This window comes from Nocardioides oleivorans, from assembly GCF_004137255.1.
Classification (GTDB): Bacteria; Actinomycetota; Actinomycetes; order Propionibacteriales; family Nocardioidaceae; genus Nocardioides; species Nocardioides oleivorans.
The window spans coordinates 1,241,223-1,296,905 of the sequence record NZ_SDWT01000001.1 but is presented as its reverse complement, the minus strand read 5'-3'; the positions used below and the strand labels follow the sequence as shown (position 1 = coordinate 1,296,905).

The 55,683-nt window shown below is 72.6% G+C and carries 53 protein-coding genes (1 of these 53 cut by a window edge); 25 read left to right on the top strand and 28 right to left on the bottom strand.

Translation table 11 applies throughout. The annotated features are described in order from the left end of the window. Window positions 1-23 precede the first annotated feature (23 nt). A complete protein-coding gene (locus EUA93_RS06170; RefSeq protein WP_129399330.1) occupies window positions 24-278 on the top strand; it encodes a hypothetical protein in 255 nt (84 codons plus the stop codon). 9 nt (window positions 279-287) lie between these two features. Here the strand turns inward: EUA93_RS06170 and EUA93_RS06165 are convergent, their stop codons facing one another. Genes EUA93_RS06165 through EUA93_RS06155 form a run of 3 tightly spaced genes read right to left on the bottom strand, consistent with a single transcriptional unit; the run spans window position 288 to window position 2,948 of the window. After that, window positions 288-1,487 (bottom strand): cysteine desulfurase-like protein, encoded by a 1,200-nt coding sequence (locus EUA93_RS06165; RefSeq protein ID WP_129399329.1) that lies wholly within the window; start codon window positions 1,485-1,487, stop codon window positions 288-290. 10 nt (window positions 1,488-1,497) lie between these two features. Next, entirely contained in the window at window positions 1,498-2,445 is a 948-nt protein-coding gene (locus EUA93_RS06160) for a succinylglutamate desuccinylase/aspartoacylase family protein (protein WP_129399328.1), read from the bottom strand. Further along, a complete protein-coding gene (locus EUA93_RS06155; RefSeq protein ID WP_129399327.1) occupies window positions 2,445-2,948 on the bottom strand; it encodes an ATP-dependent zinc protease family protein in 504 nt (167 codons plus the stop codon). Before EUA93_RS06155 ends, EUA93_RS06160 begins: the two co-directional genes overlap by 1 nt. A 64-nt stretch (window positions 2,949-3,012) precedes the next feature. Here EUA93_RS06155 and EUA93_RS06150 point away from each other — a divergent pair, with 64 nt between their 5' ends. Beyond that, window positions 3,013-4,200 (top strand): RimK family alpha-L-glutamate ligase, encoded by a 1,188-nt coding sequence (locus EUA93_RS06150; RefSeq protein WP_129399326.1) that lies wholly within the window; start codon window positions 3,013-3,015, stop codon window positions 4,198-4,200. A 59-nt stretch (window positions 4,201-4,259) separates the two neighbouring features. Here the strand turns inward: EUA93_RS06150 and EUA93_RS06145 are convergent, their stop codons facing one another. Next, window positions 4,260-4,976, bottom strand: coding sequence for a CDP-alcohol phosphatidyltransferase family protein (locus EUA93_RS06145; RefSeq protein WP_129399325.1), 717 nt, complete (start codon window positions 4,974-4,976; stop codon window positions 4,260-4,262). 350 nt (window positions 4,977-5,326) lie between these two features. Here EUA93_RS06145 and EUA93_RS06140 point away from each other — a divergent pair, with 350 nt between their 5' ends. Beyond that, entirely contained in the window at window positions 5,327-5,824 is a 498-nt protein-coding gene (locus EUA93_RS06140) for a GtrA family protein (protein ID WP_165355079.1), read from the top strand. 185 nt (window positions 5,825-6,009) lie between these two features. Here EUA93_RS06140 and EUA93_RS22185 read toward each other — a convergent pair whose 3' ends face one another. Continuing rightward, window positions 6,010-6,852 carry a collagen-like triple helix repeat-containing protein gene (locus EUA93_RS22185; protein ID WP_275937861.1) on the bottom strand — a complete coding sequence of 281 codons (843 nt, stop codon included), beginning with the start codon at window positions 6,850-6,852 and terminating at the stop codon, window positions 6,010-6,012. 263 nt (window positions 6,853-7,115) lie between these two features. On the opposite strand from EUA93_RS22185, the gene EUA93_RS21505 reads away from it, so the two are divergent. Next, the gene (locus EUA93_RS21505; protein WP_165355078.1) at window positions 7,116-7,262 is read left to right on the top strand and encodes a hypothetical protein; all 147 of its coding nucleotides are present in this window, start codon (window positions 7,116-7,118) and stop codon (window positions 7,260-7,262) included. A 4-nt stretch (window positions 7,263-7,266) separates the two neighbouring features. On the opposite strand, the gene EUA93_RS06130 is transcribed toward EUA93_RS21505, so the two are convergent. The 4 genes from EUA93_RS06130 to EUA93_RS06115 are packed head-to-tail and all read right to left on the bottom strand — an operon-like array spanning window position 7,267 to window position 9,319. Then, a complete protein-coding gene (locus EUA93_RS06130) occupies window positions 7,267-7,662 on the bottom strand; it encodes a hypothetical protein (RefSeq protein ID WP_129399323.1) in 396 nt (131 codons plus the stop codon). After that, complete coding sequence (locus EUA93_RS06125; RefSeq protein WP_129399322.1) at window positions 7,659-8,018, bottom strand: hypothetical protein; 360 nt, start codon at window positions 8,016-8,018, stop codon at window positions 7,659-7,661. The genes EUA93_RS06130 and EUA93_RS06125 overlap by 4 nt, the downstream gene beginning before the upstream one ends. Window positions 8,019-8,032: 14 nt before the next feature. Then, window positions 8,033-8,728 (bottom strand): EcsC family protein, encoded by a 696-nt coding sequence (locus EUA93_RS06120; RefSeq protein ID WP_129399321.1) that lies wholly within the window; start codon window positions 8,726-8,728, stop codon window positions 8,033-8,035. Window positions 8,729-8,758: 30 nt separating this feature from the next. Continuing rightward, window positions 8,759-9,319 (bottom strand): TetR/AcrR family transcriptional regulator, encoded by a 561-nt coding sequence (locus EUA93_RS06115; protein WP_129399320.1) that lies wholly within the window; start codon window positions 9,317-9,319, stop codon window positions 8,759-8,761. A gap of 85 nt (window positions 9,320-9,404) precedes the next feature. Between EUA93_RS06115 and EUA93_RS06110 the strand changes: the two genes are divergently transcribed. Together EUA93_RS06110 and EUA93_RS06105 are read left to right on the top strand one after the other, a co-directional pair. Further along, the gene (locus EUA93_RS06110; RefSeq protein ID WP_129399319.1) at window positions 9,405-10,298 is read left to right on the top strand and encodes an SDR family oxidoreductase; all 894 of its coding nucleotides are present in this window, start codon (window positions 9,405-9,407) and stop codon (window positions 10,296-10,298) included. 111 nt (window positions 10,299-10,409) lie between these two features. Continuing rightward, window positions 10,410-11,918: an alpha/beta hydrolase family protein gene (locus EUA93_RS06105; RefSeq protein ID WP_207208613.1), complete on the top strand. Its 1,509-nt coding sequence runs from the start codon at window positions 10,410-10,412 to the stop codon at window positions 11,916-11,918. Here EUA93_RS06105 and EUA93_RS06100 read toward each other — a convergent pair. From EUA93_RS06100 to EUA93_RS06070, 7 genes are all read right to left on the bottom strand, one after another. Then, complete coding sequence (locus tag EUA93_RS06100; RefSeq protein ID WP_129399318.1) at window positions 11,824-14,124, bottom strand: heavy metal translocating P-type ATPase; 2,301 nt, start codon at window positions 14,122-14,124, stop codon at window positions 11,824-11,826. The genes EUA93_RS06105 and EUA93_RS06100 overlap by 95 nt on opposite strands. Beyond that, complete coding sequence (locus tag EUA93_RS06095) at window positions 14,114-15,031, bottom strand: hypothetical protein (RefSeq protein WP_129399317.1); 918 nt, start codon at window positions 15,029-15,031, stop codon at window positions 14,114-14,116. The genes EUA93_RS06100 and EUA93_RS06095 overlap by 11 nt, the downstream gene beginning before the upstream one ends. Then, window positions 15,028-15,243 carry a heavy-metal-associated domain-containing protein gene (locus EUA93_RS06090; protein WP_129399316.1) on the bottom strand — a complete coding sequence of 72 codons (216 nt, stop codon included), beginning with the start codon at window positions 15,241-15,243 and terminating at the stop codon, window positions 15,028-15,030. Before EUA93_RS06090 ends, EUA93_RS06095 begins: the two co-directional genes overlap by 4 nt. A gap of 10 nt (window positions 15,244-15,253) precedes the next feature. Continuing rightward, entirely contained in the window at window positions 15,254-15,556 is a 303-nt protein-coding gene (locus EUA93_RS06085) for a metal-sensitive transcriptional regulator (RefSeq protein WP_129399315.1), read from the bottom strand. A gap of 81 nt (window positions 15,557-15,637) precedes the next feature. After that, window positions 15,638-16,450 carry a glycerophosphodiester phosphodiesterase family protein gene (locus tag EUA93_RS06080; RefSeq protein WP_207208612.1) on the bottom strand — a complete coding sequence of 271 codons (813 nt, stop codon included), beginning with the start codon at window positions 16,448-16,450 and terminating at the stop codon, window positions 15,638-15,640. Window positions 16,451-16,615: 165 nt separating this feature from the next. Continuing rightward, window positions 16,616-17,134 carry a 4'-phosphopantetheinyl transferase family protein gene (locus tag EUA93_RS06075; protein ID WP_165355077.1) on the bottom strand — a complete coding sequence of 173 codons (519 nt, stop codon included), beginning with the start codon at window positions 17,132-17,134 and terminating at the stop codon, window positions 16,616-16,618. A 14-nt stretch (window positions 17,135-17,148) separates the two neighbouring features. Further along, on the bottom strand, window positions 17,149-17,535 hold the full coding sequence (locus EUA93_RS06070) for a tetratricopeptide repeat protein (RefSeq protein WP_165355076.1): 387 nt from the start codon (window positions 17,533-17,535) through the stop codon (window positions 17,149-17,151). A gap of 157 nt (window positions 17,536-17,692) precedes the next feature. On the opposite strand from EUA93_RS06070, the gene EUA93_RS06065 reads away from it, so the two are divergent. The 9 genes from EUA93_RS06065 (at window position 17,693) to EUA93_RS06025 (ending at window position 27,744) form a co-directional block, all read left to right on the top strand. Then, window positions 17,693-18,862 (top strand): LLM class flavin-dependent oxidoreductase, encoded by a 1,170-nt coding sequence (locus EUA93_RS06065; protein WP_129399314.1) that lies wholly within the window; start codon window positions 17,693-17,695, stop codon window positions 18,860-18,862. Then, window positions 18,859-19,521: a CE1759 family FMN reductase gene (locus tag EUA93_RS06060; protein WP_129399313.1), complete on the top strand. Its 663-nt coding sequence runs from the start codon at window positions 18,859-18,861 to the stop codon at window positions 19,519-19,521. The genes EUA93_RS06065 and EUA93_RS06060 overlap by 4 nt, the downstream gene beginning before the upstream one ends. A 24-nt stretch (window positions 19,522-19,545) precedes the next feature. After that, a complete protein-coding gene (locus tag EUA93_RS06055; protein WP_129399312.1) occupies window positions 19,546-19,914 on the top strand; it encodes an antitoxin in 369 nt (122 codons plus the stop codon). Between the two features lie 100 nt (window positions 19,915-20,014). Beyond that, a complete protein-coding gene (locus tag EUA93_RS06050; protein WP_129399311.1) occupies window positions 20,015-20,281 on the top strand; it encodes a hypothetical protein in 267 nt (88 codons plus the stop codon). 74 nt (window positions 20,282-20,355) lie between these two features. Further along, window positions 20,356-21,654 (top strand): SWIM zinc finger family protein, encoded by a 1,299-nt coding sequence (locus tag EUA93_RS06045; RefSeq protein ID WP_129399310.1) that lies wholly within the window; start codon window positions 20,356-20,358, stop codon window positions 21,652-21,654. Then, on the top strand, window positions 21,651-23,150 hold the full coding sequence (locus EUA93_RS06040) for a DUF5691 domain-containing protein (protein WP_129399309.1): 1,500 nt from the start codon (window positions 21,651-21,653) through the stop codon (window positions 23,148-23,150). Before EUA93_RS06045 ends, EUA93_RS06040 begins: the two co-directional genes overlap by 4 nt. Continuing rightward, on the top strand, window positions 23,147-24,247 hold the full coding sequence (locus EUA93_RS06035) for an ATP-binding protein (protein WP_129399308.1): 1,101 nt from the start codon (window positions 23,147-23,149) through the stop codon (window positions 24,245-24,247). The genes EUA93_RS06040 and EUA93_RS06035 overlap by 4 nt, the downstream gene beginning before the upstream one ends. Window positions 24,248-24,254: 7 nt before the next feature. Then, the gene (locus EUA93_RS06030) at window positions 24,255-26,528 is read left to right on the top strand and encodes a DUF5682 family protein (protein ID WP_129399307.1); all 2,274 of its coding nucleotides are present in this window, start codon (window positions 24,255-24,257) and stop codon (window positions 26,526-26,528) included. Continuing rightward, window positions 26,512-27,744 (top strand): VWA domain-containing protein, encoded by a 1,233-nt coding sequence (locus EUA93_RS06025; RefSeq protein ID WP_165355075.1) that lies wholly within the window; start codon window positions 26,512-26,514, stop codon window positions 27,742-27,744. Before EUA93_RS06030 ends, EUA93_RS06025 begins: the two co-directional genes overlap by 17 nt. Before the next feature lie 7 nt (window positions 27,745-27,751). On the opposite strand, the gene EUA93_RS06020 is transcribed toward EUA93_RS06025, so the two are convergent. Then, window positions 27,752-28,390: a hypothetical protein gene (locus EUA93_RS06020; RefSeq protein ID WP_129399306.1), complete on the bottom strand. Its 639-nt coding sequence runs from the start codon at window positions 28,388-28,390 to the stop codon at window positions 27,752-27,754. 65 nt (window positions 28,391-28,455) lie between these two features. On the opposite strand from EUA93_RS06020, the gene EUA93_RS06015 reads away from it, so the two are divergent. Beyond that, on the top strand, window positions 28,456-28,920 hold the full coding sequence (locus EUA93_RS06015; protein WP_129399305.1) for an SRPBCC family protein: 465 nt from the start codon (window positions 28,456-28,458) through the stop codon (window positions 28,918-28,920). A gap of 12 nt (window positions 28,921-28,932) precedes the next feature. On the opposite strand, the gene EUA93_RS06010 is transcribed toward EUA93_RS06015, so the two are convergent. Next, complete coding sequence (locus tag EUA93_RS06010) at window positions 28,933-30,456, bottom strand: SDR family NAD(P)-dependent oxidoreductase (protein ID WP_129399304.1); 1,524 nt, start codon at window positions 30,454-30,456, stop codon at window positions 28,933-28,935. Between the two features lie 271 nt (window positions 30,457-30,727). Then, complete coding sequence (locus EUA93_RS06005; RefSeq protein ID WP_129399303.1) at window positions 30,728-31,378, bottom strand: response regulator transcription factor; 651 nt, start codon at window positions 31,376-31,378, stop codon at window positions 30,728-30,730. A gap of 60 nt (window positions 31,379-31,438) precedes the next feature. Here EUA93_RS06005 and EUA93_RS06000 point away from each other — a divergent pair, with 60 nt between their 5' ends. Genes EUA93_RS06000 through EUA93_RS05985 form a run of 4 tightly spaced genes read left to right on the top strand, consistent with a single transcriptional unit; the run spans window position 31,439 to window position 38,497 of the window. Then, window positions 31,439-32,338: an ABC transporter ATP-binding protein gene (locus tag EUA93_RS06000; RefSeq protein WP_242497254.1), complete on the top strand. Its 900-nt coding sequence runs from the start codon at window positions 31,439-31,441 to the stop codon at window positions 32,336-32,338. Continuing rightward, entirely contained in the window at window positions 32,335-33,039 is a 705-nt protein-coding gene (locus tag EUA93_RS05995; protein ID WP_207208611.1) for an ABC transporter ATP-binding protein, read from the top strand. Before EUA93_RS06000 ends, EUA93_RS05995 begins: the two co-directional genes overlap by 4 nt. Beyond that, window positions 33,036-35,417, top strand: a complete 2,382-nt coding sequence (locus EUA93_RS05990) for an FtsX-like permease family protein (protein WP_129399301.1) — start codon at window positions 33,036-33,038, stop codon at window positions 35,415-35,417. Before EUA93_RS05995 ends, EUA93_RS05990 begins: the two co-directional genes overlap by 4 nt. Continuing rightward, window positions 35,417-38,497: an FtsX-like permease family protein gene (locus EUA93_RS05985; RefSeq protein WP_129399300.1), complete on the top strand. Its 3,081-nt coding sequence runs from the start codon at window positions 35,417-35,419 to the stop codon at window positions 38,495-38,497. The genes EUA93_RS05990 and EUA93_RS05985 overlap by 1 nt, the downstream gene beginning before the upstream one ends. Before the next feature lie 15 nt (window positions 38,498-38,512). Here the strand turns inward: EUA93_RS05985 and EUA93_RS05980 are convergent, their stop codons facing one another. From EUA93_RS05980 to EUA93_RS05970, 3 genes are all read right to left on the bottom strand, one after another. Continuing rightward, window positions 38,513-39,292: a response regulator transcription factor gene (locus EUA93_RS05980; RefSeq protein WP_207208610.1), complete on the bottom strand. Its 780-nt coding sequence runs from the start codon at window positions 39,290-39,292 to the stop codon at window positions 38,513-38,515. Window positions 39,293-39,576: 284 nt separating this feature from the next. Continuing rightward, window positions 39,577-40,407: a response regulator transcription factor gene (locus tag EUA93_RS05975; protein ID WP_129399299.1), complete on the bottom strand. Its 831-nt coding sequence runs from the start codon at window positions 40,405-40,407 to the stop codon at window positions 39,577-39,579. 201 nt (window positions 40,408-40,608) lie between these two features. Continuing rightward, window positions 40,609-41,514 carry a GNAT family N-acetyltransferase gene (locus EUA93_RS05970; RefSeq protein WP_129399298.1) on the bottom strand — a complete coding sequence of 302 codons (906 nt, stop codon included), beginning with the start codon at window positions 41,512-41,514 and terminating at the stop codon, window positions 40,609-40,611. A gap of 93 nt (window positions 41,515-41,607) precedes the next feature. On the opposite strand from EUA93_RS05970, the gene EUA93_RS05965 reads away from it, so the two are divergent. Next, complete coding sequence (locus tag EUA93_RS05965) at window positions 41,608-43,341, top strand: DEAD/DEAH box helicase (RefSeq protein ID WP_242497253.1); 1,734 nt, start codon at window positions 41,608-41,610, stop codon at window positions 43,339-43,341. A 156-nt stretch (window positions 43,342-43,497) separates the two neighbouring features. Here the strand turns inward: EUA93_RS05965 and EUA93_RS05960 are convergent, their stop codons facing one another. From EUA93_RS05960 to EUA93_RS22180, 3 genes are all read right to left on the bottom strand, one after another. Beyond that, entirely contained in the window at window positions 43,498-43,953 is a 456-nt protein-coding gene (locus tag EUA93_RS05960) for a DoxX family protein (RefSeq protein WP_129399296.1), read from the bottom strand. A gap of 198 nt (window positions 43,954-44,151) precedes the next feature. Beyond that, complete coding sequence (locus tag EUA93_RS05955; RefSeq protein WP_129399295.1) at window positions 44,152-44,721, bottom strand: YceI family protein; 570 nt, start codon at window positions 44,719-44,721, stop codon at window positions 44,152-44,154. A 161-nt stretch (window positions 44,722-44,882) separates the two neighbouring features. Continuing rightward, entirely contained in the window at window positions 44,883-45,008 is a 126-nt protein-coding gene (locus tag EUA93_RS22180; RefSeq protein ID WP_275937860.1) for a hypothetical protein, read from the bottom strand. 247 nt (window positions 45,009-45,255) lie between these two features. Here EUA93_RS22180 and EUA93_RS05950 point away from each other — a divergent pair, with 247 nt between their 5' ends. Continuing rightward, a complete protein-coding gene (locus tag EUA93_RS05950) occupies window positions 45,256-45,516 on the top strand; it encodes a hypothetical protein (protein WP_129399294.1) in 261 nt (86 codons plus the stop codon). Between the two features lie 11 nt (window positions 45,517-45,527). Further along, a complete protein-coding gene (glmS, locus tag EUA93_RS05945; protein ID WP_129399293.1) occupies window positions 45,528-47,351 on the top strand; it encodes a glutamine--fructose-6-phosphate transaminase (isomerizing) in 1,824 nt (607 codons plus the stop codon). A 306-nt stretch (window positions 47,352-47,657) separates the two neighbouring features. Here glmS and EUA93_RS05940 read toward each other — a convergent pair whose 3' ends face one another. After that, window positions 47,658-49,217 (bottom strand): glycerol-3-phosphate dehydrogenase/oxidase, encoded by a 1,560-nt coding sequence (locus tag EUA93_RS05940; RefSeq protein WP_129399292.1) that lies wholly within the window; start codon window positions 49,215-49,217, stop codon window positions 47,658-47,660. Further along, window positions 49,214-49,807, bottom strand: coding sequence for a TetR/AcrR family transcriptional regulator (locus EUA93_RS05935; protein WP_129399291.1), 594 nt, complete (start codon window positions 49,805-49,807; stop codon window positions 49,214-49,216). The genes EUA93_RS05940 and EUA93_RS05935 overlap by 4 nt, the downstream gene beginning before the upstream one ends. Window positions 49,808-49,824: 17 nt before the next feature. Here EUA93_RS05935 and EUA93_RS05930 point away from each other — a divergent pair, with 17 nt between their 5' ends. Together EUA93_RS05930 and EUA93_RS05925 are read left to right on the top strand one after the other, a co-directional pair. Next, window positions 49,825-51,408 carry an FAD-binding oxidoreductase gene (locus tag EUA93_RS05930; protein ID WP_242497252.1) on the top strand — a complete coding sequence of 528 codons (1,584 nt, stop codon included), beginning with the start codon at window positions 49,825-49,827 and terminating at the stop codon, window positions 51,406-51,408. Window positions 51,409-51,674: 266 nt separating this feature from the next. Then, window positions 51,675-54,710 (top strand): amidase family protein, encoded by a 3,036-nt coding sequence (locus tag EUA93_RS05925; RefSeq protein WP_129399290.1) that lies wholly within the window; start codon window positions 51,675-51,677, stop codon window positions 54,708-54,710. Window positions 54,711-54,887: 177 nt separating this feature from the next. Here EUA93_RS05925 and EUA93_RS05920 read toward each other — a convergent pair whose 3' ends face one another. Continuing rightward, window positions 54,888-55,683, bottom strand: partial view of a hypothetical protein gene (locus EUA93_RS05920; protein WP_129399289.1) — the 3' portion only. The gene runs 749 nt beyond the window's last position; the window shows 796 of its 1,545 coding nt (coding positions 750-1,545); the start codon falls outside the window, past its right edge; it ends in the stop codon at window positions 54,888-54,890.

The following is a 55,683-nucleotide window of genomic DNA, read 5'->3' as shown; positions in this document are numbered from 1 at the left end:
CGCGCCGACGTACCGTCGACGCCATGACCACCGACCAGCCCGAGCAGGACGCCACGGAGCCCGATCCCTACGCCGAGCACCCCGAGGAGTCCGACTTCCCGGCCGCGGGGGAGCGGGTCAGCGACGAGGAGCGCGAGGCCGCGCTCGACGCCGAGCCCGGCGGCAACGCCACGGTCGGCGACACGGTCGACACCGACGACGTCGACTCCAGCGCCGAGGAGGGTACGTCCGGCCAGGAGGTCGCCCAGCAGGCGCGGGGGGCCTACCGTCCGGACTGAGCCGACGACCTAGCCGAGGAGGTCGCCGAGCCCCGCGAGCAGCCGGTCGACGTCGGAGTCGTCGGTGTAGGCAGCGAGCCCGATGCGGAGCCCGGAGTCGACGGACAGGCCGAGGGCGCGGAAGGTCTCGACGGCGTAGAACGTGCCGGCCGGCACGAGCACGTCACGCTCGGCCAGGAAGTCGTACGCCTCCGAGGGCTCGCGGTCGCGCAGCGTGAGGAACAGCGTCGAGGTCCGGTCGGCCGCGCGCGAATGGAGGGTGAGGTGCTCGCCGAACGACGCCAGCCCCTCCTCGATCCGGGTGCGGAGCCGCAGCTCGTGGTCGGCGATCGCGGCGGCGGCCGCGACCAGGCGCTCACGACGATTTCCCTCGACCGGTGACCACGACGCGATGAAGTCAATCGCCGCCGTCGCACCGGAGAGCAGCTCGTAGGGCAGCGTGCCGAGCTCGAAGCGCTCGGGCACGACGTTCGTCGACGGCAGCAGCTTGTCGGGCTCGAGGCCCTCGAGCAGGGCGGGGTCGGCGACGAGGGCGCCGCAGTGGGGCCCGAAGAACTTGTAGGGCGAGCACACGACGAGGTCCGCGCCCATCGCGGCGATGTCGGGAGCCGCGTGCGCGGCGTGGTGCACCGCGTCGACGTACACCAGCGCGCCGACCTCGTGGGCGCGGGCGGCGACGGTGGCCACGGGCGGCCGGGTGCCGAGCAGGTTGGACGCCGCGGTCAGCGCGACGAGCCTGGTCCGGGGCCCGATCACGGACAGGGAGTCGAGGTCGAGCTCGCCGGTCGTCGGCTCCAGCCGCAGCCACTTCACGGTGACGCCCGCGCGCTCGGCGGCCTGCACCCACGGCCGCACGTTGGAGTCGTGGTCGAGCTCGCACAGCACGATCTCGTCCCCGGAGGACCAGGCCCTCGCGAGGGTGCGGGAGAAGTCGTACGTCAGTGCCGTCGCGCTGCGGCCGTGCACCACGCCGCGGGGGTCGGCGCCGAGCAGGTCGGCCACGGCCGAGCGGAAGCCGACGACGACGGCCTCGGCGTTGCGCTGGCTCAGTGTCCCGGCCCCGCGCTGCGACAACGGAGCCGTCATCGTCCGGGCGATCGCCTCGCCGACGACGGTGGGCGTCTGGGTTCCGCCCGGGTTGTCGAAGTGCGCGATCCCCGATCGGAGCGACGGGAACTCGCGGCGGAAGGATGCGACGTCGAAGGACATGCCGGAGACGTTAGTTGGCGATGTGCACGACCGCGTCGCCGGAGTTCACCAGCGGCGCCTCGGTGCGGCCGATCACGATGCCGTCGCGGTTGGCGTAGACCGCGCGCAAGGTCTTGCCGAAGGAGTCGAAGAGGGTGCCGAGCCGCTCGCCGTCGCTGACCTTCTGGCCGAGGTGCGCGTCGAGGTGCAGGATCCCGGTGCGCCGCGCGCGGACCCAACCGCTGGAGCGGCACTCCAGGCTCGGCTCGACGGGCGGCTCGTCGACCGGGTCGGTCATGCCGAGCGCGGCCAGCACCCGGCGTACGCCGATCACGCCGGCGTCGACGGCGTAGTCGTCGAACCGGAGGGGTTCGCCCGCCTCGTAGAGCAGCACCTTGGCGCCCTGCTCGCGGGCGGCGTGGCGCAGCGAACCGTCGCGGATCTTCGCGTGCAGCATCACCGGCGCGCCGAAGGCGGCGGCCAGCTCGCGGGTGCTCTCGTCGTCGAGGTCGGCGCGGATCTGCGGCAGGTTGCTGCGCCGGTCGGAGCCGGTGTGGAGGTCGATGCCGACCTCGCAGCCGGAGACGATCTCGCGCATGAAGAGGTGCGCGATCCGGCTGGCCAGCGACCCGCGGGCGGAGCCGGGGAAGGAGCGGTTGAGGTCGCGACGGTCGGGGAGGTAGCGGTCCCCGGTCATGAAGCCGAGCACGTTGACGATCGGGACGGCGACGAGCGTGCCGCGGAAGGTCTTGGGGTCGAGCCCGGCCATCACCTGGCGCACGACCTCCACACCGGCGACCTCGTCGCCGTGGATGGCAGCGTTGATCCAGGTGGTCGGGCCGTCCTCGCGTCCGTGCACCACGCGCACCGGCAGGGTCACGTCGGATCCGGTGACCAGACGGGTGATCGGCAGCTCGAGGGCACGCACCGATCCGGCGCGGATCCGCACGCCGCCGATCGCGAACGACTCGCGCGCCACTACTTGCCCCAGTTCTTCTTGCGCACGGCGCGGCGCGGGCGGCCACCGGCGTACGACCTCGACGAGTCGACGAGGTAGCCGCGCTCGAGCGCCTCGCGGCCGATGAGCATCCGGAAGCCCATCTCGTCGCGGTTGCTCAGCGTCATCACGGTGGTGATGGTGCGGCCGGCGAGCACCACGTCGAGGGCGACGGCGTACCTCTTCTCCACCTGGCCGTTGCTGCTGCGCACCTCACGGGTGTCGAGGACGGGCAGGCTCAGCTCGGTGTGGTCGTCGTCGGACCTCTGCCACGGGTGGATCGAGAAGCGCACCCAGTCGCGGCCGTCCTCGACGAACACCTCGAGGTCGAAGGCGTGGATCGAGGACGACCGTGCGCCGGTGTCGATCTTGGCCTTCACCCACGGCACCCCGGCCTGCGGGAGCGACACCCACTCGCGCCAGCCGACGATCGTCGCCGGGGCGGAGTCCTCCGCGGGGTCGTGCGTGCTCGGTGTCGCGGCCACGCCTCATCCTCTCAGGTGACTGCCCCCGAAGCGGGTGGCGGTGGGGATGGTTGTATGGCTGACCATGAAGCTCGCCATCCTCTCCAGGGCGCCGCGCGCCTACAGCACCCAGCGCCTGCGCACCGCTGCGCTGGAGCGGGGCCACGACGTGAAGGTGCTCAACACCCTGCGCTTCGGGATCGACCTCACGGGAGACGAGCCCGACCTGCTGTTCCGCGGCAAGCAGCTGTCGACGTACGACGCCGTGCTGCCGCGCATCGGCAACTCGATCACCTACTTCGGCACCGCCGTCGTGCGGCAGTTCGAGCAGATGGACGTCTACACGCCGAACACGAGCTACGGCATCGCCAACAGCCGCGACAAGCTCCGCGCGACGCAGATCCTCTCGCGCCACCGGATCCCGATGCCGGCGACGACCTTCGTCCAGGACCGCGCCGACGTGATCCCGGCGATCGAGAGCGTCGGCGGTGCGCCCGTCGTGATCAAGCTGCTCGAGGGCACCCAGGGCATCGGCGTGATCCTCGCGCCGACGCTGAAGGTCGCCGAGGCGATCATCGAGACCCTCCAGAGCACCCGGCAGAACGTGCTCATCCAGCGCTTCGTCAAGGAGAGCAAGGGCCGCGACATCCGTGCCCTCGTCGTCGGTGACCGGGTGGTCGCGGCGATGCGGCGCGTGGCGCAGGGTGACGAGTTCCGCTCCAACGTCCACCGCGGCGGGTCCGTCGAGCCGGTCGAGCTCGACGAGGAGTTCGAGCGCGTGGCTGTGAGGTCCGCGCAGATCATGGGCCTGCGCGTCGCCGGTGTCGACATGCTCGAGGGCCGCAACGGCCCCCAGGTGATGGAGGTGAACTCCTCGCCCGGCCTCGAGGGCATCGAGGCCGCGACCAAGCTCGACGTCGCCGGCGCGATCATCGACCACATCGACAACCAGGTGGCCTTCCCGGAGATCGACGTACGCCAGCGGCTGACCGTCTCGACGGGCTACGGCGTGGCGGAGATCGTCGTGCACGCCGGCTCCGACATGGTCGGCAAGAAGCTCGGCGACTCCGGGCTCGACGAGCGCGACGTCACCGTGCTGACGCTGCACCGTGGTCCGCAGGTGATCCCCAACCCGCGCAACAAGACCGTGCTCGAGGGCGAGGACCGGCTGCTCTGCTTCGGCAAGCTCGAGGAGATGCGCTCGATGATCCCCGACCGCAAGCAGAAGCGGGTCAAGCGCCTGATGAAGAAGCACCTGCCGCCGACCGACTGATCCCCTCCGCCCACCGGCGGCTGCGGTGGTGGAACGGGCTACCGAGCAGCGTGCTCGGCTCAACGCCTCAGTGTCAGCACGACGCTCACTGCGGCGTAGTAGACCACGTACAGCAGCGACAAGGCGGTGACGACGACGCTCGGGTCGGGGAACTGCAGCAGCATCACGGCGTAGATCACCAGCCACGACCCCGCCAGGAAGAGGTTGAGGCCGCGGGCGGTGGCTGTGCGGGAGGGGTAGACGTACTTGATGGGCACGAAGACCAGCACCACGCAGGTCAGCAGCAGCACCGCGGTCGCTCCGGGGGAGACGCCCAGCACGATCACGTAGAAGGCCAGGACATTCCAGTAGCTCGGGAATCCCTTGAAGAAGTGGTCGTCGGTCTTGGCGTCGGTGCGGCAGAACTGGTAGCTGGACGCCAGGAGCGGCAGGACCGCGAGCAGGGTGCCGAGCCGCCCTTCGGGCAGGTGGCCGCCGTGCCAGAGCAGGAAGATCGGCACGAAGCAGTAGGTGAGGTAGTCGACGATGTCGTCGAGCCGCGCCCCGTCGAAGGCCGGGATGACCTCCTTGACGCGGAGCCGGCGAGCAAGCATGCCGTCGGTGCCGTCGATCAGCAGGGCGAGGAAGAGCCACCACAACGCCGCGATCTCCTCGCCGCCGACGGCAGCTGTCAGGGCGAGGAACGCGATCGCGGTGCCGCTGGCGGTGTAGGCGTGCAGGGCCCAGCCCGCGGCGCGAAGGCGCGGCGAATCCTTGGCGACGTACGTCGCGGTCATGTCGGTAGCTGCCTCTCGGTCACGCCCGGAGGGCGTCTGCGCATGGACCGGATGCTCGCCGCTCGAGCGCCCGTTGTCGTTGGCAACGCTAAGCATGCTGGATCAGGCCGAGCGCCGGGAACAGGACGAGGCCATCGTTCGGATCCACCGATGAAAGACCGTCGCACGCGCTACGCCGCTGTGGTCCGATGAGAGGGACAGGGGTGCCACAATTGCCTCGCCATGCCGCCCGTCCCGTCAGTGCCGAACACCCGAGTGGGATCGCCCACGCTCGAAGGGCGGCTGAGAGGCCGCAGCCTGGGGCCAGGCGAACACCGCGGGCACGTGCTGCGTGTCGCATGGGGTGCCTGGTGAAGGCGTCGTCGAATGCTGAGGTCACCGGCGCGACGGCACGTTGGCGGTCGATCTTCGTACAACTGGTGGTCTTCGCCTGCGTGGGCGCTGCGTTCAACGTGCTGTACGGACTGCTCTACGTCCTCCTCCGGGAACAGCTCGCCGCGCAGCCGGCGAACGCTCTCGCGCTCGTGCTGTCGACGATCGCTGGAACGTTCGGGCATCGCTACGTCACTTTCGGGGTCCGTGGCACGGACCGAACCGTGCAGCACCAGGCGCTCGGGCTCGCCCTTCTGGCCTTCAGTCTCGCCGTGACGGCTGGCGCCCTGTGGTTGCTCGACGCCGCCGTCGCCGAGCCGTCACGTCGGCAGGAGCTGGCGGTCCTCATCGCGGCCAACCTGGGCACGGGCTTGGTGCGGTTCTGCGCATTTCGGATGGCGATGTGGGACCAGCGGGGCTCGATGGATGCACGCGGCACGACCGGGTCGGACGTCTCTGCCACCCGTACGCCCTAGGTGGCCCACGAACACTGGTCGAGATCGCGTCAGCGGACCGCCGGATCCCGGTCGCGCATCCGGATCTGCGGCGATTCGGTCGACGAGGACCCGCGTCCTACTGCCGCGTACCGTCCGGAGCGCGACACTGCGCTCTTCTCGCGCTATGGAATCCCACCGGTGTCTTCCGGGTCGACGTGGTGAGCCTAGGAGCCCGCACTCACGGTCATCGTCAGCCAACACTTGTCGCTGGCCCGCACGCGGCTCACCACCACGGTCAGCGGGTTGGAGCCGTCCGACCACATGGCCTGCATCGTGCGGGTGTCGGTGCCCGAGGCCAGGAAGGTCGTCGGGGCGTTCTGATCCACCTCGCGGCTGTCGCGGGTGGGGCTGACGACCATCGGCCTGGCGGGGGCCGCCGGAGCTGAGCCGACGAACAGTGCCTCCACGTAGTCGAGGTGCTCTGCGTCCGCGCCCGGGGAGCCCACCTGGGGGTGCCGACAGTGAGCGATCACCCTCCAGCCGCCGACGTAGGCATCGACTCTGTTCTCGGAGAAGTCGTCGATGGTGTAGATGTCCGAGTACATCGACACCGTCTTGGTCACGAGCGCCCCAGACGCGCCGGTCGCACCAGTGGCACCCGTCGGACCGGTCGCACCCGCCGGTCCGGTCGCGCCCCTGGGGCCGGCCTCTCCGGGCAGACCGGTCTCACCACGAGGACCAGCCTCGCCCCGATCCCCCTGTGCCCCGGTCGGACCGGCGATCCCTGGTGCGCCGGCGACCCCGGTGGATCCCGCAGCCCCGGCAGGTCCAGCCGGCCCCGCCGGTCCGGGCATCCCGTCGGTGCCCGCGACACCGGCCTCGTTCCACGTCACGGCCCGCTCCCGGCGCGACTTCGGACCGTTGGTCACGCAGGGCAGCTTCTTCGACTCCAGCCGCAGGGCACCGGTCCGGATGTTCTCGCACGCCTGGATCACCGCGTCGGAATCGCTGTTGGCGGCGTAGGACAGCCCACCCACGCCCAGACCGACCCCCGCGGTGGTCACCACGATCGCAACCAGACTGGACTTGGCAACCTTGAATCGAGGCACGACGCTCCCTTGAAGAAGCTGCTGGAGCCCTCACCCTGACATCCACACACCGGGGCTGCAGGAGATCGACAAGAACCGGTTCGACCACGCACAGGACACGTTGACGCGTTTCCCTGCGAACCCCGGGCAGTCGCGCCTAGGCTCGACATCGAACGGCCGCTGGTGACCCGAGACGCCAGCGGCCGTTCGTCGCGCTCAGCACAGGACGAACGGGGGTTCGGATGGCGAAGTCGGGTGGTGCGGTCAGCACCGGAGCAGCGATGCGCCTGGTCCACACGATCGGGGTGATCCGCTGGGTCGCAGTCGGCCTGATCGTCGTCGGCATCGCCAAGAACACGGTGTCCGACGACATCCTCAGCCGGTTCTGACGAGCTATACCTCGCGCGGGCGCGTGTGCCAGAGCCAGGCGATCCCGACGAAGGGCAGCACCAGCGGCAGCCAGCCGTAGCCCGCGCCGTAGTCGGACCACACGGTCTGGTCGGGGAAGAGCTCGGCGTCGAGGACCGTGAGCGTGCCGACGGTGAGCACGCCGACGAGCTCGAAGCAGACCGCGGCCCAGGCCAGGCGGCGCGGCGAGGGCCCGACCTCGGCCAGGCCGAGGGTGGCGGCGACGTAGACCAGCCCGGCGAGGGCGGAGAGCGTGTACGCCAGCGGCGCCTCGGACGCCTTGGTGAGCAGCTGCACGAGGGAGCGGGCCGTCGCGGCGAGGGCGAAGACGCCGTAGACGGCGACGAGGACCCGGCCGGCGCCCGAACGCGTGGAGCTCATGACGGCCACACCTGCTCGACGCGGACGATCACGAAGGCTTGCGCGAGGCCCGCGACCAGCAGGACCGCGGTCGCGCCGCGCGAGCGCTCGGCCAGCGACCACACGAAGCCGATCGGCAGCAGCACCAGCCCGGCGACGAGGTAGCCGAAGAGCGTGACGAGCCCACCGCCGTGCAGGTCGACGCCGCCCACCTGCACCGCCGCGACCACCAGGAGCACCAGCGTCGCGAGCTCGATGACGCCGGCGAAGCCGAGCAGGCCCCAGTCGGGAGTGCGGTCGAGCACGACGTAGACCAGCACCACGGCCGCGAAGGCGAGCGAGGCGATGATCAGCGCGAGGGGGAACCAGCCGTCCACGAGGGTCGATCCTCTCAGGCCTGTGGGAACTCCTCCATCGCGTGGTCGGCGATCTTCTTCATCATCCAGCCGTCGACGCCGCCGCCGATGACGCCACCGGCGACCGGGATGCCGCGGCCGAAGCGAGCCAGCACCTTCTCGCTGACCCCGCGCAGCAGCCGGAAGCCGACGGCCTTGTTGACGACCATGAGCGCGGCGGGTGGCAGGCCCTTGAGGGCGTACGACGTCACGGCGCCGGAGGCCGACGACATGCCGGTCTTCTTGAGGACCTCGTCCGCGTCGGAGCCCACGAGGGTCAGCAGGATCGCGGTGCGGACGCGCGGCTCGCTGACGTCGTACCCGCGCAGCGTGGCGATGGCGCCCACCAACCGCACGGCCTGGAGGTAGAACTCGGCGACGTTGACCGGCAGCGAGACGGGCATCGTGACGAACCCGCCGAGGCCGGTGACGAAGCCGCCGACGCCACCGGTGAGGGTGTGCCGGCGGGCCAGCGCAGCGACCGCCTTCTCCCGGTCGCCGCCTGCCTTGGCGAGGGCTTGGTCGGCCACCGCGGTCACGGGGGACAGCGGGCCGCGGCCCTTGATGCCGACGTCGACGAGCAGGTCGACGAGCTTGTCCACGGCGCCCGGGTCGGGCCGCGGGTCCTCGGCCGCCTCGAGTGCCGATCGCTTGTCCTTCTTGCCCCCGGTCACGAGGTCCTTGATGCCCATGGCCCCACCCTAGGTGGGCCCGGGAAGCGCTCAGGCCAGCGCGCGCTGCGCGGCGAAGAGCGCGGTCTGGATCTCGTCGATCCCGCGGGTCTCCCCGGGGGCGATCCACTGCCCGAAGGAGACCCGGAAGACCGAGATCGCGGCGTCGGCGGCCAGCTCCGCGGAAGGGTCGGCGACTCCCCGGTCGCGCAGGGCCTGCGCAACGGCGGAGGCGAGCGCGCCCATCTTGAGCGACTCGCGCTCGCGCAGGCCGTCCTCGGTGTCGATCGCCTGCTGGCGTCGGCGCGACCACGGTCGACGCTCGTCGGTGAAGAAGGCGACCGATCCGGCGACCGCCGCCTCGGCGAGCTCGCGCGGGCTGGCGTCGTCGGGAGCCGCGGCAACGGCGTCGACGAAGGCGTGGAGCAGCACGTCCTGGCCGTCGAAGAGCACCTCGCGCTTGTCGGCGAAGTGGCGGTAGAAGGTGCGCTCGGTCAGGTCGGCGCGGCCCGCGATCTCGGCGACCGTCGTGGACTCGAAGCCCTGCTCCACGAAGAGGTCGAGCGCGGCGAGCTGCAGCCGCTCGCGTGCGCCCGGTTCCCAACGTGCCATGGGGTGATCCTACGTGATGTCAGGCTCTGACATCGCAGTGCTACTGTGATGACAGAACCTGACATCACTACTCCTGGAGGACACCATGAAGGTCTTCGTCACCGGCGCATCCGGCTGGATCGGCTCGGCCGTCGTGCCCGAGCTCCTGGCCGTGGGCCACGACGTCATCGGCCTCGTCCGCTCCGACGAGGCGGCCGCCGCGGTCGCCGCCGCGGGCGCCGAGCCCCGGCGCGGGTCGCTCGACGACCTCGCATCCCTGCGCGCGGGCGCCGAGCGGGCCGATGCCGTCATCCACCTCGCCAACAAGCACGACTGGTCCGACCTGGCCGCGTCCAACCGTGCGGAGCGCGCCGCCGTCGAGACGCTGCTCGACGTGCTCGCCGGATCCGACAGGCCGTTCGCCCTCGCCTCGGGTACGGCGTTCGCCCCGGGCCGGCTCGTCACCGAGGACGACGCCAACCTGGCCGCCGGGCGCGAGGCGCCGCGCGGCGGCACCGAGGCGCTCGCGCTCGAGGCCGTCGACCGCGGCGTGCGCAGCATCGCTCTGCGCTTCGCCCCGACCGTGCACGGCGCCGGCGGCGAGCACGGCTTCATCCCGCAGATCGTCGAGGCGGCCCGCCGCAACGGCGCCGCGGGCTATGTCGGCGACGGCTCGAACCGCTGGTCGGCCGTCCATCGCGTCGACGCAGCGTCGCTCGTCGCGAAGGCGATCGGCACCGCGCCCGCCGGCTCCCGACTCCACGTCGTCGGCGAGGAGGGCCTGACCACCCGCGACGTGGCGACGGCCATCGGCAAGGCGCTCGGCGTACCGACCGTCTCGGTCGACCCGGCCGACGCCCAGGCCCACTTCGGCTGGATCGCGGGCTTCTGGGCCCTGGACATCCCCGCGTCGAACGCCCTCACCCGCGAGCGCTTCGACTGGACGCCCACCCACCCGACGCTCCTGGAGGACATCGCCTCCGGCGCCTACACGGAGTGAGGCGGGGCGAGCGAACACAACGCACGCAACGATGAGACGGGCGTCACATCGTCCTAGCGTCGAGGGGCCCGGTCGTGCTCGGCGGCCGGGGTCCCGGCTCGGAGGATCGTCATGTCCCGTCTCGTCGCCCTCGCGGGGGTCGCCCTCGCCGGCACCCTGCTGTCACCCGCACCGTCGTACGCCGACCCGGGACCGGGCGGGGGTCCGTCGCCGACCGCCTGCCCCGCCTCGGTGGCCGACGTCGCCGACTGCTGGACCGGGCAGGACGCCAACGGCGCGTTCTACGCGATCGCGGTGCCGCACGAGTGGAACGGCGACCTCGTCGTCCACTCGCACGGCGGCCCGGACCTCGACGATCCGACAGACGCGAGCCGCAGCCTCGACGACCTCGACCGCTGGTCGGTGATGGCGCGCGAGGGCTACGCGTGGGTCGGGTCGGCCTACCGCCGCGGTGGGTTCGGCACCCGGATGGCGGTCGCCGACACCGAGAGCGCCCGGCTCGCCTTCGAGGCGGCCTTCGGTGCGCCGGGGCGCACCTTCGCGCACGGCCAGTCGTGGGGCGGCGACGTCGCGGCGAAGCTCGTCGAGGTGCACCCGACGACGTACGACGGCGTGCTGCTGACCAACGGCGTGCTCGCCGGGGCGTCGCGCGGCTACGACTACCGCGTCGACCTGCGGGTGGTCTACCAGTACTACTGCAGCAACCACCCACGGCCGAGCGAGCCGCAGTACCCGCTCTGGCAGGGGCTGCGCGCCGACTCGACGATGACCTCGACCGGTCTGCGCGCCCGACTGCAGGAGTGCACCGGCATCGAGTCCGCGCCCGCGGATCGCACGCCGCTCCAGCAGCGCAACCTCGACGACATCCTCGCGGTGACGAAGGTCCCCGAGCGGACGCTGTCGTCGCACCTGAGCTTCGCGACCTTCACCTTCCGCGACATCGTGCACGACAGGCTGGGTGGACGGAACCCGTTCTCCAACCTCGGCGTGCGCTACTCCGGCAGCCACGACGACCGGGCGCTCAACCGCGGCGTCGAGAGGTTCGTCGCCGACCCGGGGGCCCGTCGCGACCTCATGTGGGACAGCGACCTGACCGGTGCGGTCTCGATCCCGACGCTCGACCTGCACGCGATCGACGACCCGACCGCGTTCGTCGAGCACGAGTCGGCCTACCGCGCGACCCGTGCCGGTGCCGGGACGGCGGACGACCTGGTCCAGGTCTTCACCGCCGAGTCCGAGCACAGCTCGCTCAGCAACAGCGGGTACGCCGCCGCGATGCACGCGCTCGACACGTGGGTCGCCACCGGCGAGAAGCCGACGCCCGCCTCGGTCGCGGCCTCCTGTCCGGCGTACGACGCCGTCTACGCCAGCGGCTGCTTCCTCGACCCGGCCTTCACGCCGTCGTCGTACGACTCCCGGGTCAACGCCCGACCGCTCGGTCGCCACTGGCCCACGACGCCCGCCTGGCTGGAGCGGGTCTGGTCGCACGTCCCGGGGATCGGCATCGCCCCCTGGGCCCGGCGGCTCAGATCGACGAGCGGAAGCCCCGGAGGCGCAGCGAGTTGGTCACCACGAAGACGCTGGAGAACGCCATCGCGGCACCGGCGAGCATCGGGTTGAGGAGGCCGGCCGCGGCGAGGGGGAGGGCGGCGACGTTGTAGGCGAAGGCCCAGAAGAGGTTGCCCTTGATCGTGCCGAGCGTCCGTCGCGAGAGCCGGATCGCGTCGACGGCGACGCGCAGGTCGCCGCGCACCAGCGTCAGGTCGCTCGCCTCGATCGCCACGTCGGTGCCGGTGCCCATGGCGAGCCCGAGGTCGGCCTGGGCGAGCGCGGCGGCGTCGTTGACGCCGTCGCCGACCATCGCCACGACGAGGCCCATCTCCTGCAGGCGCCTGACCTCGGCGACCTTGTCGGCAGGCAGCACGTCGGCCACGATGCCGTTGATCCCGACCTGGGCCGCGACGTGGCGGGCGGCCCGCTCGTTGTCGCCGGTCAGCAGGATCGGCTCGAGGCCGAGCGCGCGCAGCTCGCGGACCGCCTCGGCGGAGGTCGGCTTGACCGTGTCGCCCACGACGATGACGCCCCGGGCCCTGCCGTCCCACCCGACGGCGACGGCGGTGAAGCCCTCGCCCTGCGCCCGGTCGACGGCCTCGGCCAGCTCGGGCGGCAGCGGCTGCGACCAGTCGGCGAGGAGGCTCGGGCGGCCGACGACGACCGCGTGCCCGTCGACGACGCCCTCGACGCCGAGGCCGGCGCGGTTGGTGAAGCCCTCCGCTGGCGATACCTGAGGACGTGGCGTACGGATCTCCGAGCCGATCCCGACCGGGGCGTCCTCAGGTGTCGAGGCAGCGGCGATGGCCCGGCCGATCGGGTGCTCGGACGCCGACTCGAGTGCGGCGGCGAGGCGTCGTACGTCGTCCGCGGACTCGCCGTCGGCGGCCACCACGGAGTGCACGGTCATCTCGCCCGTGGTCACGGTGCCGGTCTTGTCGAGCACGATCGTGTCGACGCGGCGGGTGGACTCGAGGACCTCGGGGCCCTTGATCAGGATGCCGAGCTGCGCGCCACGGCCGGTGCCGACCATCAACGCGGTCGGCGTGGCCAGGCCCAGGGCGCAGGGGCACGCGATGATCAGCACCGCGACGGCGGCGGTGAAGGCGGCCGTCGCACCGCCGCCCGCACCGAGCCAGAAGCCGAGCGTGGCGACGGCGAGGCCGATCACGACGGGGACGAAGACGCCGGACACCCGGTCGGCGAGGCGCTGGACCTCGGCCTTGCCGTTCTGTGCGTCCTCGACGAGCCGCGCCATCTGGGCCAGCTGGGTGTCGGCGCCGACCCGGGTGGCGCGTACGACGAGCCTGCCGCCGGCGTTGACGGTCGCCCCGACCACGTCGTCGCCCGGGCCGACCTCGACCGGCACGGACTCGCCGGTGAGCATCGAGGCGTCGACCGCGCTGGTGCCGGAGGTGACCACGCCGTCGGTGGCGACCTTCTCGCCGGGCCGGACCACGAACTCGTCGCCGACCACGAGCTGGTCGACGGGGATCCGGACCTCGCTGCCGTCGCGCAGGACCGCGACGTCACGCGCGCCCAGCGACATCAGCGCGCGGAGGGCCGCCCCGGCCTGGCGCTTCGAGCGGTGCTCGAGCCAGCGCCCGGCGAGCAGGAACGTCGTCACGCCGGCCGCGGCCTCGAGGTAGATGTTGCCCGCGCCGTCGGTCCGGTCGATCGAGATCCGGAACGGGTGCGTCATGCCGGGCTCGCCGGCCGTGCCGAGGAAGAGCGCCCAGAGCGACCAGCCGAAGGCCGCGAGCACACCGACCGACACGAGGGTGTCCATCGTGGTCGCGCCGTGGCGCAGGTTGGTCCACGCGGCGCGGTGGAACGGCCACGCGCCCCACACCACGACCGGCGCGGCCAGCACGAGCGAAGCCCACTGCCAGTAGGTGAACTGCCAGGCGGTGACCATCCCGAGCGCGATCACCGGGACGCTCAGCAGCGCGCTGACGACCAGGCGCTGCCGCAGCGGGTCGGCCTCCGTTGCCTCGACGGCGGGCTCGGTGGACGGGTCGGACGAGGGGGGCGTCGGGAGGGCGGCGGCGTACCCGGCCGCCTCCACCGTCGCCAGCAGCTCGTCGGTCGAGACGGTGCCGGGATAGGAGACCTTCGCCTTCTCGGTGGCGTAGTTGACCGTCGCGGTGACGCCGTCGAGCTTGTTGAGCTTGCGCTCGATGCGGTTCGCGCACGACGCGCAGGTCATGCCGGTGATCGCGAGCTCCACGTCGGTCGTGGCCGGCTGGAACTCGGTGCTCGCCTCAGTGCTCATGGCCCCGGCCCTCCTCGTGGTCGCCCGACGGCGCACCGCCGGAGACGACGGTGAACGCCGCCGTGTGGACCTCGCTGCGGTGCTGGAAGTCGAGGAAGAGGCGGTACGTCCCCGCGGTCGGGAACGCGGTCGCGAAGTCGATCCCCGGACCGGGCTCGCCCTCCTCGGGGTGGACGTGGAGGTAGCCGAGGTCGCCCGAGCGGATCGCGACGAGGTGGCCGAAGGCGCCGAGGTAGGGCTCGAGGTCGGTCACCGGCTCGCCGTCGAGCTCGATCGTCGTGGTGAGGACGGTGCTCGCGCCCGGAGCCGTGTCGCCGTCGAGGGTGACGGTGTAGGTGCCCTCGTCGGTCTCGACCGTCGCGGTGCGGGTGTCTGCGGGGAGCTGCTCGGGCGAGAAGTCGCCCGCGACCGACACGTCGTCGGCGAGGGTGATGCCGTCCCAGCCCTCGGGGGTGAGGTCGGCGATCACCCGCCACACGCCGGGCGTCAGTCGCACGTCGACCGACCAGGTGCCGGTCGCCCGGTCGAGCACCGGGTGCACGTGCTGGAACCCGGTCAGGTCACGGCGTACGACGATGAGGTGCAGGTCCTTCGTGTGCTCCTCGGTGTAGTCGAGCAGCGGCCGGCCGCTGGAGGTGAGGACCTGGAAGTCGAGCCGGGCGCGACCCGCCTGCATGCTCCGGTCGGCCAGTGCGAGCGTGAACCCGTCGGCCTGCGCCGTCAGCCCGGAGACGTCGGCGACCTCGGAGGTGTGGGCGCCGTGGCCGCCCTCGCTCCCGTGACCGTCGGCATGGGCTGCGGCGGGTGCGGCCTCGATCGGTCCGACGAGCCGGCCCCCGCCCCACGCGGCCGCGAAGGCGGCGGCGAGGACGGTGACGAACGCGGCGACGCGCAGCGGCGTACTCATGACAGGGCGTAACCGGCTTCCTCGACGGCTGCCCGGACGGCAGCAGGGTCGAGGGGCGCGGCGCTGGTGACGGTGACGGCTCCGGTCTCGACGACGACGTCGACAGCGTCGACGCCCGCGATCTCGGAGATCTCCTCGGTGACCGAGGCGGCGCAGTGGCCGCAGGTCATGCCGGTGACGGTGTAGGTCTCGGTGTGGGCGTGGGTGGTCATGTCGGTCCTCCTAGGACTTCACGAGCCGGGCGATCGCCTCGGACGCTTCCTTGAGCTTCAGCTCCTGCTCCTCGCCGCCCTGGCGGGCGGCGTCGACGAGGCAGTGGGCCATGTGGTCGTCGAGCAGCGACAGCGCGAGCGCCTGGAGGGCCTTCGTGGCGGCGGAGACCTGAGTGAGGATGTCGATGCAGTACTTCTCCTCCTCGACCATCCGCTGGATGCCGCGCACCTGGCCCTCGATCCGTCGCAGGCGCTTGAGGTGGGCCTGGACGGCCTCGTCGTTGCCCTCGAGGTGGCCGTGCTGTTCGCTCATGCCCCCGACCATACCCCTAGGGGGTATCACTTCCCAAGGCGCGCGGGCGCTCCTGCCCCGGGGAGGGCTACCGAAGGAGGGCTAGCGGGGGAGGGTGACGGGGGCCGCCGACGGGAGGGGTGTCCACTGGCCCCGGGAGATCAGCACCTCGCGGAGCACGTCGGGGCGGTCGGTGATGATCCCGTCGACCCCGGCGTCGAGGAGCGAGCGCATGGTGGCGGGGTCGTCGACGGTCCACACGACGACGCGGATGCCCATCTCGTGGGCTCGCGCGATGACCCGCTCGGAGTGGATCGGCAGCCGGCCGAGCCTGATCGGCACGTGCGCGAAGACGCCGGTGCCGGGGCGGACGCCGACGGGGCGTACGCCGCCTCGCGAGCAGGCGATGAGCGTGGTGAGCGAGCGCCAGCCGAGGGCCGTCGTGACGCCGGGAGCCTCGTCCTGGAGGCGCCGCAGCCAGCGGCTCCAGGCCCCGGCGACGAGCACGCGCGCGGCCCAGCTCGGGTGGGCGTGGAGCAGCTGCGCCATCGCGCCGATCGACGCCTCGTCCTTGAGGTCGATCGCGAACCGCGCCTGCGGGAAGGTCGCCATCGCCTCGGCGAGCGTCGGGATCTGGTCGGTGCCGTCGACGCGCAGCCGGCGCAGGTCGGCCAGGTCGAGGTCGGCGACCTTGCCGGGGTGGCCCGTCACGCGCCGGAGGGTCGCGTCGTGGAAGCAGACGACGTGCCCGTCGCGGGTGGTGTGCACGTCGGTCTCGAGGTAGGACAGGCCCAGGGAGGTCGCGCGCCCGAAGGCCGCCAGGGTGTTCTCGGGTGCGAGCGCCATGCCACCGCGGTGGGCGATGGCGAGCGGGCCGCTCTCCTGTCCGTAGCGTGTGTCGCCGTAGCTGGTCACGTCATCAGCATGGGTGCGCCGGACTGCCCTGTCGCGCGGGAACGACCCCGGCGAGCGAGTGTTCACCGAGCCTTCGCGCGGGCGTCCGGGGAGCGACCCGGCGTTCACCTGCCGGTCGCCCGGAGGCCCGACGCTCCCGCGGGCGGACAGCCAGGACGCACTGGACTACCCCCCGAGGGAGGCCCAGCTGACCGCCGCCACGTGGCCGGGCGGCGCGTCGAGGTCGGCCCACGCCTCACCGTCGAGCGCGGCGGGCTCGTCGAGGTCGGCGAGGTCGACCGTCGTCATCGGGATGAGGAGCCCGGTGCCGCGCTGCTTGAGCACGGCCTCCTTGCGCGACCACGCCCGCGCCCGGTCGAGGTCGGTCTCCGCCGACTCACCGGGCGCGAGCACGAGGGTCGCGTCCCAGCCGCGCGCCACGTCGGCGACCGACTCGACGTCGATCCCGACGGGCACGTCCGCGAGCACGGTGACCAGGTGCGGTCCCGACCGCGAAAGCGAGACGTGGTGCGCGACGCCGTAGGCCCGCAGCCAGGGGCGCCCGTGCCTCGACGACCCGCACCGGGGGCACAGGCGCCCGCTGTTGACCACGTCGGGCGTGACCCCGAGGTGGGCGGCGGCGTGGAGCTCGAGCGCTCGCTTGGTGGTGGTGCCGGTGGCGTGCCAGCGGACGTCGTACGGCACCGGGGTCCTGTCGCTCAGCTGCGGTAGCCGCCGAGCAGCTCGGCCAGCCGCAGGTGCGGCTGGGCCTCGTCGGGCTGGCCCTTGCGCTGGAGCGCGCGGCCCAGCAGCAGGTGCGCGTAGGGCTCGTTCGGGTCGTGCTCCAGCAGCTCGGTGGCGACCCGGATGGTCCCGTTGAGCTGCGCGGAGTGGAAGAGCGAGCGCGCCAGGAGGAGGCGTACGTCGGTGAGCTCGTGCACCACGTCGCCCGGGTCGGCGAGCAGGTCGGTCAGCATGACCGCGGCCTCGCGGTAGGCGCGCTCCTCGAACAGGGCCTGGGCCCGGACCCAGCGGTCGTGGGTCGTGTCCTCGAGCAGGCCGGCGTGCCCGCGCAGCAGGTCCTCGAAGGGGGTGAAGTCGGTCATCGTTCGCTCCTCTCGACGGGTTCTCCTCCGAGCGTGCGCCCGGATGTCGACCCAACGCGGAAGGAGGCCCGGCGATTCCATGGCGAGGTTGGCGGAATACTGGGGGCACCACGCCCGTTGGAGGTCGTACAACCTTCAACCATTCCGGAGGAACATCATGCAGTTCGGCATCTTCAGCGTCGGTGACGTCACCGAGGACCCCACCACGGGCCAGACGGTGTCGGAGGCCGAGCGCATCGCGCTGATGACCAAGATCGCGCTCAAGGCCGAGGAGGTCGGGCTCGACGTCTTCGCGACCGGCGAGCACCACAACCCGCCGTTCGTCGTGAGCTCCCCGACGACGCACCTCGGCTACATCGCGGCCAGGACGGAGAGGCTGCTGCTCTCCACGAGCACCACGCTCATCACCACCAACGACCCGGTGAAGATCGCCGAGGACTACGCGTTCCTCCAGCACCTCTCCGGCGGGCGCGTCGACCTGATGATGGGTCGCGGCAACACCGGCCCGGTCTACCCGTGGTTCGGCAAGGACATCCGCGACGGCATCAAGCTCGCGGTCGAGAACTACCACCTGCTGCGCAAGCTCTGGCGCGAGCCGCAGGTCAACTGGCAGGGCCAGTTCCGCACGCCGCTGCAGGGCTACACCTCGACCCCCGCGCCGCTGGACGGCACGCCCCCCTTCGTGTGGCACGGCTCGATCCGCAGCACCGAGATCGCCGAGCAGGCGGCCTACTACGGCGACGGGTTCTTCCACAACCACATCTTCTGGAACAAGGAGCACACCGAGCAGATGGTGCAGCTCTACCGCCGTCGCTTCGAGTTCTACGGCCACGGCGCCGCCGACCAGGCCTACGTCGGCCTCGGCGGCCAGGTCTTCATGGGCTCCACCGAGGCCGAGGCCAAGAGGGTCTTCCGCCCCTACTTCGACAACGCCCCGGTCTACGGCCACGGCCCGTCGCTCGAGGACTTCACGAAGATGACCCCGCTGACCGTCGGCACCCCCGAGCAGGTCATCGAGCGCACGCTCGGCTTCGCCGACTACGTCGGTGACTACCAGCGCCAGCTGTTCCTCGTGGACCACGCCGGCCTCCCGGAGTCGCTGGTGATGGAGCAGCTCGAGATGCTCGGCACCGAGGTCGTGCCGGTGCTCCGCACGGAGTTCGAGCGCCGCCGCCCGGCCCACGTGCCGAGCGACCCGCCCACCCACGCCTCGATGGTCGCCGAGGGCCCCGACGCCCCGTTCCACCTGGTCGAGCCCGCGCTCGAGCGGGTCAAGGAGATGCAGGCCGCCGCCGAGACCGCCCAGACCGCCGGGGCGACGGCATGAGCCGACGCGTCGTCGTGGTGACGGCGGGACTCACCGTCCCGTCGTCCACCCGCCTCCTCGCCGACCAGCTGGCCGAGGCCACCTCGGCCCAGGTCAGCGCGCGGGGCGAGGCCCTCGAGGTCGACTTCGTCGAGCTCCGCGAGGTCGCCGGCGAGCTGGCGCAGTTCATGGTCACCGGCGGCATCCCGACCCCGCGGCTCACCGAGCTCCGCGAGCTGGTCGCCTCCGCCGACGGCCTGGTCGCGGTCACCCCGGTCTTCAACGCGAGCTACAGCGGGCTGTTCAAGATGTTCTTCGACGCCCTCGACAAGGACTCGCTGACCGGTACGCCGGTGCTGGTCGCCGCGACCGCCGGCTCGGCGCGGCACTCGCTGGTCCTCGACCACGCGCTCCGTCCGCTCTTCGCCTACCTCCGCGCGGTCGTCGTACCGACCGGGGTCTTCGCGGCCACCGAGGACTTCGCCAGCCTCGGCCTCTCGGACCGCATCACCCGGGCCGCGGCCGAGCTCGCCGCGCTCGTCGTGGGCCAGGGCGGCTACGGCGTCGGCGGGTTCGCCCCCGACCTCGCCGCGCGCCCGCGCCGCGCGTCCGGCACGCAGGTCGAGGCCGACGTGACGCCCTTCGGCGACCTGCTGCGCGGGCACAGCGGCACCGACTGAGCCGCACGCGACTAGCGTGGGGGCATGTCCTTCAACGACAAGCTCAAGCAGGCGGTCGACAAGGTCGACCCCGACCGGATCGTCGCCGAGCTGAAGGCCTCCGTGGGCGAGCTCGCCCGCGAGCACGGGCCCAAGGTCGACCAGGCCATGGCCAAGGTCTCGGCACGCCTCGACGACAGGACCCAGGGCAAGTACGCCGACAAGCTGGCGTCGGCCCGCCGCAAGGTCAACGACGGCGTGGCGAAGGCGGCCGACCTGCCGCCGCTCGAGGACGAGGTCGAACGCCCGGACTACCGGCGTACCCCTCCGGCCCAGCTGTCGCCGCACGACTTCGCCGACGCCCCGCCGGACCCCCTCCCCGACGACCTCCCGCCGGAGCACCGGCCCTCCTAGGCCGACGCGCCGGACGGACGGAGCAGTCGCGCAGGTCACGAAGCGGTCACGCTCGGGCGCCGGGCTTGTGCTCGCGTGGCGGGCCGACTTTGGTGGGACCGTGATCACGACGTACGACCTGAGGGACTCGGGCTCCCACCAGGCGCTCGCGGACGAGCTGCGCGCCCGCGGCTGCACCGTCGAGTTCGGCTCCGGGGGCGACGACGAGGTGCTGATGGTGGTGACGCACGAGGTCGATGCGGCCGGGGGACTGGACGCGCTCGTCTACGCCGCTGCGCCGCCGGCGGACATCGTCACGACCGACCTCGTCCGCCGGGCACGGCCGGCGGAGGCCGAGGCGGACCCGGACCGCACCGACATCGCCTAGTCCCGGCGCGTGCCGCAGGACGTCCGCCGAATCTAGCCTCGGGTGTCGCCGCCGGATGGTTGGATGGCGGCGCCATGAGTCGATGGACCGCCAGCCAGGTCACCGAGGTCGCGCCCGACGCGGCCTCGCTGTCTGCCGGGCGCAAGCTCGCCGTGCCGGGGCCCTGGCGCGAGACCGGGTGCAACGACGTCCTCGTGTGGGGGCAGTGCCAGGGGAGCGGCAAGACGCCCTACCAGGTCAGCGTCGACCTCACCGGTCCCGCCTACCGGTGCTCCTGCCCGAGCCGCAAGTTCCCCTGCAAGCACGCGCTCGCCCTGCTGATGCTGTGGTCCGAGGGCGCGATGGACGAGTCCGGGTCGGTCGCGGCCTTCGCCGAGGAGTGGGCGTCGCAGCGAGCCGGCCGGGCGGCTGCGCCGGCACGTGCGACGGCGGACAGGCCGGTCGACCCGGCGGCTCAGGCGAAGCGCGCCGAGCAGCGACTGGCCCGGATGGATGCCGGCGTCGAGGACTTCCGCCTCTGGCTCGCCGACCTCGTGCGCAACGGGCTGGCCGCCGCGCGGACGCAGCCGTACGGCTTCTGGGACACCGCCGCTGCGCGGCTCGTGGACGCCCAGGTCCCGGGCCTGGGGGAGCGGGTCCGCGAGGCCGGCTCGCAGGTCCACGCCCGCGCCGACTGGGCGGCGTACCTCCTCGCCGAGGTCGGCCGCTGGTGGACCGTCACGTGCGCGTGGCAGGCCCGTGGCGGGCTCGACGAGGACGAGATGGCCGACGTGCGCGTCGCCGTGGGGTGGTCGCAGTCCAGCGAGGGCGTCCGCGACGGCGAGCGGCGACCGGGGCCGTGGACCGTGCTCGGCGCCCACCGCGGTGACGACGGCAAGCTCCAGCAGCAGCGCACCTGGCTGGCGCACGACGACGGCGAGGTGGTGACGGTGCTCGACTTCGCCGCCTACGGCCAGGCGCTCGCGGTGCCCCAGCTCAGCGGCGCACGGTTGCAGGTCGACGTCTCGCGCTACCCGGGGTCCCACCCACGACGGGCCCTCTTCACCGATCCGCCGACCGGCGCCGAGCCGGTCACCGTCCTGCCCGGTCGCAGCTCGCTCGAGCAGGTCCACGCGGCAGCCGCCGCGGCCCTGGGGCGTACGCCGTGGCGCGACCGGCACCCGGCCGCACTGGCCGGCGTGCGTCTCGTCGGCGAGGGCGACGACTGGCACGTCAGCGACGCGACGGGATCCGTCCCGGTGGCACCCGGATCGCCGGTGTGGACCCTGCTGGCGCTGAGCGGCGGCGAGCAGGTCGACGTCTTCGGCGAGCTCGAGTCCGGCGTCCTGCGGCCCCTGTCGGTCTGGCTCGACGACCGGGTGGTGGGCCTGTGAGCGCCCTCGACCAGTGGCTCGCGGACGTCGCCACGAGCGCGCTCGTCGGCACCGCGCGCCGCGACGCGCCACCGACCCCGGCGCAGCTCGGCGTGGAGCCCGAGGCGGACGACGCACCGGCCGAGCACCGGCTGCTGGCGAGTGCCGCCGTGGTCGACGTCCTCTCGCGCGCGGGCAGCCGACTGCCTGACGTGCGACCGCCGATGGCGACCGCGCCGCCCGAGGTGCTCCCCCCGTGCACCGACGCGGCGGCCCAGCTCCTGCACCTGCTCCTCACCCAGTCGCCGGTGTCCAGGGCGACCCGCGACGACCTGGTCGTCGAGTGGCTGCGACTCGCCGCCGCCGCGGGCCGCCGGACCCCTGCGTGGCTGCTGCCGGGACTGCTCGCGTTCGCCGCCACCCGTCGCCCCGTGGCGCGGGCCCTCGGCGCGGCCGCCGGCGAGCGCGGAGCCTGGCTGACCGCCCTCAACCCCGACTGGTCGTCGCTGCTGCTCGACGACGAGGAGCTGGCGCTCGCCGGCGTGGCCGACGACTGGGTCGAGGTGTGGCCGACCCTGCCTACCGCGCAGGCCGTGCCCGCGTTCGAGGCGGGCCGCCGCGCCGACCCGGCCGCGGCCCGCGCGCTGCTCGACGCGCAGTGGGACGGGCTCGCGGCCCGGGTGCGCAGCGAGGCCGTGCAGGCCCTGCGCACAGGCCTGTCGCTCGCCGACGAGCCGCTGCTGGAGCGGGCGCTCGACGACCGGGCCAAGTCCGTGCGCGACGCCGCCGCCCGCGTGCTCGACCGGCTCCCCGGGAGCGCGCGCGGAGCCCGGATGGCCGCGCGGCTGCGCGGGCTCGTCCGGGTGAAGGGCACCCTCGTGCGCCACCTCGAGGTCGACGTGCCCGACCCGCCCGACGCCGCGGGCGTCCGCGACGGCCTCACCGCCCCGACCGCGGGCACGACGGTCCCGCCGACGACCTGGCTCGCCCAGGTCGTCCACGCCGCGCCGCTGGACACCTGGACCGACCTCACCGGCCGCGGGCCGGCTGCCACGCTCAAGATGGTGCGCGACAAGGACGTGCTCTCCTGGCTCGTCGACGTGGTCCTCACGCGACGTGACGGCGAGTGGGCCGCCGCGCTCGTCGACCACGGCCGCACCGACCCGCGGCTGCTCGCCCTCCTCCCCGACGACACCCGGAGCGCGCTGCTCAGCGCGTGGGTGCTCCGCCCGCCCCCCGGGCTCGACCTCCCCTCCCTGCTCACCGCGGCACCCCGTCCGTGGCCCGACGACCTCGCCCGGACGGTGCTCCGCGCGATCCAGGGTCAAGGCAGCCAGTCGCGGCTCGCGCTCGTCGCCGGGCCGATGCTCGCCGCCGCCCTGCCCCCGTCGTCCGCGCCCGAGGTCCGCGTCGCACTGGACCGGGTGCCCCAGGACGCGACCCACCTGCGTCGTGCCCTCACCGAGACCCTGCAGCTCCACGCGTTCCGCACATCCCTCACGGAGGCCTTCAGATGACCACCAGCCAGCCACCCGCAGAGGGCGTGCTCCGCCAGCACGCCGAGGACGCCTACGCCGACGAGCTCGCCGCCCTGGCGGCCGTCGACGACCGGCCGCGGCCGCCCTCGTGGCACCTGTCGCCCTGGGCCGTGGCGACGTACGTCCTCGGCGGTGAGCTGCCCGACGGCACCACCATCACCCCGAAGTACCTCGGCCAGCGCCGCCTCGTCGAGGTCGCGATCTCCTCGCTGGCCACCGACCGCGCCCTGCTCCTGCTGGGCGTGCCGGGCACGGCGAAGTCGTGGCTCGGCGAGCACCTCGCGGCGGCGATCAGCGGGCGGTCGACGCTCGTCGTGCAGGGCACCGCGGGCACCCAGGAGGAGGCGCTGCGCTACGGGTGGAACTACGCCCGGCTGCTCGCCGAGGGGCCCTCGCGGGAGGCACTGGTCGCCGGTCCGGTGATGCGCGCGATGGAGACCGGCTCGATCGCCCGGATCGAGGAGCTGACCCGCATCCCCTCCGACGTGCAGGACGCGCTCATCAGCATCCTGTCGGAGAAGACGCTGCCGATCCCCGACCTCGACGCCGAGGTGCAGGCGCGCCCCGGCTTCAACGTGATCGCCACCGCCAACAACCGCGACAAGGGCGTCAACGACCTCTCCTCCGCCCTGCGCCGTCGCTTCAACACCGTCGTGCTGCCCCTGCCTGACTCCCTCGAGCAGGAGGTCGAGATCGTCCGCACCCGGGTCGCCTCGCTCGGTGCGTCGCTCGAGCTGCCGGCCGACCTCGCGTCGCTCTCGGAGATCCAGCGCGTCGTCACCGTCATGCGCGAGCTGCGCAGCGGCGTGACCACCGACCAGCGCACGACCATCAAGTCGCCGAGCTCCACCCTCTCGACGGCCGAGGCCATCTCGGTGATGACCAACGGGCTCGCCCTGGCCGCCCACTTCGGCGACGGCACCGTCCGCGCCGCCGACGTCGCCGGCGGTCTCCTCGGCGCCGTCGTCAAGGACCCGGTCCAGGACCAGCTGGTCTGGCAGGAGTACCTCGAGACGGTGGTGCGCAACCGCAAGGAGTGGAGCGACCTCTACCGCGCCTGCCGGGACCTGGGCTGAGCCGACCATGACCGTCGACGTCTACGGCGTACGCCACCACGGACCCGGGTCGGCCCGGGCCGTGCTCGGCGCCCTCGAGCAGCAGCCGCCCGACCTGGTGCTGGTCGAGGGCTGCCCCGAGCTGGACGCCATCGTGGACCTCCTCGGGCACCCCGACATGGTGCCGCCGGTCGCCGGGCTGGTGTACGCCGTCGACGAGCCGAGGCTGGCGACGTTCTACCCGCTCGCCCGCTTCTCGCCGGAGTGGGTCGCGATCCGCTGGGCGCTGTCGCGCGGCGTGCCGGTGCGGTTCCTCGACCTGCCCGCCGCGCACTCGTTCGCCCTGACTGCCGAGGCGCGTGAGCCGACGGAGTCGCCACCCGCACCGCCCGCCGCCCGGCTCGACCCCATCGGCACCCTGGCCGCGTCGGCGGGCTACGACGACGCCGAGCGGTGGTGGGAGGACGCCGTCGAGCAGCGCCACGACTCACCGGCAGAGCGCTTCGACGCGATCCGCGACGCGATGGCCGCGGTCCGCGAGAGCGACACCCGGTCTGCCGACGACCCCGACGTGCTCGACAACGCGCGGCGCGAGGCGTGGATGCGCCGCATCCTGCGGGCCGCGATCAAGGAGGCGCCCCAGGACCGGATCGCGGTCGTGTGCGGGGCGTGGCACGCGCCCGCGCTGGTGCCGGCCGACTTCCCGCCGGTCTCGCGCGACCAGGCGCTGCTGACGAAGCTGCCGCGCACCAAGGTGGCCACCGCGTGGGCGCCGTGGACCGCCGCGCGCCTCAGCTACGCCTCTGGCTACGGAGCCGGTGTCGGAGCGCCGGGGTGGTACCAGCACCTCTTCGACCACATGAGCGGCGACGACCCGGACCCGCGCGACCTGGCGACCTCGTGGCTGGTCCGGGTCGCGCGCACGCTGCGCGAGGAGTCGCTCGACGCGTCGACGGCGTCGGTGGTCGAGGCGGCCCGCTTGGCCGAGACCCTGGCCACCGTGCGCTGGCGCCCGTCCGTCGGGCTGAGCGAGCTCGACGACGCCGCCCAGACCGTGCTGTGCGAGGGGTCGCGGCTCCCGCTCGACCTGGTCCACGAGCGCCTCGTCGTGGGCCAGGCACTCGGCACCGTCCCCGAGTCGGCGCCGATCGTCCCGCTGGCCGCCGACCTGGCCCGCCAGCAGCGCACCCTCAAGCTCAGGCCGACCGCGTCGGTGCGGCAGGTCGACCTCGACCTGCGTCGCGAGTCGCAGCTCGCGCGCTCGGTCCTGCTGCACCGCCTCGTGCTCCTCGGCGTCCGGTGGGGCGAGCCCGCCGACACCGGCCGCACCACCGGCACCTTCAAGGAGAGCTGGAGCCTCGAGTGGCGACCCGAGCTCGCCGTCGACCTCGTCGAGGCCGGCATCTGGGGCACGACCGTCGCCGCGGCCGCCGCCGCCCGGGCCGCCGACCGGGCCGAGAAGGCGGCCGACCTCGCCGACCTCGCCGCCCTGGTCAGTGCCTGCCTCACCGCCGACCTCCCCGACGGCATCGGCGCCGTGCTCGACGCCCTCGACGCACGGGCCGCGGTGCAGCACGACGTACCCGCCCTGCTGGCCACCGTCGAGCCGCTGGCCCGCACCTGCCGCTACGGAGACGTGCGCGGCGTGGACACCGCCCGGGTGCACACGGTGCTCGGGGCCACGGTCCTCCGCGCGTGCGTCGGGCTCCCGATGGCCTGCGCGAGCCTCGACGAGGAGTCCGCCGAGGTCATGGTGAAGGCGGTCGCGAGCGCCCAGCGCGGCCTGGCGCTGCTGGCCGACGACGACCTCGACCGGGCGTGGGCGGAGGCGATGGAGTCGGTGTCGGCGCCCGAGCACGTCGCGGGTGGCGTGGCCGGCCGGGCCACCCGGATCCTGCTCGACGGCGGACACATCGACTCCGACACCGCGGCGCACCGGATGGGCCGACGGCTCTCGCTCGCCGCACCGGCGCCGCAGGCAGCCGCCTGGCTGGCCGGCTTCCTGGCGGGCGACGCCGTCCTGCTGGTGCACGACCCGGTGCTGCTCGGACTCGTGGACGAGTGGATCGACGGGCTCGACGAGACGACGTTCGAGGACCTGCTCCCGCTGGTGCGACGCACGTTCTCGGAGTTCAGCCGTGCTGAGCGGCGCACGATCGGTGAGCAGGTCTCCCGCCTCGGCCGCCCCGACGAGCGTCCCGCAGGCACGTCCGACCTCGACCTGGAGCAGGCCGCACCGGCCCTGCACGCGGTGGCCCGGCTGATCGGCTGGAAGGTGGTGGCCCGTGACGGAGCAGCCTGACGCGGACGACGTGGACGGCGTGGAGCCGTCCGACCTCGGCGCCGGCCGGGGGCGGCTGGTGCGGTGGCGACTGGTGCTGGGCGGCGACGAGGCCGACGGCCTGGCCGGCACCGACGGGCAGGGCGTCACGCTCAGCGACACCGACCAGCGTCGCGACGCCGCCCTCGACGCCCTCTACGACGGCGACCGCAAGGCCGGCCTCGGCAGCTCGGCGCCCCGGGTCTCGCGCTGGCTCGGTGACATCCGCACCTACTTCCCGTCCTCGGTCGTCCAGGTCATGCAGGGTGACGCGATGGACCGGCTGGGCCTGCGCCAGATGCTCCTCGAGCCCGAGATGATGCGCGCGGTCCAGCCCGATGTGGGGCTCGTCAGCACGCTGATCGGCCTGGGCCGGGTGATCCCGGAGCACTCGCGCGAGACCGCCCGCGCGGTCGTACGCCGGGTGACCGACGAGCTCGAGGAGCGGCTGCGGCAGCGGACGGTGCAGGCCGTGACGGGCGCGCTCGACCGGTCCGCCCGCACGCGCCGGCCGCGGTGGCGCGACGTCGACTGGCGACGCACCGTGGCGGCCAACCTCAAGCACTACCTGCCCGAGCACCGCACGATCGTGCCCGAGCGCCTGGTCGGCTACGCCCGGCGCTCCACCCAGGTGGAGCGGCAGATCATCCTCTGCATCGACCAGTCGGGCTCGATGGCGGAGTCGATCGTCTACAGCTCGGTCTTCGGCGCGGTGCTGGCATCGATCCGCTCCGTCGAGACCCGGATGGTGGTGTTCGACACCGAGGTCGTCGACCTGACCGACGAGATCGACGACCCCGTCGACGTCCTCTTCGGCGTGCAGCTCGGCGGCGGCACCGACATCAACCGGGCGCTGGCCTACTGCCAGGGCAGGATCACCCAGCCGACCGACACCGTGCTGGTGCTGATCAGCGACCTCTACGAGGGCGGGATCGCCGAAGAGATGATCCGTCGTGCCCGCTCGGTGGTCGACTCGGGCGCGACGATGATCGCCCTGCTCGCGCTGAGCGACTCGGGCCAGCCGTCGTTCGACTCCGACCACGCGGCGGCGCTGGCCGCCATCGGGGTGCCGTCGTTCGCCTGCACGCCGGACCTGTTCCCCGACCTGATGGCCGCCGCCATCGAGCGCCGCGACATCGGGGAGTGGGCGGCGAGCAACGACGTCGTCACCACCCACGAGACGGCCGCGCCGTCCTGAGGGCCGGTCAGGCCTCCCACGCGGGACCGGTGCCACCCAGGCGCTCGACCAGCCGCCGGCCGACGAACCCGGCGTTCGCCCGGCGTACGTCCTCGGGCACCTCCGGGAGGTTCTCCTCCCAGTCGAGCAGCGGTGAGCCGCGCAGCTGGGACATCCGCGCGGGGCGGCCGAAGAAGAACGGGTGGGCGTGCGCGCCACCGTCGCCGTAGCGACCCATGTGGCAGCGTCCGACGCTCGGCAGCTCCTCGACGGCCGCGGTGATCGCGACGATGAGCCGCCCCATCTCGGCGGCGAGGTCGTCAGGGAGGTCGGCGATGTCGTGGTGGGCCCGCGGCTTGAGGATCAGCGTGACGGGGAGCTTCATGGCGACCTCGGAGACGAGCCAGCGCTCGTTGCTCCAGGCGACCCGGGCGTCCTGCTCGGGCGTGGCCGGAGCCTGGCAGGGACAGTCGGCGGGGTCCTCGCCGACCCGGTCGGGCTCGACATCCGACAGCGGCTCCAGCGGCTTGATCCGCAGCCCGTCGAGCTCGTAGGGGTAGATGAACCAGCCGGGCATCTCCTCGACCGCCACGGCCAGGCGACCCTCGTCGTCGGTCGCCGCGGCGACCCTGGCGTAGTAGTCCTCGATCGACTCCGGCTCGCTCATGGACGCAGTCTCCACCACCCCTAGTGGGGTTGTCTCCCCGTGGGGCGCGGGGCACCGTCGAGGACATGACCGACGACAAGATCACCGTCCAGCGCACGATCGGCGCGTCGAGCGACGCCGTCTTCGACGTGCTCAGCAACCCCGAGCGGCACGCGGAGCTCGACGGCTCGGGCTTCGTGATCGGCGACGAGAAGTCCGACCGGATCCAGGGGACCGGCGACGTCTTCACGATGAACATGACCGGCCCGCACATGGGCGGCGACTACCAGACCGACAACCACGTCACCGGCTTCGCGCAGAACCACCTGATCGCCTGGCAGACCGCCCCCGCCGGGCAGGAGCCCCCCGGCTGGCAGTGGGTGTGGGAGCTGGAGTCCGTGGGCTCGGACTCGACCAACGTGACGCTCACCTACGACTGGAGCAACGTCACCGACCCCGACCTGCTCAAGCAGATCAGCTTCCCGCTGGTGAGCCAGCAGCAGCTCGAGACCAGCCTCGACAACCTGGGCCAGGCCGTCACCGGTTCCTGACCGTCGCCCCCGTCACCAGGGGGCGGGCTGGTAGTCCTTCAGGAAGCAGCCGTAGACGTCCTCGCCCCGCTCGCCGAGCACGATCGGGTCGTAGACGCGTGCCGCTCCGTCGACCAGGTCGAGCGGTGCGTGCCAGCCCTCGGCGGCGATCCGCAGCTTCTCGTGGTGCGGACGCTCGTCGGTGATCCAGCCGGTGTCGACGGCCGTCATCAGGATGCTGTCGGTCTCGAACATCTCGCCCGACGAGGTCCGCGTCATCATGTTGAGCGCGGCCTTGGCCATGTTGGTGTGCGGGTGGCCGGCGCCCTTGTAGCGACGGCCGCCGAACTGACCCTCCATGGCCGAGACGTTGACGATGTAGGCACGGCGGGCGCCGTTCTGCACCGCCGCCCGCATCGCCGGGCGCAGCCGGGAGTTGATCAGGAACGGCGCGATCGAGTTGCAGAACTGCACCTCGAGCAGCTCCAGCGGGTCGACCTCGTCGAGGACCTGGGTCCACGAGTTGTTGTCCTGGATGTCCGGGATCAGGCCACCGGCGTCGATGGCCGTGCCCGCGAGGTGCGCGTCCAGCGAGGCGCCGCCCGCCTTGAGGGCGAGGGCGGTCAGCGACGCGGCGTTGTGCATGGCGAGCGCGTGCTCGGCCGACTCGCCGTCGTGGTGCGCGACCGCGGTCGAGGACAGGGCACCGGCGATCGCCGCGGGGTGCGCCTCGGAGATCCGGTCGAAGGTGACCATCTCCGGCAGCGCGGCCACCCCCAGGGACTCCGCGGTCGGCAGCGGGGCGTTCTCGCCGTCGATCAGGTGGGAGTAGGCCCCCGGCAGCCGGCGTACGGTCTGGCACGCGTTGTTGACGATGATGTCGAGCGGGCCGTCGGCCGCGACGTCGTCGGTCAGGGAGATGACCTGGGTCGGGTCGCGCAGGTCGATGCCGACGACCTTGAGCCGGTGGATCCAGTCGGCCGAGTCCTCCATCGCGGCGAACCGCCGCACCGCGTCCTTGGGGAAGCGCGTCGTGATCGTCGTGTGCGCACCGTCGCGCAGGAGTCGCAGCGCGATGTACATCCCGATCTTCGAGCGACCGCCGGTGAGCAGCGCACGCTTCCCGGTGAGGTCGGTGCGCTGGTCGCGCTTGGCGTGGCTCATCGCCGCGCAGCTCGGGCAGAGCCAGTGGTAGAACGCGTCGACGAGGGTGAAGTCCTGCTTGCAGATGTAGCAACCGCGCGCGGTGATGAGCTCGCCGGCGAAGGCACCCGCGGCGTTCGAGACCAGTGGGATGCCGGCGGTCTCGTCGTCGATCCGCATCGGTGACCCGGTCGCGGTCTGCTCGATGATCGCCCGGTCGTGCGCGAGCTCGGCAGCGCGCTTGGCGAGCTTCCGCTCGGACTTGATCGCCTTGTACATGTGGGAGGCCGCACGCTTCACGGTGACGTGGTCCGGGTGGTCGCCCGGCAGGTGGTGGAGGTCCCTCAGCACCCGCAGGGTCGTCGCCAGGTCGTCGGGGTCGATCCCGGCGGGCGGGGGCTGCTGCTCACTCACCGGAGAAGGGTAAGTGCCGCGCGGCGGTCACCGGATATCCGGGGAATCCCCCGCTTGTCGGCCCAGATCTGGGGGGCGAAGCGTGAGTCTCACCGGATATCCGGTGACTCCCGACGAGGCCTCAGCGCCACATCGAGCGGAACGAGCGCGCGAACCACCGTCGCCGGAGGCGGCGGGCACGCGGCCGAGCGGCTCGCCGCCGTACGTCACCTCGGTGGCGGTGCCGTGGCCCGGCCAGGCTGCGCGGGGCCTGCCCGAAGCTGCTCGGCAGTCACCCCTCGCGAGCAGGCGAGCCGTTGATCCGGACCCGGTCGGCACGCATGCCGTGCTCGACGCCCCAGAGCACGGCCTTGGAGCGGGAGTCGACGTCGATCTTGCGGTAGGCCGAGCGGATGTAGGACTTGATCGAGTTGAGCGAGAGGAGCGTGCGCTCGGCGATCTCCTGGTTGCTCAGGCCCATCGTGATGAGGGACAGCACCTCGGCCTCGCGGGCGGTCAGGCCCTCCTCGCGCCCGGGCCAGTCGCCGCCGACGAGCGAGGAGCGTCCGCGCGAGGGCGACACGACGGTCTGGCCTGCGGCGATCGCGTGGAGCGCCTCGACCAGGCGGGCGGCGGGCAGGCTCTTGGAGAGGTAGCCCTTCACGCCGAGCTCGAGGGTGTCGCGGGTCAGCCACGGCTGGAAGTTCCACGTGTAGACCGCGACCTGGCGCACCGCCGGGCTCGCGACGAGCTTCGCCACGGCCGTGCCGTTGCCCTGCCCCATGCCGAACGTGTCGTAGAGGGCGACGTCGACGGGGTGGGCCACCTGCTTGCCCGCGATGAGCTCGACGACCTCCACGCGGTGGTTGTAGCTGCGCAGCATCGCGTCGAGGCCACGGACCACGACCTCGTCGTCGTTGACCAGCGCCACTCGGATCACCATGCGCTCAAGGTACTGCTACTTATGTATGTTGAAGCCCTTGTCGGGCAGAGAGGGCGGGACGTGCGGCTGAGCCGGACAGAGCTGGGCACGACGGTCGAGGAGACCCGTGCAGGGGGACTCGGCATCCGGTGCGAGGGAGTCGTCCACCTCTACAAGACCTTCGGGGGCCACGACGTCGTCGCGCTGCGCGGCGTCGACCTCACGATCCGCCCGGGTGAGCGCGTCGCGTTCCTCGGACCGAGCGGGTCCGGCAAGTCGACGCTGCTCGCGCTGCTCGGCGGGATCCAGAAGCCGAGCGCCGGCAAGATCTACCTCGGCGACGAGGAGGTCTCCCGGATGGGCGAGCGCTTCCTCGCCCGGATCCGCTCGCGCCAGGTCTCCACGATGCTCCAGGGTGCGACCCGCAACCTCCTGCCCTACGCCACCGCGCGCCAGAACATCGCCTTCGCCCGGCTCTCGCTCTCCACCGGCGAGCGCAACGAGGCCATCCAGGACGTCGAGCTCCTCGACCGCGTTGGCCTCGTCGACCAGGCCGACCAGGTCGTCTCCACGATGTCGGGCGGCCAGCGCCAGCGCCTCGCGCTCGCGTGCGCCGTATCGACCGCCCCCCGGCTGCTGCTCGCCGACGAGCCGACCAGCCAGCTCAGCCACGCCGACCGCGACCACGTGCTCCACCTCATCCACTCGCTCGGCGACGACTTCGGCACCACGATCGTCGTCGTCACCCACCAGCCCGAGGTCGCCGCGACCTTCCCGCGGACGATCACGATGAAGGGTGGTCGGGTCGGGGCCGAGGGCCACGGCGGGTCGGAGTACGCCGTCGTGGGCGAGGACGGCGTCCTGCACCTCCCCGGGCACATCGCCGCCGAGTGGCCGCCCGGCACGCTCGTGCGCTTCGAGGACGACGAGCAGGGTCGCATCATCGTCACCCGCGCCAGCGGCGAAGGAGCCCCGCAGTGAGCCACCGCGCCGACCTCGCGCCGGAGCCCGGCACGGCCCCCGGGACCGCACTGCGCCTCGACCACATCACCTACGTCGCCGGCCGCACGCTGCTCGACGACGTCAGCGTGAGCTTCCCGGCGGGCAAGGTCACCGCGCTGTCCGGTCCGAGCGGCTCCGGCAAGACCACGCTGCTCTCCATCGCCGGCGGCCTGCTGCAGGCGACGTCCGGCACGGCCGAGCTCGGGAGCGGGCCGGACGGGCAGGGCGGGCAGGACATGTGGACCGGCAGCGGCGACCCGCGCCCCGAGGTCGCGTTCGTCCTCCAGGTCTACGGCCTGGTCCCGATCCTCTCCGCGCGCGAGAACGTCTCCATCGCGCTCCGCGCCCGGGGCGCCTCGCCCGCCGACGCCGACGAGGCGGCCGAGGCCGCGCTCGCCCGCTTCGGCATCGCCGACCTCGGCGAGCGACAGGTCGAGGAGCTCTCCGGCGGCCAGATGCAGCGCGTGGCCTGTGCCCGCGGCTTCGTGGTCGGCGCGGGCGTGCTGCTCGCCGACGAGCCCACCTCCGAGCTCGACGAGGGCAACCGGGGCGTCGTGCTCGCCGAGCTCCGCGAGGAGGCGGCCCGCGGTGCGGTGGTGGTCGTCGCGACCCACGACCCCGCCGTCGTCGAGGCCTGTGACCTCCACATCGCCCTCGACGAGGGCCGGGTCGTGCAGTGAGTCGTGTCCTCCGCGGCATCTGGAGCCGGCGAGGGGCGCTGACGACCCTGGTCCTGATGACCCTGGTGGTCGTCGCGGGCGCGGTCACGGTGCTCCAGTTCGCCGACGCGGCCGGCACGTCGCGGTGGCTCGCCGCGCCGCTGCTCCTCCTCGGCGCGGTCGCCGTGCCGAGCATCGGCGCCGAGCTCGCGGTCGCGCGCCGCGAGGAGATCGGCCTGGCCCGGCTCCGCGGCATACACGGCCCGCGCCTGTGGCGCTTCCTGCTGGTGGAGCCGCTGCTCGCGATCGTGGTCGGTACGACGCTCGGGCTGGCGATGGGTGCCCTCGGCACCGTCGTCGCCTCCCGCACCTGGCTCGACGAGGCCGCGCCCGCACTCCAGCAGCCCGCGGTGCTGACGGCCCTGGGGATCGCCGCGGCCGGACTGGTCATCGTCGGACTCTCCGCGGGGGCCGCGCTGCGCGAGCCGCTGGCCGTCCAGGTCGCCGCGCGCCGTCGACCGCGGCGCGCGACCACCCTGGCCGTCTTCCTGAGCGTGCTGGTGCTCGTCGGCGCCGGCGTGGCGGCGTACCGCAGCAGCCGGGCCGACGGCGACCCCGACCTCGTCGTCCTGCTCGGACCCGCGCTCGTCGGCCTGGCGCTGGGCCAGGTCGCGATCTGGGTCGTCCGGGTCGCCGCCCGCGGGCTCACCCCGGCCACCGAGCGACGGGGCCTCGGAGCCTTCCTCGCCGCCCGGCGTCTCGCCCGGGCCGACGACCTGGTCACCCCGATCCGGCTCGTCGTCGCGGCCGCGGTCGTCGGTGCGCTCGCCCTCAGCGGCTCCGTCGCGGTGAGCGGATGGACCCGCGAGCAGGCCGCCGTCGACGTCCCCGGCGCGCGCACGATCGTCGCCACGCCGCTGGGGGCGATGGGCGCCCTCGAGCTCACCGAGCGCGTCGACCCCGAGGGCGACCACCTGATCGCCACCGCGATCGTGCCCAACGAGGAACGCCTCGCCGAGCGCAGGGCCTACGTCGACGCCGGTCGCTGGGACGCGGTCGTCGGCGACTTCTACGACGGCACGCCCGCCCGCGCGGGCTCCGACGCGATCGACGAGCTGCACACCGGCGTACGACCCGTCCAGGTCACCGGTGACCGGCTGACCGTGGACGCGACGGCGCTGGAGCTCCCGCCCGCACAGGTCTTCACCAACCCCGACGGCACGGAGGTCCGCGCGCCCGGCGGCAACGGGTTCGTCGTCAACGTCTCCTACATCACCAGCGCCAACTCGTCCGGCACCGCCAGCGTCACCGTCGACCTGCCCCGCGAGGGCGCGCGGGCGACCGGTTCGACCCGGGTCCGCGACTGCCGCGACGGCTGCGCCATCACCGGCCTGGAGGTGTCGCGCGACCTGAGCGGCGTCTACGCCGTCGAGCGCTTCCGGGTGCTCGCCTCGCGGATCCTCTTCGGCGACCACGACCTCACCGACGACGTGTGGGTGCCCGACCCGACGTCGGTCGACGCCGCGCTCGGCGACCGCTACCTCAACCCCGACCTGATCGACCGCGACTTCCTCGTCAACCTCCCCGAGGGCCTGCGGCTCTCGCTGCTCCCGGCCAGCAGCCTGCGGCTGCTCGACAGCGCGCTGCAGGAGCCCGTCCCCGCGCTGGCCACGACCGAGACCGAGTCGCTCGACACCGAGGGCGGGATCGAGGTCCTCGACCTGGGCGGCGACGACCGGACCCCCGACGTGGTCGGCGTCGGCGACGTCCTGCCGCTCGTCGGCTCGGTCGGCGTGGTCAGCGACATCGGCACGTCCGCCGCCGGCTCCGACCCGACCGTGCCGTCGGCCGAGGTCCAGATCGTGGCCGCGGCCGGCACGCCGCAGGCGATGCTCGACGACGTCGCGGCCGCGACCGACGCGCGGTGGCGGACGTTCGACTCCGTCCGCGGCTCGCTCGGCACCCGCTTCGGTGGCGCGCAGTCGGTGGCGTACGCCCTCACCGCGCTCGCCTGTGCGCTCGTCGCCCTGCTCGCTCTCGGCGCCGGGGTCGCGCGCCACCTGCGCGACTACCGCCGCGACGTCGCCTCCCTGCGCGTCCTCGGCGTCTCGGTCGGCACGGTGCGGCGTGCCGGTCGCGCCGAGCTGGTCAGCCTCACGGCGCTCGTGCTCGCCGGCGTCGTCGCCGGCGGCTGGCTCGCCGTCGACCTCCTGCTCGGCGGTCTCCCGCTGCTCGACGTCCCGGTCGCCGGGCTCCGGCTCGACACCGCCCCGCACGTCTGGCCGCTCGCGATCCCGGCGGTCGTCGCCGCCGTCGCGGTCGTGCTGGTCGGAGGGCGCGCGCGTGCCGTCCGGTCCGCGACGACCAGGCCCAGCATCCTGCGAGAGGAGGAGGGCTGATGGTGCAGCTGCTCGGCGCCATCCTCCGCGGCCTGCGCGCCCGCGCCCTCCTGTCGTCCGGGTCGGTGCTGCTCACCGCGCTCGCGATCGGCTCGGCCGTGCTCGGGCCCGTGTTCGCCACCGCGGTCACCAACTCCTACGTCGTCACCCGGCTCGACGAGGCGCCCGCCTCGCTCACCGGGCTGAGCCGGGTCTTCACCCCGGGCAGTGCGATGGGCACCGCGGAGGCGTCCGAGGACGCCGTGTCCGCCACCGACGCGCTCAACGAGGGCCCGTGGGGCACGACCACGGCGACCGTGGAGTCCGAGCGCTTCATGGCGCTGCGCGGTGCCGTGCAGTTCTGGGCGCGCGACGGGGCGTGCGACCTGCTCGACGTCACCGGCCGCTGCCCCGAGAAGCCGGGCGAGGTCCTCATGCTGGCCAAGGCGGCCGAGCAGGCCGGGGCCACCGTCGGCGAGCGCCTGGCCCTCGTCGGCTTCGAGCCGGGCGGGCTCAAGGGCCTCGGGCTGCCCCGACCGCCGCTGCGGACCGTCACCGTCGTCGGCACCTACACGACGCCCACCTCCGACGACCAGTGGCTCGTGCCCGGTCGCCTCACCGTCACCAACGAGGCGGTCAGCGACAAGCCCGGCGGCGGCTACACGCCCTACTCCCCGGGACCGGTCATCACCACGCCCGAGACCATCGAGCAGCTCGGCGACTGGACCGTGCGGGTCGACACCCTCCTCGACGTGCCGCCCGACGTGACGCCCGACGACCTCGCGGTGGCGGCGAGCTCGGCCGCGGCCATCCCGGAGGACACCTCGCTCGAGGTCGAGGGCGGCACGCTCGTCGACGACGGCACCAACGACCTCGCCAGCGTCGTCCAGGAGGTCGAGGACCAGCAGGCCACCGCCCGCAGCTCCATCGCGCCGGCCGTGCTGTCGCTCGTCCTGGTCGCGCTGGCCCTGCTCATGCGGCTGCTCAACGCCGCGAGCGAGCTGCGCGTCCCCGAGCTGGCGCTCGCGTCCCTGCGCGGCGTGACGTCGCGCCGGCTGTGGGGCCTCGGCCTCGCCGAGCCGGTCGCGCTCCTCGTCCTGGCCACCCCGATCGGGGTCGGGCTCGGGATCGGCTTCTCCCTCCTGCTCGTGCGCCAGTGGCTGGTGCCGGGGCTCCCGCTGCCGCTGCCCGCCTCGAGCTGGGTCGCCGCCTCGCTCGTGCTGGTGGCGGCCTTCGCCGTCGCTTGCGTCGCGGTCGGGCTGGTGGTGCGCGAGTCGCTCGCGTCCCAGCTCGCCGGCGTACGACGCCCGGTGGCCGCCCGACGCTGGTCGGTCGTCGCGCAGCTGACGCTCGTCGCGCTGGCCGCGGCGATCCTGGTGAGCAAGCTGTCCGACTCCGGCCAGGGCGACCCCGACGTCACCGACCTGCTGCTCCCGGTGCTGCTCGCGGTGGTGGCCGGTCTCGGCGCCACCCGCCTCACCGCGGCGCTCGCCACCTGGTGGACCCGGCGCTCGCGGGGGAGGTCGCTGAGCGGCTTCGTGTCCTCGCGTGCGATCTCGCGCCGGCAGGAGGGCACGCTCGTGATCCTGCCGATCACCGCCGCCATCGCGGTGGCGGTCTTCGGCGCGGGCGTCTACTCGTCGGCCGCCGACTGGCGCACCAGCGTCGCCGCGACGATCTCGCCGGCCGACACCACGTGGCACTCGCCGGTGAGCTTCGCCGAGACCCTCGAGCTGACCCGACGGATCGACCCCGAGGGCCAGTGGGTGATGGCCGCGGGATCGGTGCTCAACCCCGGCGCGCACTTCTCCGTGGTCGACAGCAGCCGGCTCGCCACCGTCGCGACCTGGCCGCCGACGTGGAGCCCGGGCCTGGACGTGGAGGAGGTCGTCGACGAGATCAGGCCGCCGGGCACGGTCCCGACCTTCGACGGCAGGCGGATCTCGGTCACCGTCGACAACCAGGTCGAGTCCGACCGGCCGCTCGCCCTCGAGGTGCGCTTCGGGCGTCGCGACGGCATCCCGCTCAAGGTCTACCTCGGCCCCTACGCCCGTGGTGAGTCGACCAGCTCCGCGAAGGTGCCGTGGTGCGGCGAGGTGCCCTGCCCGATCGAGGGCATGACCCTCGGCGGCGGGGCCGGCACCAACACCGCGATGTCCGGCACGGCCACGATCACCGCGATCGACGCCGACGGCGAGCCGGTCGACGGAGCCCTCGCCGGGGCCGACTGGGTGCCCACCCCCGACCCGGCCGTGCGCAGTGCGATCACCGGACTCGACGTGACCGACGCCGGGATCGACCTCGACCTCGACACCGGGGACTCGGTCGGCATGGCGCGCCTCACCGCCGGCGGCATCGTCGAGCGGCGACCCGCCCTCGAGGGCCCGAAGGTCCAGCAGACCGCGCTCGCCAAGCTCGACGAGGGCTTCGGGCTCATCCGTGTCGACCCCGTGGGCGAGATCGAGGGCATGCCGTTCGTCGGGCCGTCGGGCCTGCTCGTCGACTACTCGTCGTTCATCACCGACCGTCCCGTCTACAACAGCAACCTCGACACCCGCGTCCTCCAGCGCGCCGGTGCTCCCGCCGACGTCACCGAGGCGCTGTCGGCGGCCGGGTTGAGCGTCGAGTCGACGCTGGCCGGCGAGCGGCACGTGCTCGACCAGACGGCGTACGCCCTCGCGCTGCGGCTCTACGGAGTCGTCGCGGCGCTCGTGCTGGTGATGGCGCTGGCCGGCCTGTTCGTCAGCGCGGCCGTGCAGCTGCCGGCCCGGCGACGCGACGCCGCCGCCCTGCGGGTGGTCGGCGTACCCCGGTCGTCGGTCATGGTGGCGGTCGTGCGCGAGCTCGCCGTCGTGCTCGGCAGTGCCGCGATCGCGGGCATCCTGGCCGGCTCGCTGGCGCAGTACGTCGTCCTCCGCACCATCACGCTCGGCTACGCCGAGGGGCTGGCGACCCCTGCCCTCGTGGCGACGATCTCGCCCGTTCGCCTCGTGGTGCTGGCGCTGCTCGCCGCCGCGGTGTTCGGCGCGGTGGCCCTGGTCAGCGCGTCGATGACCGTGCGCGGAGCGCGCGGGTCGACCCTGCGGGAGTCCGCCCGCTGATCCGGTCCCGTGGGGTCAGGGACAGCAGGGGTCGAAGCGGAAGCCCACACCGCGGATCGTGCGGATCCACCCGTTGTCGGGTGCGGCGTTGCGGAGCTTGCGGCGCAGGTTGGCCAGGTGCACGTCGACGACGTGGGTGCTGTCGGGGACGAACTCGGTGGCCCAGACGGCGCGCAGCAGCTCCTCGCGGGGCACCACGACGCCGGAGTTGGCCACGAGGTGCGCGAGCAGGTCGAACTCGGTGCGGGTGAGGTCGATCTCCACGCCCCCGACGAGCACCTCGCGGGCGCCGCGGTTGAGGCTGAGGTGCTCGCACCCGAGGGTGGGCGGAGCAGCGACGGTGACCCCGCCCAGGGACTCGGTCGTGCGCAGCGCGGCCGTGGCCTGGCCCGCGTGGCCGGACTCGCCGACGAGGACCTCGGAGGTGCGCGGACGCCGGAAGAGCGCGGCGACGCGGGCCTGGAGCTCACGCATCGAGAACGGCTTGACGAGGTAGTCGTCGGCTCCGACCTCGAGGCCGATCAGCCGGTCGACCTCGGCCGTGCGGCCGCTGACGACGATGACGTAGCAGTCGCTCACGAGCCGGATCTGGCGACACACCTCGACCCCGTCGATGTCGGGGAGCGAGAGGTCGAGCGTGACCAGGTCGGGTCGGCGCTCGCGGATGACCGTCAGCGCGTCGGCCCCGGTCGAGGCCACGACCACGTCGAAGCCGGCCTGGTCGAGGAGCTTGGAGATGACGTCGCCGACATCGTGGTCGTCCTCGACGACCACGGCAGTGCGTTCCTTCATCATCAGTCAAGCTCCTGTTGACGATCCAACTACCCGGGACCGAAGCAGCCAAACCTTGGACAGGCCACCGATTCCTGACCTGACCGCCGAGGCGGGTCGGACCGGATCGGGCTCGGTATGGGTCCCCACGACCGCCGAGCCACTTCCGATGCTATGCCGTGGCACCACGTCGCGTGGCCGAATCGCCCCTACTGCTGTTCATCCGGGGTTGGCATCCCGGACGTGCCGAGGCGGCACCGGGGCCGCATCCGGTGCGGAACCCGGTGTGGATTCCGCACCGGACCGGCTCAGAAGTCGAGGCCCTTGGCCCAGTCCTCGGAGTCGAAGTGGGCGACCAGGAAGGGCCCACCGCCGGCGCGACGCTCCCGCGGGTCGTCCTCGCGGTCCATCCGGTAGCCGATGCCGCGGATCGTGTGGATCCACGTGGCCGCGGAGTGGCGGCGGAGCTTGCCGCGCAGGTTGGCCACGTGCACGTCCACCAGGTGGTGGTCGTGCGTCAGCGCGCTGCTCCAGATGGCCAGCACCATCTCCTCGCGGGTGCAGACCCGCGACAGGTGCGTGGCGAGGTACTCGAGCACGTCGTACTCGATGCGGGTCAGGTCGACGATCGTGCCGTCGACCTGGACCTCGCGGCGCGCCGAGTTGATGACCAGGCCGGCTCCGCAGCTGATCGTGCTCGGCTCGTCGGCGGGCCGGGCCGGGCTCGGCACGTGCGGCGCCTGCGCGGCCGGCTCCTCCGTGGCAGCGCCCGAGCGCGGCCGGCGGAACAGCGCTGCCACCCGGGCGCGCAGCTCGCGCGGCGAGAACGGCTTGAGCACGAAGTCGTCGGCGCCGACCTCGAGCCCGATGAGCTTGTCGACCTCGTCGGAGCGCGCGGAGACGATGACGATGTAGCAGTCGCTCGTCTCGCGGATCCGGCGGCACACCTCGATGCCGTCCATGTGCGGCAGCGTCAGGTCGAGCGTGACCAGGTCGGGCGGGTCGGAGGCTGCGATCCCCACCGCAGCGCGACCGTCCGGGGCCGATGTGACGCGGAAGCCCGCGCCCTCGAGCGTCTCGACGAGTGCCGAGGAGATGTCTGGATCGTCCTCGACGACCAGGGCATGAAGATCTTGCACGTGTTAACCCCCACTGAAAGTACTGCTTGAGCGGGGACCCCACGTCCCCACCGTGGCGCCGCCCGAGAGGGCGTCGATCGATATTAAGGGCAGGTTCACCGCAATGACAGTGGTGCTACCCCGTGTGAACACCCGGTCTAGACCATCGTCGATTGCGAATTCCACGACGGAAAGCGAGCTCGAGCCGCGCTTTCCGTCGTTTCAGGAAAGGTCGACGGCCCGATTGACCCAGATCGAATCTGTCACCATTCCCACCCGTTCGTAGAGACTCAGTGCCCCCGTCCGCGAGTCGGTGCTGAGCTCCGACGTCGTGGTGCCGTGGTCGCGCGCCCGGGCGAAGGAGTCGACCAGCAGGGCCTGGGCGATCCCGCGGTGGCGGTGGTCGCGCCGCACCGCCAGCCGGTCGACGTACCCCGTCGAGCCGTTGTCGGAGACCAGCACGAGGGAGACGCCGACGACGGCACCGGCAGGGTCGACCACGACGCGGAGGTTCCAGGGCTCGAAGCCGGGACGGCCGAGCGTGGCGGCCTCGAAGTCCTCGAACGGCTCCCGGTCGCGCACCGACCACTCGAGGAACGCGTCCTCGAGCACGTCGTGCGCCGCGCGCAGCTCGCCGGGCTCCGCGGTGCGGACGACGTAGCCCTCCGGCAGGTCGCGCTCGGCGATCGTCGCCCCCTCGGGCAGCTTCAGGACCCAGCTCGTCCAGCGCACCCGGAAGCCGAGCTCCTCGAGCAGCCGGTCGCCGGGCGAGCCCTGCGGCACCGGCATGCCGACGACGCTCGAGCCGACGCTGCGGCCGAGGTCCTGGAGCCAGCCGGCCAGCCAGGTGCCGATCCCGCGACCGCGGTGCGAGGGCAGCACGGAGGTGTCGGCGCGGTCGGCACCCATCAGCTCGGCGTAGGCCACCAGCTCGTCGCCGTCCCACACGCCGACCGACCGAGCGCCGAGGTCGTGGCTGGGCCGCGCCCAGTCACTGACGATGTCGGCCTCCTCGATCTCGACCGTGCCGACGTCCTCCTGCTCCTGTGCGGCCATCAGCACGAAGACCGCGTGCGCGTCGGACGTGCGGAGGGGGCGGGTGGTGAGGCCCGCTGGCAGTTCGACCATGAACGGAGTGTGCTGCCTCACGTGGGGCCCTGTCGCGGGCATTTTCGCGCTCGGGGAATGCCCGTTTCAGGCGTGAAGCCCTACCGTTGTCGGGTGAGTGACGAGCAGCCCGAAGCACCCGAGCAGAACTTCTCCGACCTCGGCCTCGCGCCGGAGGTCCTGAAGGCGCTGGCCGACGTCGGGTACGAGACCCCCTCGCAGATCCAGGCGCTGACCATCCCGCCGCTGCTCGAGGGCCGCCACGTGGTCGGTCTCGCCCAGACCGGCACCGGCAAGACGGCCGCCTTCGCGCTGCCGATCCTGTCGCAGCTCGACATGGACCAGAAGACCCCGCAGGCGCTCGTCCTCGCCCCGACCCGTGAGCTCGCGCTCCAGGTCTCGGAGGCCTTCGAGAAGTACGCCGCCCACATGAAGGGCGTCCGCGTCCTGCCGATCTATGGCGGCCAGGGGTACGGCGTCCAGCTCTCCGCCCTGCGCCGCGGCGTGCACGTCGTCGTCGGCACCCCGGGCCGGATCATGGACCACCTCGAGAAGGGCACGCTCGACCTGAGCGAGCTGCGCTTCCTCGTCCTCGACGAGGCCGACGAGATGCTCAAGATGGGCTTCGCCGAGGACGTCGAGACGATCCTTGCCGACACCCCCGACGACAAGCACGTCGCGCTCTTCTCCGCCACGATGCCGGCCCAGATCCGCCGGATCTCGAAGAAGTACCTCGAGGACCCGGTCGAGATCACCGTCAAGAACAAGACGACGACGTCCTCGACGATCACCCAGCGCTACCTGATCGTGTCCTACCCGCAGAAGGTCGACGCCCTCACCCGCATCCTCGAGGTCGAGAACTTCGAGGGGATGATCGTCTTCGTCCGCACCAAGAACGAGACCGAGACGCTGGCCGAGAAGCTGCGTGCCCGCGGCTACTCCGCGATGGCGATCAACGGCGACGTCGCCCAGGTGCAGCGCGAGCGCACCGTCAACCAGCTCAAGGCCGGCAAGCTCGACATCCTCGTCGCCACCGACGTCGCCGCCCGCGGCCTCGACGTCGAGCGGATCAGCCACGTCGTGAACTACGACATCCCGACCGACACCGAGTCCTACGTCCACCGCATCGGCCGCACCGGTCGTGCGGGCCGCAGCGGCGACTCGATCGCCTTCGTCACGCCGCGCGAGCGCCACCTGCTCCGCGCCATCGAGAAGGCCACCCGCCAGCCGCTCACCCAGATGCAGCTGCCGACCGTCGACGACGTCAACGCCACCCGCCTCTCGCGCTTCGACGACCAGATCACCCAGGCGCTCACCCAGCCCGAGCGCATCGACTTCTTCCGCGACGTGGTCTCGCACTACGTCGAGGAGCACGACGTGCCCGAGGTCGACGTGGCCGCCGCGCTCGCCGCCGTCATGCACGGCGAGCAGCCCCTCCTGCTCGAGCCCGAGCCTGAGCCGCGCCAGCGGTCCTTCGAGGAGCGCTCGACCCACGCCGGCAAGGGCGAGCGGCCGCCGCGGGAGTCGCGCAGCGGCGCGCCGATGGCGGCGTACCGCATCGAGGTCGGCAAGCGGCACAAGGTCGAGCCGCGCCAGATCGTCGGCGCGCTCGCCAACGAGGGCGGCTTGTCGCGCGGCGACTTCGGCTACATCTCGATCAAGCCCGACTTCTCCGTCGTCGAGCTCCCCGCCGACCTGCCCGCCGGCACGCTCGACCGCCTCGCCGGCACCCGCATCTCCGGCAAGCTCATCGAGATCAAGCCGGACAACGGTCCCTTCCGCGGACGGCCCGGTGGCGGTCACAAGGGTGGCTCCGGCGGCTACAAGGGCAAGCGCCCGCGCACCTGAGCTCCTGCTGAGCGGTGAGTGAGCCACATTCTGCGCGCCGAAATGGTGGCTCACTCACCGCTCCTCGGCGGGTCTCCGTACGACACGCCCGTGGGCGGTGCGTGGCCCACGATCGGCGCCTCGGGACTGTGGCTCACTGACCGCCCAGGGTGGCGATCAGGCGCTGACGAGCTCGCGGTCGCTGGTACGACGGCGGGTGAGGAGCGCGTCGACCGAGAGCCGGCCGGGCCCGGTGCCGGCGAGCACCAGGCCGAGGGCGCCGAGCACCATGACGAGCTCGTAGCCTCCCTCGCCGGCGAAGAAGGCGTCGCGGTGGACGAACCACCACGCTCCGGCCATGTTGGCCGCCCACAGCACCCCGACGACGGGGGTGAGGGCGCCGAGCAGGACAAGTACGCCGCCACCGACCTCGATCGAGATCGCGAAGAGCGCCGCGGCGCCCGGGGCCGGGATGCCCATGGCCTCGAAGCCCTCGGCGGTGCCGCCGAGGCCGCCCTGGTCGATCTTCTGCAGGCCGTGGGCCACCATCGTGACGCCGAGGGCGATGCGCCCCACGAGCAGGGCGATGTCGGCAGCGGGGGTGGTGCGGGGATGGATGGTGGGGATGTTCATCGTCTCTACCTCCGAGTGGTTGACGGTTGAACCATGCACGGTAGACAGCGAACGTGAGAGGAACCTGTGAGCCGCGACGAGCGGTCGGACCCGGGCGCCGAAGCGAAGTGAAATGACGCCGAGCCGGCGCATCTGCACCGTGCGGGGTGCAGATGCGCCGGCTCGACGCGGTTCAGCGGCGCAGGCGCGCCGACTCGATCAGGCGCTCTTGATGGCCGAGACGTCGAACTCGAGCTTGATCTTCTCGGAGACGAGGACGCCGCCGGTCTCGAGCGCGGCGTTCCAGGTGAGGCCCCAGTCCTTGCGGTTGATGGTGGTCTCGCCCTCGAAGCCGACGCGGGTGTTGCCGAAGGGGTCGACGGCCGAGCCGGTCTGCTCGAACTCGATCGTGACGGGCTTGGTCACGTCCTTGATCGTCAGGTCGCCGGTGATGGTCCAGTCGGAGCCCGACCGGGAGACCTCGGTGGAGGAGAAGGTGATCGCCGGGTAGGTCTCGGCGTCGAAGAAGTCGGCGGACTTGAGGTGGCCGTCGCGGTCGGCGGTGCCGGAGTCGATCGAGGCGACGTCGATCGACAGGTCGACCTTGGAGCTCGACGGGGTGGCCTCGTCGATCTTCGCGGTGCCGCTGAAGGCGGTGAACTGGCCGCGGACCTTGGTGACCATCGCGTGGCGCGCGACGAAGCCGAGGCGGCTGTGCGTCACGTCGAGGGCGTAGTCACCGGAGATGTCGTCGATGGCGGTGGTGGGGGCGTCGAAGGCGCTGGACATGGAGGCTCCTGAGGTGTCGGGTTGTTGATCCAAGATTCAACCAAACGAACGTACACCGTCCGCGGATCATTCCCCAGCGGCGAGAGGAATTTCCTCGCACACCGGACGTGCATCGAGCCGCGCCCCCGGCGGGGACGCGGCTCGTGCGCTGGGACCTGTGCTCAGGCTGCCTGGGACTGGGCAGCGCCGGCGATCGACCAGTGTGCCTCCATGCGGGTGCGACCCGACGCATCCGTGACGGCGACCCAGGTGCAGACCGGCACGCCGGACATCGTGTGCTTGCTCATGTGACACCTTCCGTTCACCTTCTGTTCACTCAAGATAGCACATCCCCACCTGCGCACACCACGTTCGCTCGGCCAGGCCGAACTTCCCCCACATCGGGTCCTTCTGACCACCAGAGGCGGGATCTGCACCCCACTTGTGGTGCGTGGGACGGAGGGACACGTGCTGCGCGCAGGCCGAGGTACCGGGTTCTGCCCGAAATCGGGCAGGAACTTGGCATTCGATGAGCCGAGGCGCACCATCTGACGTGTGCCGGACCCCGCGCTCGTGAACCACGTCGTCGCCACCACCTCGCTCACCCCGGGCGAGGCGGCACGTGTGATCGACGACGTGATCGCCTTCCACGCCCAGGGCGTGGAGGACTACGTGCGGGCCCGGCACGCCCACCTCAAGACCTACGGCGCAAAGAACCCCGAGATCTTCGCCCGCATCGCCGAGGAGCTCGGCGAGCGCGTGGTCGCGGCGCCCGAGCTCAGCGAGCGCCAGCTGCGCCGGATCATCTACGGATAGGAACGTCCACCATGTGCGGAATCGTCGGCTACATCGGCCGCCAGGACGCGGCCCCGCTCGTCCTCGAAGGCCTCACCCGGCTCGAGCACCGCGGCTACGACTCGGCCGGCGTCGCCGTGCTGGGCGCCCGCGGCCTCCGGGTCGCCAAGCAGGCCGGCCGGGTCCGGGACCTGACGGCCGACCTCCCCAAGCGCTTCACCGGGTCCACGGGGATCGGCCACACCCGCTGGGCGACCCACGGGCCGGCCAACGACGTCAACGCCCACCCGCACACCGACGAGTCGGGCCGGGTCGCAGTCGTGCACAACGGGATCATCGACAACGCCGCTGCTCTCCGCGGTGAGCTCACCGACGCCGGCACCACCCTGGTCAGCGACACCGACACCGAGGTGCTCGCCCACCTCGTCGCCCGCAGCGACGCCGACACCCTCGAGGGCAAGGTCCGAGACGCGCTGGCGGCGGTCGTCGGGACGTACGGCCTCGCGGTCCTGCACGCCGACTTCCCCGACCGCATCGTCGTGGCCCGCAACGGCAGCCCGCTGGTCGTCGGCGTCGGGGACAAGGAGATGTACGTCGCCTCCGACCTGGCCGCGATCGTGCGCCACACGACGACCGTGGCGATGCTCGACGACGGCGAGATGGCGACCGTGACGGCGGCCGGCTTCCACACGATGCGCCACTCCGACCTGATCCACACCGGCAAGACGGCGAGCGAGGTCGACATCGACGCGTCGGCCTATGACGCCGGCGACCACGAGTCCTACATGCGCAAGGAGATCCTCGAGCAGCCCACGACCGCGCAGGCGGTGCTCCGCGGACGCCTCGACGACCGCTTCGGCACCGCCCACCTCGGTGGCCTCGACATGGACGCCCGCGACCTCCGCGCCGTGCGGCGGGTGAAGATCCTCGGCTGCGGCTCGGCCTACTACGTGGGCCAGATGGGGGCCGCGCTCATCGAGGAGCTCGCCCGGATCCCCGCCGACGCCGAGGCCGCCAGCGAGTTCCGCTACCGCGACCCGGTCATCGAGCCGGACACGCTCTACGTGGCCGTCAGCCAGTCCGGCGAGACCATCGACACCCTGCTCGCCGTCCAGGAGGTGCGCCGAAAGGGTGGCCGCTGCGTCGGCCTGGTCAACGTCGTCGGCTCGGCCATCGCCCGCGAGTGCGACGGCGGCATCTACCTGCACGCCGGACCCGAGGTCGCGGTCGCGAGCACCAAGGCGCTGACCAACATGTTCCTCGCCTTCGCCCTCCTCGCGCTCCAGCTCGGCCGGGTGCGCGACCTCTCGATCGCCGACGGCAAGCGACTGGTCGCGGGCCTCGAGCGGCTGCCCGCGCAGATCGAGGAGGTCCTCGCGATCGAGGACGACCTCGTCGAGGTGGCGCACTCGCTCGCGGAGGCCCAGAGCCTGTTCTTCATCGGCCGGGTGCGTGGCTTCCCGGTCGCGCGAGAGGGGGCCCAGAAGTTCAAGGAGATCAGCTACCGCCACGCCGAGGCCTACCAGACCTCCGAGCTCAAGCACGGCCCGCTCGCGCTGATCGACCCCGGCGTGCCGACGGTCGCGCTGGTGCCGCACGACGAGCTCACCGAGCGCAACATCGGGGCGCTGCACGAGATCGCGGCGCGCTCCGGGCCGCTCGTCGTGGTCACCCACGAGGAGGTGGACCTCGGCGGGATCGACGCCCGCCGGGTCGTCGTGCCCCGCAACGAGCCGGAGCTCGACCCGATCCTCCTGACCATCCCGCTGCAGCTGCTGGCCTACCACGCCGCGCAGCACCTCGGCCACGACATCGACAAGCCGCGCAACCTCGCGAAGTCCGTCACGGTCGAGTAGGCGCGAGGGTTCGTCCGGCCGGGGGTTCCGTCCGCGGAGCGCCCGTGAAGCAAGGACGAGGGCTGTGTCGCGGAGGAGCGAAGCGGAGGAGAGTGCGGCAACGACGACGCGCGAGCGGGCCTCCAGCGCCGCGGACACGGCGAAGCGGAGCGAGCCCGAGAAGAAGGACTGGGCGCCCCTTGCTGCATGGGGTCAGCAAGGGGCGCGCCGTGGAGAACGATCCCATCTGGCCAGCGTCCTGTCCGGGGATTCTGAGGAAGTCCCGGGTGATTTTGCTGTCTGCTGGACCAGCCGTGTCCGTGGACCTCAGGCGGATGTGTGTCGTGATGCCGTGACGAGGGCGAGCGCCCGCTCCGCGTGGTGTCCTGTGGCCCTTCGGTCGGCTGCGACCATGCCGACGCGGGTACGCCGGTCGAGCAGGTCGTCGGCGTCGTGCGCACCCTCGTGGGTGATGGCGAAGACGAGCTCGGCGAGGGTGACCGGGACGGTGTCCGAGGCCGGCTCGAGCAGCTCCTCGGCGGTCAGCCCGGTGACCTCGCGCGCGGTGGCCAGGACGAGGGCGGCGTCGGTGCCGAAGCGGCGTACGAGCCGGGGGTGTGCGTCGAGGTGGCGCAGCTCCTCGGCGGACGCGGCGCCGAGCAGCGGGAGCGCGGCGGTGCGGCAGGGACCGGCCGTGAGGCGGCCGTCGGCCACGAGGGAGTCCAGCGTGTCCTGGGCCATCCGGCGGTAGGTGGTGAGCTTCCCGCCGACGATCGTCGTCAGGCCGGTCGTCGAGGTGAGGATCGCGTGGCGTCGCGACAGGTCGGCGGTCGCGCCGTCGGTGGCCCCGGCGACCTCGAGCAGCGGGCGGAGCCCGGCGAACGCGCCGACCACGTCGTCGCGGGTCGGCGGCGTGGTGAAGGCGGAGGCGACGACGTCGAGCAGGAAGTCGACCTCGCCCGGGCTCGGCACCGGCACGTCGGGCACGCCGCCGGTGACCGGCACGTCGGTGAGCCCGACGTAGATGGTCCCGTCGGGTTGGGGCAGGACCATCGCGAAACGCGCGCTCGTGCCGGGGATCGGCACCATCACGGCGACCCGGGTGTGCGGGAGGCAGTCGCCGCGGAGGACGAGGTGGGTCCCCCGGCTGGGGCGCAGCCGGACCTGGTCGTCGAGGTCGCCCGCCCAGACGCCGGTGGCGTTGACGACCGCCTGCGCGCGGACGTCGTACGACGTCCCGGTGAGCTCGTCGCGCAGCCGCACGCCGGTGCCGGTCGCGGACGTGACGCGGGCGCGCGTGCGCACCTCGGCGCCGTACGACGCTGCCGTGCGCGCCACCGCGACCACGAGCCTGGCGTCGTCCTCGAGCTGCCCGTCCCAGCCGAGCAGCCCACCGCGGAGGCCGTCGGCGCGCAGGGACGGGGCGAGGTTCAGGGTCTCCGTGGCGTTGAGCCGGCGCGGGCGGGGGAGGGTGCGCGAGGTGGTGTGGGCGGTGCGGCGCAGCACGTCGCCGGCGTGCAGGCCGCCCCACGTCAGCACGGCCTTCCCCCGGCTCATCGTGTCGTTGACCGGGGTCAGCATCGGCAGCGGGTGGACGAGGTGCGGGGCGGTGACGTCCATCAGGATGCCGCGCTCGACGGCGCTCTCGTGGGCGATCGCGAGCTGGCCCTGGGCGAGGTAGCGCAGGCCGCCGTGCACGAGCTTGGACGACCAGCGCGAGGTGCCGAAGGCGAGGTCGTGGGCGTCGACGGCGAGCACGCTGAGTCCGCGGGTGGCGGCGTCGAGCGCGACCCCGGCGCCCGTGATGCCGAGGCCGACGACGACCACGTCGACCTCCTCGGGGACTCCGGCCAGGCCGGGCGTGATCCGGGTCGGGGAGCCGGTCATCGGGGTGCCAGCGACGACGAGACGAGGTGGAGGAGCTGGCCGTCGAGCAGCTCGAGGCTGACCTGGTCGTCGGTCATCGTCAGGGCGGAGAAGACGAAGCCGTGGCCGGCCAGCATGAGGCCGCGGGCCATCAGCACGGGGTCACCGCCGTGGATCGTGCCGGCCCGCTGGCCGCTCTCGATCTCGGTGGCGAGGATCTCGATGAGGGCCTCCTGCGAGCGGCCGCGGCGGTCGAGGAGGTAGGGCAGCATCAGGTCGGGGTCGAGCTCGACGATGCGGACGAACAGCTCGTTGTCACGCAGTGCCCGGACGGTGGAGAGGGCGGCGGCCGCGATGCCGTGGGGCGTGCTGGTGTCGACGGCGGCGACCCGCGTGGCGGCCGCGATGCCCACCCACTCGCGGGTCATCAGGTCGCCGAGCAGCGAGCCCATGTCGGGCCACGCGCGGTAGATCGTCATCCGGGAGACCCCGGCCCTCCGGGCGACCTCGGTCAGCGTCGTGCGCCGCCACCCGACGTCGAGGATGCAGTCGCGGGCGGAGTCGAGGTAGGCGTCGAGCCTCGGGTCCGACATGTGACGAAGTGACGACATGTGTCACACTGTAACGCATGACCCTCGAGACGCCCACCGTCGAGATGCACCCGCAGCGCTGGGGCGATCCCGCCGCCGCGACCGACCTGCCGGAGTCCGCGCGCGGACTCGTCGAGCTCGCCTTCGGGCTGCAGGACCGCCCCGCGGTCACGGACGCGCGGCCCCCGGAGAGTGCGATCGCCGAGGCCCTCCTCGACGGACTGCGCTCGATCGTCGGCGACGCACACGTGCTCCTCGACGACGAGACGCGCATCCTGCGCACGCGCGGCAAGTCGACGCCCGACCTGCTCCGCGCCCGCGCCGGCGACCTCGACGACGCGCCGGACGCCGTGGTCCGGCCCGACGGCCACGACGAGGTCGCGGCCGTGCTCGCGTGGGCCGCGGAGCACCGGGTTGCGGTCGTGCCGTTCGGCGGCGGCACGTGCGTGACCGGCGGGCTGGCCGCGCGACGCGACGGCTTCGCCGGGCTCGTCAGCCTCGACCTCGTCCGGATGAAGCGCCTCCTCGCCCTCGACGAGGTCTCGATGACCGCGACCCTGGAGCCCGGTCTGCGCGGCCCCGAGGCCGAGGCGCTCCTCGGCGAGCACGGGCTCACGCTCGGGCACTACCCCCAGTCGTTCGAGCACGCCTCCATCGGCGGCTTCGCGGCGACCAGGTCGAGCGGTCAGTCGAGCGCCGGCTACGGCCGGTTCGACGCGATGGTCGTCGGTCTGACCGCCGCCACCCCGACCGGGTCGCTCGACCTCGGGTCCTCACCGGCCAACGCCGCCGGCCCCGACCTCCGCCAGCTGCTGCTGGGCTCGGAGGGCGCCTTCGGCGTCATCACCTCGGTGACCGTGCGCGTGCGGCGCGCGCCCACCGAGACGGCGTACGACGGGTGGCGCTGGCCGTCGTTCGACGCGGGCTCCGACGCGATGCGCACCCTCGCGCAGTCCGGGCTGCTGCCGACGGTGGTGCGGCTGTCCGACGAGACCGAGACGGCGATCAACCTCGCCGATCCCTCCTCGATCGGCGGCACCGACGACCCCGGCTGCCTGATGGTCACCGGCTACGAGGGGACGGCCGACCAGGTGGCGGCCCGGCGGGCGGCCGTCACCGCCGTGCTGGCGGGCCTCGGCGGCACGCCGCTCGGCACCGGACCGGGGGACGCGTGGGTCCAGGGCCGGTTCCACGCGCCGTACCTCCGCGACTCGCTCCTCGACCACGGCGTGCTCGTCGAGACCCTCGAGACCGCGACGTTCTGGTCCCACCGCTCGCGGCTGTACGCCGACGTGAAGGCCGCGCTGGCCTCCTCGCTCGGCGAGGGATCGCTCGTGCTGTGCCACGTCTCGCACGTCTACGAGACCGGGTGCTCGCTCTACTTCACCGTCGCCGCGCGGCAGGGCGACGACCCGGTCGCGCAGTGGCGGGTCGCCAAGGCCGCCGCCAGCGACGCGATGATCGCCGCCGGCGCGACCATCACCCACCACCACGCCGTCGGCACCGACCACAAGCCGTGGTTCGCCCGGGAGATCGGCGAGGTCGGCGTCCGGGTGCTGCGGGCCGTGAAGGCCGAGCTCGACCCTGCCGGGATCCTCAACCCGGGCGTCCTTGTCCCGTAGTGCCCGATATCTGGGGACGTCCTGGTGGGTAGGAGCCTGCCTTCACCCACCAGAACGTCCCTAGATATCGGGGGGTGGGGGTGGGATGTCCGGGGGTGGGGGTGGGGATCCGGCGCGCGCCGGACGTGCGCCCATGGCACGTCCGTCGTCCGAAAGTCGGAACTTGGAACGTTACACAGCCGAAACGGGGACCGTCTCCGGTCGACATGTACGGCTCATAGAAATCAGGCGCCTTCACCCCCGACTCGAGAGGCGCTTGATACGTCATGTCCTTCACCCCCTCCGGGCGCACAGCCCGTCTCGTCGCCCTGCCGGCGATCGCGGCGGTCGCCCTCGGCACCCTCGCCATCACGCCCGGCGCACAGGCGCTGACCAGCGTCGCCACCGCCAACGGTGCGACGGTCAGCATCAACGATGCCCGCCGCCCCGGCCTCGACACCGGCTCGATCCGCAACGTCAGCGGGTCCCGGATGGAGGGCTTCGGCAACATCTTCGTCCACGTCGACGCACCCGCCGGCGAGGAGCCGCGGATGAACGACCAGATGATGCGCGGCTTCGGCCTGACCGCGACCACCCCGGGCTCCTACGCCTCCACGAAGTCGGTCCGTCTCGGGGACGTGCTGATGTCGCGGAAGGTGCAGGTCGCCACGGCCAGCAGCACCACCAGCTTCTTCGACACCTTCACCAACGCCTCGACCGAGCCGGTCACGCTCGAGGTGTCGTTCGGCGGATCGCTGGGCTCCGGGCTGACGGCGACGACCAGCCCCAACAAGGCCACGATCAGCGCCTCGAGCAGCGGCAACAACGCCGTCGACACCACCGACACGTGGGTCACCGCGACCACCCCGGGCGCCACCCGTCCGACCGGCGTCGTCGTCGGCTCGGGAGTGGGCGCGCTCGGTGACCAGCAGTCCAACCCGTTCGAGACGGCGTACGTCCCCACGGGCAGCCGCGCCAACGACCTGGGCTTCGTCCGCACCCTCACCATCGAGCCCGGCGCGACCGAGTCCCTGATGCAGTACGTCGTCGTGGGCACGCTGTCGGACACCACGCAGATCGTGACGGACACCGCCGCCCTGGCTGCGGCGCCGAACCTGTCGACGCTCACCCTCGACGAGATCTGCACGCTGCAGAACCTCGACATCACGTCGTACGCCGCCGCGTGCGCCGGTGCGGAGCCGCTGAGGCTGCCGGCCGCCGACGCCGAGGTCGTGCCCACCACCGACGTCGCCTACGACGTCACCGGCAAGACGATCGCGCAGCTCCAGGCCGACATGGTCGCCGGCAGGGTCACCTCGGTGCAGGTCACCAAGGCCTACCTCGACCGCATCGAGGCCTACGACGACGGTGCGCTCGGCTTCCACGCCTTCATCACCGTCGCGAAGGACGCCGTGGCCCAGGCGATGGCGGCCGACGAGGCGCGCAAGGCCGGTCGCACGGGCGACCTGCTCGGCATCCCGATCGCGCTGAAGGACATCTACGACACGAGGGACATGCCCACCTCCGGCGGCACGCTCGCGCTCAAGGACTGGGAGCCGAAGAAGGACGCGTGGCAGGTCGCCAGGCTGCGCGAGGCCGGTGCCGTGATGATCGGCAAGACGGTGCTCTCGGAGTTCGCCAACTCGGGCTCCTTCAGCGAGAGCGGCTTCAAGCAGGTCTGGAACGCGCTGTACCCGTCGAAGACGTCGTTCGGCTCCAGCGGCGGGTCGGCCACCGCGGTCGCCGCCGACCTCGCGGCCGCTGCGATGGGCACCCAGACCGGCGTCTCGCTCTACGCCCCGTCGACCGGCGCGAGCCTCACGACGTTCCGTGGCACCGACGGCCTCGCCAGCACCAACGGCGTCATGCCGCTGACCTGGGCCACGGACTACGCCGGTCCGATGGCGAAGTCGGTCACCGACGTCGCGTCGCTGCTCGACGCCACCTCGACGCGGACGACGGGCAACAACCCCGACGACCTGCTCACCAGCCGCGTCGACAACAGCCTGCGTCCGGTCGAGTGGAAGTCATCGCTCGAGGCCGACGCGCTCGAGGGCAAGGTCATCGGCTACGTGCCGAGCGCCTTCACCTCGACCGCGATCGTCGACGACAACGCCGGCGCGGTCGCCCTCGCCGACGCCACGGCCGCCATCGAGGCGGCCGGTGGCACGCTCGTCGCCCTGCCGGCAGGCGCTGCGACCGCACCCGCCAACCCGCCGGCCGCGGGCTTCCCGACCACGGGCAGCGCCGGATCAGAGGGCTGGGAGCGCTACATCGGCGAGGCGCGTCCCGCGACCTTCCCGATGACCGCGAAGCAGCTGCTGGAGAACCCGCTCAACCTGCCCTACAACGTCTCCGGCAACTACTCCTACAACCCGATGGACGACACCAGCGTCACCAACCTGCTGGCCCGTCGCGACGCCTACAAGGTCAACGCGGACACCTGGATGGACACCGCCTTCGGCCGGTCCGTCGACGCCGTGATCTACCCGGGCTTCCTCACCAGCGTCGGCAACAACGACGCTGCGTCGGCGATCTTCAGCTCCGACCGCGCGTCCGGCGTGATCACCCAGGGCATCGGCCTCCCGACCGCGATCCTGCCGATCGGGGCCAACGACGAGGGCCAGTCCAACAACGTGCAGATCGTCGGCCGGGCCTGGGACGACACGGCCGTCCTCGGCTACGCGTACGCCGTCGAGCAGCAGGCCGGGGCCGCGATGCACACCGAGTTCGCCCCCGCCCTTGCGTGGAGCGGACCGGCCGCGTCGACGACCTCGGTCGGCCTCGGCGCCACCGCGACGGCGTACGGCACCGCGACGACGGCGACGGTCACCGTCGCCGCGGACCCGGCAGCGACCGGGCCCGTCTCGGTCGAGGTCGCGGGCACGACCGTCACCGGCACCCTCGCCGGCGGCACGGCCACCGTCACGCTCCCGGCCACCACGCCGGTGGGCACCCACCTGGTGACGGCGTCGTACGGCGGCTCGTCGACGGTCTCCGCGAGCGCCGCCACCGCGACGCTCAAGGTCACGCAGGCAGCGCCGACCATCACGGCCAAGCTGGTCAGGACGAAGGTCAAGGTCGGCCAGAAGGCCAAGGTCAGCGTCACGATCAGCACCACCGGACCCTCCACGGTGCTGGTCCACGACGGCAGCAAGGTGATCCGGACGCGGACCGTCACCGGCAGCAAGACGCTGTCGCTCGGCAAGCTGAAGGCCGGCAAGCACAAGATCCGGCTCACCGTGGTCGCCGGTGAGCAGTACGCCGCCGCCACCAGCCGGACGCTCCACCTGAAGGTCGTGAAGGCCAGGAAGAAGAAGTAGCTCCCACCCACCGCTGGTTGAGCAGCGAGCGCTGGCGGGACTGGCCACCGCTGGTTGAGCAGCGAGCGCCGGTGAGCGTGTCGAAACCAAGGTCTCGGGGCCTTGGTCTCGACACGGGCCTGGCGGCCCTGCTCAACCGGCGGCGTGGCCTGGCGGCCCTGCTCGACCAGCGGCAGGTCAGTAGTCGCGGCGCACGTCCCAGCGGCCGTCGCGCCGGACGAACCGCAGCCCGAGCGTCCGGCCTCCGCCGCTGAGCTGGAAGTCGGCACCCGACAGCCCGCCGGAGAAGACCCGGCGACAGGTGCCCTGGTGCGGGAGGTCGAGGCGCCGCAGCGTCCGCCAGCCGTCGGACGTCGACCGCTGCAGGAGTGCTGGCCACCCGGCGCTGCCTCGGGTGGCGGTGACCCGGAGGACCGAGCGACGCCCGATCGGGTGGACGACGTCGCAGCGGCCGGTGACACCGACCGGCACGGTGGCCGCGCCGTTGCGGGAGAGCACCACGATGCGCCTGCGACCGGGCACCGCGACCAGGTCGGCGCGAGCGTCGAGCCCCACCAGCCCGGCACGCAGCGGCAGCGCCTGCCAGGCGGCGCCGTCCGGGGAGGTCACCAGCCGTCGGTCTCCTCCGCGACAGCGCAGGGTCAGTGCGTAGAAGCCGACTCGAGCGGTGGCGTCGTCCTCGTAGACGCAGCGCGTGCCGCCGGCGCGCGAGAGGAACGGCACCGGGGCTCGCCAGGACTCGCTCGCCGGGTCGTAGAGCTGGACGCCGAGGTCGTCGCCCAGGTTGGCGATGACCGCCAACGGGCGGCCCGGGGCGTCGAGGAGTGTGGGCGCGAAGTCCGGCACGAAGGCGTCGGTCAGCAGTCCGGATGCGTCGAGCGGCGCCACCCTGCTCACGGCCCACGGGGAGGACTCGTCGGGCCGCGTCAGCCGGGTCACGCTCCAGCGGTCGTCCGTGTCGCCCAGCAACACG

What these genes read in the sequence shown, in the direction of transcription:
- EUA93_RS06170 (WP_129399330.1), top strand. Translation starts at nt 24, where the DNA reads ATGACCACCGACCAGCCCGAGCAGGACGCCACGGAGCCCGATCCCTAC.
- EUA93_RS06165 (WP_129399329.1), bottom strand. Translation starts at nt 1,487, where the DNA reads ATGTCCTTCGACGTCGCATCCTTCCGCCGCGAGTTCCCGTCGCTCCGA.
- EUA93_RS06150 (WP_129399326.1), top strand. Translation starts at nt 3,013, where the DNA reads ATGAAGCTCGCCATCCTCTCCAGGGCGCCGCGCGCCTACAGCACCCAG.
- EUA93_RS06145 (WP_129399325.1), bottom strand. Translation starts at nt 4,976, where the DNA reads ATGACCGCGACGTACGTCGCCAAGGATTCGCCGCGCCTTCGCGCCGCG.
- EUA93_RS21505 (WP_165355078.1), top strand. Translation starts at nt 7,116, where the DNA reads ATGGCGAAGTCGGGTGGTGCGGTCAGCACCGGAGCAGCGATGCGCCTG.
- EUA93_RS06130 (WP_129399323.1), bottom strand. Translation starts at nt 7,662, where the DNA reads ATGAGCTCCACGCGTTCGGGCGCCGGCCGGGTCCTCGTCGCCGTCTAC.
- EUA93_RS06120 (WP_129399321.1), bottom strand. Translation starts at nt 8,728, where the DNA reads ATGGGCATCAAGGACCTCGTGACCGGGGGCAAGAAGGACAAGCGATCG.
- EUA93_RS06115 (WP_129399320.1), bottom strand. Translation starts at nt 9,319, where the DNA reads ATGGCACGTTGGGAACCGGGCGCACGCGAGCGGCTGCAGCTCGCCGCG.
- EUA93_RS06110 (WP_129399319.1), top strand. Translation starts at nt 9,405, where the DNA reads ATGAAGGTCTTCGTCACCGGCGCATCCGGCTGGATCGGCTCGGCCGTC.
- EUA93_RS06105 (WP_207208613.1), top strand. Translation starts at nt 10,410, where the DNA reads ATGTCCCGTCTCGTCGCCCTCGCGGGGGTCGCCCTCGCCGGCACCCTG.
- EUA93_RS06100 (WP_129399318.1), bottom strand. Translation starts at nt 14,124, where the DNA reads ATGAGCACTGAGGCGAGCACCGAGTTCCAGCCGGCCACGACCGACGTG.
- EUA93_RS06095 (WP_129399317.1), bottom strand. Translation starts at nt 15,031, where the DNA reads ATGAGTACGCCGCTGCGCGTCGCCGCGTTCGTCACCGTCCTCGCCGCC.
- EUA93_RS06090 (WP_129399316.1), bottom strand. Translation starts at nt 15,243, where the DNA reads ATGACCACCCACGCCCACACCGAGACCTACACCGTCACCGGCATGACC.
- EUA93_RS06085 (WP_129399315.1), bottom strand. Translation starts at nt 15,556, where the DNA reads ATGAGCGAACAGCACGGCCACCTCGAGGGCAACGACGAGGCCGTCCAG.
- EUA93_RS06070 (WP_165355076.1), bottom strand. Translation starts at nt 17,535, where the DNA reads ATGACCGACTTCACCCCCTTCGAGGACCTGCTGCGCGGGCACGCCGGC.
- EUA93_RS06065 (WP_129399314.1), top strand. Translation starts at nt 17,693, where the DNA reads ATGCAGTTCGGCATCTTCAGCGTCGGTGACGTCACCGAGGACCCCACC.
- EUA93_RS06060 (WP_129399313.1), top strand. Translation starts at nt 18,859, where the DNA reads ATGAGCCGACGCGTCGTCGTGGTGACGGCGGGACTCACCGTCCCGTCG.
- EUA93_RS06055 (WP_129399312.1), top strand. Translation starts at nt 19,546, where the DNA reads ATGTCCTTCAACGACAAGCTCAAGCAGGCGGTCGACAAGGTCGACCCC.
- EUA93_RS06045 (WP_129399310.1), top strand. Translation starts at nt 20,356, where the DNA reads ATGAGTCGATGGACCGCCAGCCAGGTCACCGAGGTCGCGCCCGACGCG.
- EUA93_RS06035 (WP_129399308.1), top strand. Translation starts at nt 23,147, where the DNA reads ATGACCACCAGCCAGCCACCCGCAGAGGGCGTGCTCCGCCAGCACGCC.
- EUA93_RS06030 (WP_129399307.1), top strand. Translation starts at nt 24,255, where the DNA reads ATGACCGTCGACGTCTACGGCGTACGCCACCACGGACCCGGGTCGGCC.
- EUA93_RS06020 (WP_129399306.1), bottom strand. Translation starts at nt 28,390, where the DNA reads ATGAGCGAGCCGGAGTCGATCGAGGACTACTACGCCAGGGTCGCCGCG.
- EUA93_RS06015 (WP_129399305.1), top strand. Translation starts at nt 28,456, where the DNA reads ATGACCGACGACAAGATCACCGTCCAGCGCACGATCGGCGCGTCGAGC.
- EUA93_RS06005 (WP_129399303.1), bottom strand. Translation starts at nt 31,378, where the DNA reads ATGGTGATCCGAGTGGCGCTGGTCAACGACGACGAGGTCGTGGTCCGT.
- EUA93_RS05985 (WP_129399300.1), top strand. Translation starts at nt 35,417, where the DNA reads ATGGTGCAGCTGCTCGGCGCCATCCTCCGCGGCCTGCGCGCCCGCGCC.
- EUA93_RS05980 (WP_207208610.1), bottom strand. Translation starts at nt 39,292, where the DNA reads ATGATGAAGGAACGCACTGCCGTGGTCGTCGAGGACGACCACGATGTC.
- EUA93_RS05970 (WP_129399298.1), bottom strand. Translation starts at nt 41,514, where the DNA reads ATGGTCGAACTGCCAGCGGGCCTCACCACCCGCCCCCTCCGCACGTCC.
- EUA93_RS05960 (WP_129399296.1), bottom strand. Translation starts at nt 43,953, where the DNA reads ATGAACATCCCCACCATCCATCCCCGCACCACCCCCGCTGCCGACATC.
- EUA93_RS05955 (WP_129399295.1), bottom strand. Translation starts at nt 44,721, where the DNA reads ATGTCCAGCGCCTTCGACGCCCCCACCACCGCCATCGACGACATCTCC.
- EUA93_RS22180 (WP_275937860.1), bottom strand. Translation starts at nt 45,008, where the DNA reads ATGAGCAAGCACACGATGTCCGGCGTGCCGGTCTGCACCTGGGTCGCC.
- glmS (WP_129399293.1), top strand. Translation starts at nt 45,528, where the DNA reads ATGTGCGGAATCGTCGGCTACATCGGCCGCCAGGACGCGGCCCCGCTC.
- EUA93_RS05940 (WP_129399292.1), bottom strand. Translation starts at nt 49,217, where the DNA reads ATGACCGGCTCCCCGACCCGGATCACGCCCGGCCTGGCCGGAGTCCCC.
- EUA93_RS05935 (WP_129399291.1), bottom strand. Translation starts at nt 49,807, where the DNA reads ATGTCGTCACTTCGTCACATGTCGGACCCGAGGCTCGACGCCTACCTC.
- EUA93_RS05930 (WP_242497252.1), top strand. Translation starts at nt 49,825, where the DNA reads ATGACCCTCGAGACGCCCACCGTCGAGATGCACCCGCAGCGCTGGGGC.
- EUA93_RS05925 (WP_129399290.1), top strand. Translation starts at nt 51,675, where the DNA reads ATGTCCTTCACCCCCTCCGGGCGCACAGCCCGTCTCGTCGCCCTGCCG.